Raw genomic sequence first — 57,671 nt, forward strand, 5'->3', positions numbered from 1 at the left:
TAAGTAAAGATTTTAAGGGCGTACGGTGGATGCCTTGGCGATATCAGCCGAAGAAGGACGCGGTAAGCTGCGATAAGCTACGGAGAGGTGCAAGCAACCTTTGACCCGTAGATTTCCGAATGGGGGAACCCGGCAGTGGTTATGCACTGTCACCCATAGCTTAGACTATGAGGAGGGCACCCGGGGAACTGAAACATCTAATTACCCGGAGGAAAAGTAATCAAACGAGATTTTCTTAGTAGCGGCGAGCGAACGGGAAAGAGGCCAAACCGGAGCGGGCAACCGCACCGGGGTTGAGGACAGTCATCAAGTGTAAATGAGGTAGAAGAATCGAGTTGGAAAGCTCAGCCGCAGAAGGTGAAAGCCCTGTAATCGAAACCTTGCATACATGGGACTGTATCCAGAGTACCACGAGACACGTGAAACCTTGTGGGAAGCAGGGGGGACCACCCTCCAAGCCAAAATACTGATATCGACCGATAGCGCATAGTACCGTGAGGGAAAGGTGAAAAGAACCCCTGGCGGGGAGTGAAAGAGAACCTGAAACCGTATGTCTACAAACAGTCGAAGTCTGTATATATATCAGGACGACGGCGTGCCTATTGAAGAATGAACCGACGAGTTACTGTTGCTAGCGAGGTTAAGTGGAAAACACGGAGCCGCAGCGAAAGCGAGTCTGAACAGGGCGTTTAGTTAGTAATAGTAGACCCGAAACCGTAGTGATCTATCCATGGCCAGGTTGAAGCACAGGTAAAATTGTGTGGAGGACCGAACTCGTGAGCGTTGAAAAGCTTTGGGATGAGTTGTGGATAGGGGTGAAATGCCAATCGAACACGGAGATAGCTGGTTCTCCCCGAAATAGCTTTAGGGCTAGCCTCGAGGTTGAGAGTATAGGCGGTAGAGCACTGATCGGGCTAGGGGCCATACCGGTTACCGAACCTAGTCAAACTACGAATGGCTATACTTATACTCGGGAGTCAGACAGTGAATGATAAGGTCCATTGTCAAGAGGGAAACAGCCCAGAACACCGACTAAGGTCCCAAATGTTACACTAAGTGGCGAAGGATGTGGAATTTCCAAAACAACCAGGATGTTGGCTTAGAAGCAGCCACCATTTAAAGAGTGCGTAATAGCTCACTGGTCGAGAGACTCTGCGCCGAAAATGTCCGGGGCTAAAGTGTAAAACCGAAGTCGTGTCATATGCAGCAATGTATATGGGTAGGGGAGCGTTCTCATTGGGTTGAAGCAGTACCGTAAGGAGTTGTGGACTGATGAGAAGTGAGAATGTCGGTATGAGTAGCGAAAAGAATGGTGAGAATCCATTCCACCGAAAGCCTAAGGGTTCCTGAGCAACGATCGTCGTCTCAGGGTAAGTCGGGACCTAAGCCGAGGCGGAAAAGCGTAGGCGATGGACAACAGGTTGAAATTCCTGTACCGGTGTGAATCGTTTGATCGATGGAGTGACACAGTAAGGTAGGTCAGCACGCGATTGGAAGTGCGTGTTTAAGCATGTAGGTTGAGCTATAGGCAAATCCGTAGCTCTAAAAGCTGAGATGTGATGACGAGTTACTAGCGATAGTAACGAAGTGATTGATCCTACACTGTCGAGAAAAGCTTCTAGGTAGAGACACATCGCCCGTACCAAAACCGACACAGGTAGGCGGGGAGAGAATCCTAAGGTGCGCGGGAAAACCCTCGTTAAGGAACTCGGCAAAATGCCTCCGTAACTTCGGGAAAAGGAGGACTCATGTAGTGTGAAGTGCAGCAACGCATGGAGCATGAATGAGTGGCACAAGAGAGGCGCAAGCGACTGTTTACCACAAACACAGGTGCCTGCTAAAGCGAAAGCTGATGTATAGGTGCTGACACCTGCCCGGTGCTGGAAGGTTAAGAGGAGGGGTTAGACTTCGGTCGAAGCTCTGAATTGAAGCCCCAGTAAACGGCGGCCGTAACTATAACGGTCCTAAGGTAGCGAAATTCCTTGTCGGGTAAGTTCCGACCCGCACGAAAGGTGTAACGACTTGCGCACTGTCTCAACGAGGGACCCGGTGAAATTGAAGTACCTGTGAAGATGCAGGTTACCCGCGACTGGACAGAAAGACCCCATGGAGCTTTACTGCAACCTAAGATTGAACTTAGTTAATGAATGTACAGGATAGGTGGGAGACTTAGAATCTAGGACGCCAGTTTTAGAGGAGTCGTTGTTGGGATACCACCCTTTCATTAATTGATTTCTAACGGGCCGAGTAACGACCGGCCGGACAGTCTTAGGCGGGCAGTTTGACTGGGGCGGTCGCCTCCTAAAGAGTAACGGAGGCGCCCAAAGGTTCCCTCAGAGCGGACGGAAATCGCTCGAAGAGTGTAAAGGCAGAAGGGAGCTTGACTGCGAGACGGACAGGTCGAGCAGGGACGAAAGTCGGGCTTAGTGATCCGGTGGTGCCGAGTGGAAGGGCCATCGCTCAACGGATAAAAGCTACCCTGGGGATAACAGGCTAATCTCTCCCAAGAGTCCATATCGACGGGGAGGTTTGGCACCTCGATGTCGGCTCATCACATCCTGGGGCTGAAGTAGGTCCCAAGGGTTCGGCTGTTCGCCGATTAAAGTGGTACGTGAGCTGGGTTCAGAACGTCGTGAGACAGTTCGGTCCCTATCCATCGCGGGCGCAAGAAACTTGAAGGGGGCTGCTCCTAGTACGAGAGGACCGGAGTGGACGAACCGCTGGTGTACCAATTATCCTGCCAAGGGTACAGTTGGGTAGCTACGTTCGGGACGGATAAACGCTGAAAGCATCTAAGCGTGAAACCAGCCTTGAGATGAGGTTTCTCATAGCATAAGCTAGTAAGATCCCATGTAGACGACATGGTTGATAGGCCAGGTGTGGAAGAGCCGTGAGGTTTGGAGCTGACTGGTACTAATAGATCGAGGGCTTTACTTAAATAAACATTAAGCAGAATGTGCAACAAATATATATAACTTCTATGTGGTTTTCAGAGTACAAACTCTGACAGATTCAGTGGCGATGGCTATGAGGATCCACCTGTTCCCATCTCGAACACAGTAGTTAAGCTCATAAACGCCGAAAGTACTTGGCTGGAGACGGCCTGGGAGGATAGGAAGCTGCTGATTAACGAAAAGAAAAAGGTCTACCTAAAGGTAGGCCTTTTTCTTTTTGCTAGTCTTCGACTAGCTAACCCTACTAGAGCCGCCTCCAGCCAAGGTTGTAGAGGTTGTATCTATGTAAGTGTCCGTGTAAGACGGCTTTGGGAAAAGCAGTGCAGTAGAAGATGGAGGAGTGAAACGACGACAGATTCACTGCATCGCTTTCTTCCGAACGTAAGATTTACCAAGCTGCGAAGCAGGGAAGGGAAATCCACAGTGAGGATTGATAGGAAGCCGCGGCTAGTGGTAGATATAAACCCTATCTAATCGATACCGCGGTGCGTAGTACCTATGGTATCGCACCGTAAACCAGTTGAGTAAATTCAGATATATGTAAATAAATAGCATTATATAGGCACAACTTGCCAATGTTATCGCACCGTAAACCAGTTGAGCAACTCCACATTTATGTAAATAACAAGCCCCATGATCACAAAATCATAGGGCATATTTATTTATAATATCTTATTGGGAATTTAATTGATATACAAAAAAAGAGCTGCCTAAGCAGCTCTAATTTTTTATTATTCTACACCAACCATTACGTTAGTTGCTTTGATAACAGCGTATACTTCTTTACCTACTGCTAAGCCCAATTCTTTAACAGATTGAACTGTAATATCTGCAGTAATAACGTTATCATTACCTACATTGATTTTAACGATTGCGTTTACGGCACCTTCTTGAATTTCAACAATTGTACCTTTTAATTGATTTCTTGCACTTAATTTCATATTTTACTCCTTATAAGACGTATACAATACAAATACATGTATATAGTGTATATATAGAAACATATCTATGTATATTATATCATTAATTATAAAATAAGCCGTGATTTGTATCACAGCTTAATATGGAGCGGGCGAAGGGAATCGAACCCTCCTCTCAAGCTTGGGAAGCTCGCATTCTACCGATGAACTACGCCCGCATGATGAACATATTGTATCATACTATAATATGTTCATTCAAGTGGAGCTTGTTTATATACTCAATACCTATAGTAGTAGCTGTATTGTACTAATATAAGAATAGATGTATAAAATAATGAGGAAGGAGGCATATGTATGTCAAAGATTTATAAAATCCATAAATGGTTATCTATAGTTTCTGTGCTATTTTTCTTAATGTTCTGTATTACAGGGCTTATCCTCATGTTTAGAACTGAATTAAATGCGTGGGCTCAAGGGGAAACGAACCATACCTCATCATCAATGGTTATGGGGCAAGAAGAGACCTCTATTTTTGATTATGCTGATGAAGGGGCTCTACTAGTTAAGGCAAAATATCCGTCAAAGGATATTTTAAATATTTCTCCTGCCATGGGGGCTTCACATCTTTTACGGTATCGTATTATTGAGTCATCAGCTACCGTAGCACCTCCAGCACGTATGGGTATGGGTGGAGATTATGCATTATATAATCCTGAAACAAAGGCTCTCATTACTACCCATCATGAAACACCTGCTCATCCTTGGGTTCGAAGTGTATTACATACGCTTCATCAACTACATACAAGATTGGATCTTGGAAAGACAGGGATTTACATTGTAACAATTTTATCGTTCCTATGTGGTGTATCTATTGTTTCTGGTATTTTTTTATACGGGCCATTTCGTAAAAGTTTTGCGAAATCCTCTGTATTGTCTAACTATATGAAATTAAGTACATTGCATCGAGAATTTGCCATGGTTGCCACGGTATGGGGATTTATATTGTGCATTACAGGTGTTTGGATAGGTGGATTTTTTATTGCCAATGATAGTTATAATGCAGATGTACTACATACTGCAAAGCAAGAGCTTTCAACAGGTCAATCTGATGTATTACAACCATCCGAAGCTATTTCTCGCATTATGAAAGCCTATCCTGATCGTCAGCTTATATCTATTGATTATCCATCTAAATTTAATGACCATCACTATGCATTTTATTTAGGTGCTGAAAATGACGATGACCCAGCTATGTTCTTGGGACAACCAGTTTATGCTAATTTATATACTGATTCGACTAAGGATATGTATTCTACAAAAACAATTCCTTGGTATTTCACAGGCATGACTACCATGATTAATCTCCATATACATAATCATAATACGATGGTACTTAAACTATTATGGGCCATTTGGGATATCGTTCTTATCATAGGTATTGTGACTGGTATTATGATGACGATTAAAAAGAAATGTATACGATCTAATGCTTTAGAATCTAAAGTGCCAGTAGAGATACAACATGTTTGGCGTACACCAATCTGTTGTAGCATGTTAGTATTACTTGGCTTTATTGTTCCTCTTTGGTCAAATCCAATCACAAATACTATCGCTGCTATATGTTTGACAATTCCTCTTATTGTGTTTTTTATTTCTTTAGTTAGAGGATTTAATCATTAATTCATTGTATTATTCCTGTACTCAATTAGCATATGCATTTGTCACAAATATTTGATTACTCTTGACTCAATCAGCATGGTTCATCATTAGTTCATTGATTATTTTCGAACTGAAATGATATAATAAATTTAAATAAATGATTTTTATGTATAGAAATTTGTATTTATATTTATAATTGAGAAAGTGGTAGTTACTATGAATTATATAAAAGCATTTATTCAGTCTGAATCATCTGGCGGTATTATGCTCTTACTTGCCGCTATTCTTGGTGTTATTACAGCAAACTCTCCATTAGCAGAACAGTATTTTTCCTTAATGCACGTCTATTGGGGACCAATGGATATACTGGAATGGGTTAATGATGGGTTAATGGCACTCTTTTTCCTATATGTAGGGCTAGCGATTAAATCAGAAATGATTTCTGGCGAATTGAATACAAATTCAAAAAGAGTATTACCACTCTTAGCCGCTTTTGCAGGTGTTGTTACACCCGCTTTAGTATATTTCTTAATTGCTGGTTCTGTCCCTGAGTATACCCATGGATGGGGGATTCCAACAGCTACAGATATTGCATTTGCCATAGGTGTTATTATGATGCTTGGTAAACGTGTATCTCAAGCTATGAAAGCTTTTCTTTCTGCCTTAGCTGTTATTGATGATTTAATTGCTATTATCGTTATAGCTATCTTCTACGGTGCCGGTGTAGACTTTCCGTATTTGATTGGTGCCGCTATCGTAACAGGCGCATTGTGGTATACTAATAAACAGGGGTATGTGAGACCCGTATTATATGGTGTATTGGGTGCAGTTCTTTGGTATTTTGTATTAAAATCTGGCGTTCATGCAACTATTGCTGGGGTTGTCTTAGCTATGACGATTCCTGCAACAGGTAAACTTGACGGTGAAACAGTATATCCTATGCATAAATGGGCAGATAAACTGAAGCATTGGGTTAATTTTTTAATTATTCCTTTATTTAGTTTCTTAAATGCAGGGGTATCCTTTGCTGATGTTTCAGTAGATCACTTATTCCATCCTGTTGTACTAGGCGTTTCATTAGGCCTTATTTTAGGTAAACAGTTTGGTATTTTCTCTGCAGTTTTCGTTCTGGTTAAATCTAAGATTATCAAAATGCCTACTAATACAACATGGCCAGAGGTTTATGGTACTGCCATCGTTTGTGGTATTGGTTTTACTATGAGCTTATTTGTAGCTACATTGGCATTTCCACCTGGTGTCAATCAAGAAATGTCTAAAATTGGTATCTTTATAGGTTCTATTATTTCTGGTTTATTAGGTGCTATAGTCTTAATTTTGGCATATAAAATAAGAACTTTTAAGCATAAATAATGAACGTATTATATTAGGAAGGAATCATATGGAACGGATATTTGTATTTTTACGTTCTCCTGGTTCGGCGACTGCTGTTCTACTAGGAGCTACACTTATTGCATTAATCGTAGCAAACTCTCCATTAACGACACAGTATATGTCACTTGTTAATTTAAAGCTAGGTCCATTAACAACTATGGAGTGGGTTAATGATGCACTAATGGCAATTTTCTTCCTCTTTGTTGGGTTAGAAGTAAAGCGTGAATTAGTAAGTGGTGAACTTAATACGAATGCTAAGCGTATTATGCCAGGTGTTGCTGCATTATTTGGTGTGTTGGTACCTGCTATTATTTACTATCTTATTGCTGGTTCTAGTGAAGTGTATGTTCATGGTTGGGCTATTCCAACCGCGACTGACATTGCTTTTGCTATAGGTGTTATAACTGCTTTGGGTTCTAGAGTTCCTAACTCTATGAAGGTGTTTTTGACAGCCTTAGCGGTTATTGATGACTTAATTGCCATCATTGTTATTGCTATTTTTTATGCATCGAATCTTAATCTTTTTTATCTAGTAGGTGCTGTTATTGTAACGGGCTTATTGATTTACTGTAATCGGTCTGGTTACGTTAGATCTTTATCTTATATCATTCTTGGTTTAATTTTATGGTATTGTATTCTTCGGTCTGGATTACATGCTACTATGGCTGGTGTAATCTTGGCGATGACAATTCCTGAACGGGGTAAGATTGGTCGTAAATATGTTAGACCAATGCAACATTGGGAACATTATTTATCTAACTGGGTAAGCTTTGTGATTGTTCCTATTTTTGCTTTCTTTAATGCCGGTGTAAGTCTTGCTGGATTCGGTGTAGCAGATTTAACACATCCTGTTGTTTTAGGTGTTGCACTAGGCCTTATTTTAGGTAAACAAATCGGTATCTTTGGTGCTATGTTTGGGATGATTAAGTTAGGTATTGTACCTATGCCAGCAGAAGCTAACTGGAAATTTATTTATGGTACCTCCATTGTATGTGGTATTGGTTTTACTATGAGTATATTTGTTTCCGTTTTAGCTTTTGATCCAGGTCATGCTCAAGAGATGGCTAAGGGGGGCGTATTAATCGGTTCCATCATTTCTGCTGTTATTGGCTATACATACTTACGTATAGTTGGTGCTAAGCGTAAGGAATGCCATATAGGTGTATATCATAACTGCTAAAATTAAATAGTTATTATAAAAGTCTCCATTATTGACTGTCTATATAATCAAAACGTAAAAACTTTACTTGATTAGGCAGACTATAATGGAGATTTTTCATTGCTATACTATATTTCTATGATATATATGTAGTACTAGATTTGAGATATAGTTAAAAACGTGCATTATATATGCATTTTTGGTATTGCTATGTCAAAAAGGTTTATAGATTATTTAAAACTGTATAGTATACTACTGATGTAAGGTGAGGTGTATATGGTTAAGAAAATAATTATCGCATGTACGCTTGTTTGTATGACTACAATGGTATCTTCCGTATCATTGGCAAAAACAATTGATCGGGGACAACGGGGGCACCATGTTAGCAAGGTGCAAACCATGTTAAAGCATCAAGGTTTTTTACATGATTCTGTAGATGGTATTTATGGTCATAATACGGAACAAGCTGTACGGAAATTTCAAAAGTCGAAGGGACTCGCTGTAGATGGTCGCGTTGGTCCTAGTACGATGAATGCTTTAGAAAAGATGGAGACTCGTTATGGTGGACATGGTACAGAATTAAGTCATAATGGTGTGCCAAATAAATACTCCCGAGTTTTAACTATGCAAGCTAGTGCTTATTCTGCTCAAGATCCTGGCAATGGCAATTATACGGCTACAGGTAGTCGCTTAAAGAAGGGCATAGTATCTGTAGATCCAAAATTAATTCCATTAGGCACGCGATTATACATTGAAGGTTATGGTTATGCTGTAGCTGACGATGTTGGTGGAGCTATCAAAGGTCATAGAATTGACTTAGCTTATGATTCTCGTTCTGAAGCATTGCAGTTTGGTCGTCAAACTGTGAAGGTTTACGTTTTATAATAAAAACTCTCTAGTATATATAATAGTGTAATAGACTATAAGGTCTAAACTAACAGTATTATATGAGGACTAGAGAGTTTTTATTTTACCGAATTATAGTGTTTCTATAACCTCGAATATTCGGAAATTATGGTATAATAAACATAGATATATTTGAAATAACTCATGACATTTGTTACATGAGTGTAATCAATAGTTATATGATGAATGGTAAAGGAAATTCTATGGATAAAGTACGGCGCGTAGAACGCATGGTGGCAATGACAAAATTGTTAGTTGATTCACCGCAAAAATTGATTCCTTTAAATTATTTCTGTGACTTCTTTGGCATGGCAAAGTCTACGGTTAGTGAAGACTTAACCTGTGTGAGACAGTCTATGGAGCATTTTCAGCTTGGTACATTAGAAACTGTGGCCGGCGTAGCAGGCGGAGTGCGTTTTATTCCTCATCGTAAGGGTGCTCAAGCTAATGATATTTTACGAGATGTGCAAACTCGCTTGATGGAGCCAGACCGTATCATTCCTGGTGGGTTTATTTACATGTCTGATATCTTATATGATTGGCATGTAATGACACGCCTTGGGGAAATCATTATGACCCGTTTTATGGACCGCAATCCTGATTATATTCTGACAGTAGAAACAAAGGGGATTCCTTTAGCTGTCATGGTAGCACGAGCTTTCAACAAACCTCTCGTCATTGCTCGTCGTGATAGTAAGGTAACAGAAGGATCTGCTATTAGTATCAACTACGTAACAGGATCCTCTGGTCGTATTCAAACTATGACACTTACGAAGAGAGCTATTCCTCCAAATGCTAGAGTTTTAATTATTGATGACTTTATGAAAGCTGGTGGCACTGCAAAAGGGCTTAAAGAGCTTGTCTTAGAAATGAGTGGTGTCGTTGTTGGGACCGGTGTTCTAGTAGCAACGGCAGAGCCAAATCCAAAATTAATCGATGATTATGAATCACTATTTACGTTCTATGGTATTGATGAAAATACAAAGAAAATCAACATAGAACCAGTATTTGATGAAGAATAACCAATTAATATTAGATACATTATAGTTAGATATAATGACTTTATATCGCATATTAGACAATGGGCTAATATGATGTAAGTACTATTAAAAAGTCATATATATGAGAGATAACAGATAGGAGATTACTATGAATATTGCAAGCCTTATTTTAGCTGCTGGTAAGGGTACGCGTATGAAATCTAAATTGCCAAAGGTATTGCACAAGGTGGGCGGTAAGGCGATGGTAGAGCGCGTTCTTGAAACGGTTCAGTCTATTGGTACAAATCGCGATGTGGTTATCGTAGGCTTTGGCGGTGATGCGGTACAAAATTACTTGGGGAACCGCGCTGAATTTGTTCGTCAAGAAGAGCAAAATGGTACAGGTCATGCTGTAAAAATGGCTCAACCAGTGCTTGGCGATTATGATGGTACTATCTTATTACTTTGTGGTGATACACCACTTGTTACGAAAGAAAGTTTAGAAGCACTGTTAGAAGAACATAAAAACTCTGGTGCAGCTGCAACAATTTTAACAGCTCATATGCCGGATCCAACAGGTTATGGCCGTATTATTCGCAATGAAGAAGGCTCTGTAGTTCGCATTGTAGAGCAAAAAGATGGTAAACCAGAGGAATTAGCTGTTCAAGAAGTTAATACAGGCATGTATGCTTTTGATAGTAAAAAATTATGGCCTTGCTTAGATCAATTATCTGATGATAATGCACAAGGTGAATTGTATATCACTGATGTAGTTGGTATTCTTGTAAATGGTGGCGACAAGGTAAGCGCGTATATGACGAAGGATTTTGAAGAGTCTCTAGGCGTAAACTCTCGCTTGCAATTAGCAGAAGCTGAATCTATTTTGAAACATCGTAAAAATGTTGAGTTAATGACAGCTGGTGTAACAATTATCGATCCAGCCAATACATATGTAGCTCCTGAGGTAACAGTAGGGCCTGATACAATCTTGCACCCTGGTACAATCCTCGAAGGAAATACTGTCATTGGTGAGCGCTGCGAAATCGGTCCACATACTCGTTTGACAAATGTAAAAGTTGGTAATGATACGATTATTCACTTCACGTATGGTCATGACTGCGAAGTAAAAGACGGTGTAGATGTAGGCCCATATGTTCACTTGCGCCCTAATACTGTGCTTGGTAACAAGGTTCATGTAGGTAACTTCGTAGAGGTTAAAAACTCTAACGTCGGTGAAGGCACTAAGTTCCCACATCTTTCCTACATTGGCGATAGCGACGTAGGCTCTGGTGTTAATATTGGTTGTGGTACGATTACTGTAAACTACGATGGTAAAGTTAAACATCGTACGACAATTGGCGATGGCGCTTTCGTTGGCTGTAATAGTAACTTAGTAGCTCCTGTAACAGTAGGTAATTATAGCTATGTAGGTGCCGGTTCTACCATTACTAAAAATGTACCAGATAAGGCGTTAGCCGTAGGTCGTAGCAAGCAAATTGTGAAAGAAAATTGGGTAACTGACGATACTTTCAAAAAGAAATAAAAAAATATTATAATTTTTTAACACAATTAGGGCAAAATAGTATACAATAAAAAGGCAATAGTGTGTATCTGTAATGGATGATTATGGATAAGTAACCAGTATAGGAACAAATGAAAGGGTAACAAAATGGCATTTGAAGACGGCAAAAAACTTAAAATTTTCACAGGTAATGCGAATCCTGCATTGGCAAAGGAAATTTGTGATTATTTAGGTTTGCCTTTAGGTGAAGCATTTGTAGGTCGCTTTAACAATGGCGAAGTACAAATTATGATTGATGAAAGCGTACGTGGCAAAGATGTATTTATCATTCAACCAACTAGCTATCCTGTAAACGACAATTTGATGGAATTAATGGTTATGGCTGATGCGTTAAAACGCGCTTCTGCACGCCATATTACTGCTGTAGTACCTTACTATGGCTATGCTCGCCAAGACCGTAAGACTCGTGGCCGTGAACCAATCACAGCAAAATTAGTAGCAAACTTGATGCAAACTTCTGGTATTACACGTCTTGTAACAATTGACTTGCATGCTGGTCAAATTCAAGGCTTCTTTGATGTGCCAGTAGATCATTTATATGGTGCATCCATTTTAGCTAAATACATTAATGAAAAAAATCTTGAAGATGTGATTGTTGTATCTCCAGACCTTGGCGGTGTAACTCGTGCTCGTGATTTGGCTGACCGCATTGGTGCGCCAATCGCAATTATCGAGAAAAAACGTCCTGAACCAGGCGTAGCTAAAGTTATGAATCTTATTGGCGATGTAAAAGGTAAAAACTGCATCATCGTTGACGATATTGTAGATACAGCAGGTTCCCTTGTAGAAGGCGCTAAAGCATTAGAAGAATTTGGTGCAAAATCTGTTATGGCTGCTGTTACCCATGCTGTATTAACAGATCCAGCAAGTGAACGCATTGCAAACTCTAACATTAAAGAGCTAATCGTAACAAACACAATGCCATTACCAGAAAATTGCAAATTAGACAATGTAACGCAATTATCTGTAGCTCCATTATTGGGCGAAGCAATTATGCGTATCTTTCATGAAGTTTCAGTAAGTAATTTATTTGATAAATAATAGGTGATTCTTGAAATTAGTAGTAGGCCTTGGTAATCCAGGCAAGCAATATGAAGCGACAAAACATAATATTGGATTTATGGTTATCGATGCCATTGCAGATACCGTATCTCACACGCCTTGGAAAGAGGAACAACGTGCAGAGGTGTGCAGTATTACTGTAGATGGTGAGAAGGTATTGCTTGTAAAGCCACAAACATTTATGAATGCCAGTGGTGAGTCTGTCGGTCCGTTGATGCGGTATTATAAGATTGACCCATCTGATGTGTACTGTATTTATGATGATATGGATTTACCGGTAGGCAAATTACGTATTCGACCAAATGGTAGTTCTGGTGGTCATAATGGGATTAAATCCTTGATTTCCCATATAGGCACTGAAAACTTTCCACGTTTCCGTGTAGGCATTGGCCGTCCATTACCACAATGGACTGTCATTGATCATGTGTTAGCACCATTTAGTGAAGAATCACAAGAGAAGGTACAAAAAGGTATCAAGGATACTGTGAAAGCAGTCTTAGGTACTTTAGAGGTGGGCATCGATAAAGGGATGAATCAATTCAATCCTAAGCGTCGTCCACAGCGATAAATAACATGCATAAGGGCATGAGTCTCATTGAGATTCATGCCTTTTTTACGAGGTATATATGAGTAATCAAGAAAGAATGCCTTTTGTAGAGGCCTTAGAATCATATAAAAAACAACATTTTGTGCCTTTTCATACACCAGGCCATAAGATTGGTGTAGAAGCACCTCAACTACTAAAAGACTGGATGGGACCAGCACTACCATATGACCTAGGTGTTATGTATGCCTTAGATGATTTACATGAACCGGAAGGAGAATTAAAAGAGGCTCAGGACTTAACAGCTGAGTTATATGGAGCTGATCATTGTTGGTTCTCCATTAATGGTACTACTGCTTTAATTGAAGCGATGATTATGGGCACTGTAGGTCCTGATGAAACCATTATCATTCCTCGAGAAGCACATCGTTCAGTTATTAGTGGACTTGTGTTATCTGGTGCTAAACCGGTCTATATGGATTGCCAATTCGATGAGCGCTGGGGCATTCCCTTAGGTGTATCGTTGGACGATGCTGTTAAAATCATGGATGCAAATCCAGAAGCTAAGGCGATTCTCTTAGTGTATCCAAATTATTATGGTGTAGGTGTCGATATTGTAAATATTGTGAAAGAAGCGCATAAACGAGGCATGATTGTTCTTGTTGATGAAGCGCACGGCCCACATTTACCATTTTCAAACACGTTACCTATCGAGGCCATTGCAGCAGGTGCAGACTTAGTGGCACAGAGCACGCATAAAACGGTAGGCTCATTAACACAAACATCGTGGCTATTAGGGCAAGGTGAAAGAATTAATAAACGTCGCATTACACAAATGCATCAAATGTTACAAAGTACAAGTCCAAATTATATTTTTTTGGCATCCTTAGATATGGCGCGTCATCAATTGGCTACAGTAGGTGAAGACCTCGTTAGTCGTACCGTGGAATTGAGCTTATATTTACGTAGTGAATTACATAAGATTTCCGGTATTACTACTATGGAATACAGAGACATAGAAGATCGAGTGGTAAACTATGACTGTACCAAGGTACTCATCGATGCTAAAGAACTAGGTCTTACAGGTGTTGCATTTGAACGGATGTTACGGGATCATCGTATTGAGGTAGAGTTAGTACAGGCTCATCATGTACTAGTACTCATTACCATTGGTGATACAAAAGAATCAATAACGGCTCTTATTCAAGCTGTACGGTCTATCAGCGATACGGTGTTAAGTACATCTCATGAATCAAATGATACGAAGGATGAGAATTTGCAAAACCTTAGCAAAGATTCAGCTTTATTGCCTGAGCCTATTGTAAGAGTAACGCCTCGTAATGCTATGTATGCCAATCGGGAGCAAGTACGGTTACAAGACGCACTTCATCGTATAGCAGGAGAGACAATTGCTTATTATCCTCCAGGGATTCCTTGTGTAGCAGTAGGTGAAGTGATTAGTGAGTCTGTGTTACAATATATAGAGAATCGTAAGGCTCTAGGTTATGTACCGAATGGGGCTGATGATATGACATTGGAAACAATTTGGGTGTTACAGGAGTAATTATGGGGACTTTAATCATACTAGAAGGTGGAGATGGCAGCGGTAAGGCTACGCAAACTAAACTATTAGTAGAGCGATTAACCAAGGAAGGTCATGCAGTTAAATCTGTAAGCTTTCCGAATTATGATAGCGGTGCTGCTATGCCTATAAAAATGTATCTAGCTGGAGAATTTGGCAAAGATGTGCATGATGTAAATCCTTATGTGGCAAGCTCCATGTACGCTATCGATCGCTTTGCTTCCTTTAGAACTGATTGGGAAGAGTTCTATACAAATGGGGGCATCATCATTGCAGATCGTTATACGACATCTAATATGGTGCACCAAATGGTAAAATACGACGATCAGAAGGAACGTACTGCATTTTTAGATTGGCTTGAAGACTTTGAGTTTAATAAATTTGGCTTGCCTACACCTGATGCAGTATGTCTCTTAGATATGCCTCTTGAAGTGAGTGAAGCCCTTATGGCAGAGCGCACTGGTAAAACGGGAGGTAATACAGGGGATATTCATGAAGGAAATCATCAGTATTTAGTAGCTGTTCACGATGCTTATGAAGAGCTAGTAGAACGCTATCAATGGCACCGTATTCCTTGTGCTATTAAAGATGGTGCTGGTCAATATGCGTTACGTACCATTGAAGACATTCATAACGATGTATATCAAGCAGTAGTAAATCTACTACCTTAGGATAGGGCGACTCTTTTAAAAGTCGCCTTTTTCTTATATAATATTAATATTGAGCATGTATTGATAGGAGGGGCTATGACATATTTTGATTCTATAATTGGTCAAGATTCGATCAAGGCACACCTATCGGAACTTGTAAGTCGTAATGCATTACCGCATAGCCTTTTGTTTTATGGTGAAGCAGGTCTTGGTAAGCTAGATATGGCCATAGGTCTAGCGTCTCTATTGTTGGGACGCCAAGTATTTTCTCAACCAAAGGGAGAAGCGTATTTAGCAGATGTAAAAGAAGCACGTCTTGCCAATGGTGAGACGGAAAAACGCATCGAAGCAGAAGGTTTACCTATCTATATGGATAAGGGAGATGCCTTTTGGATTCGCCCTATGAAGACGACACTAAAGGTAGAGCAGTGGTATTCATTATTGCAAGATCATCTGTCAGTAGCAGGTAATAGTAACCGCGTTGTCATTGTGGAGGACTTTCACACGGCCAATGCAGTTATGGCAAATGCCATGCTTAAAACCATCGAAGAACCGCCTGAACAGGTGTATTTCATCATAATTACGAACAAGATTAACACTGTGTTACCAACTATCATTTCTAGATGTATGGGCGTTGGCTTTAATAGTGTTGATGTAGATACAATTCGAAAGGCTCTTGTAGCTCGTGGAATCACAGGTGATATTGAGCAGGCTTTGTTAGCAGGTCATGGTAATCCACAGTTAGTGGAGAAACTGGCTACTCAAGGTCGCATTGAAATGCTAGAGTTAGCAGTTAAAGTAATGGATATCCTCGCCTTAGAAACGAGATGGTTTTCTATGATTTCTCTAGCTTGTGAAAGCTTACCTCGTGAAAGTCTAACAGAATTGATGCATTGGCTGCGCCTTGTGAGTAGAGATATGATGGCTCTTAAAATGGGGGCATTAGACACACAATTACAGGTACCTATGTACAAGACTCAATTATTACGATTATTACCGCGCTGGTCTATGCAAGCATTGTCACAGGTCATTACTGAAACATTGCAAGCGGAACGGGCTTTGCGCTTACATATAAAAACCGCTCTCGTGGTGGACGGTCTTAGTATCGCCCTTCATGATGCTCGGGAGGAGGATTAAATGCTAACCATAGTTGGCGTACGCTTTAAAAAGGCGGGGAAGATTTACTATTTTCTGCCTGAACAATTAGAATTATCTGTTGGAGATGGTGTTATTGTTGAAACGGCACGTGGCGTTGAATACGGTACGGTTGTGATTGGACCGAAAGAGGTCTTTGAAGATGCTGTTGTAGCACCGGTTAAGCCTGTTATTAGAAAGGCAACTCCAAAAGATTTGAAACAAATCGAGAAAAATAAAGAGCGCGAAGAAAAAGCCTTTGAAATTTGTCTCGAAAAAATTGGTAAACGTAAATTACCGATGAAGCTTATCAATGTGGAATACACATTTGATATGAATAAGATTATATTTTTCTTTACTGCGGATGGTCGTATCGACTTCCGTGAGCTAGTTAAGGATTTAGCAACGGTATTTAGAACGCGCATTGAGTTGCGTCAAGTAGGCGTCCGTGATGAGGCTAAGGTTTTAAATGGTATCGGTGCTTGTGGTCGACCTTTATGTTGTTCTAACTTCTTAGGTGACTTTACACCTGTATCGATTCGAATGGCTAAGGACCAAAATTTGAGTCTCAATCCTACAAAAATCTCAGGTGTATGTGGTCGTTTGATGTGCTGTCTTAACTATGAAGATGACTTATATAAAAAAGGTGGCGACCTATACGTGAAGAAGGAACGCCCTCAAGCTCCTCAAGAGGTTGCACCTCCTGGGATTGGTAAAGAGGTAGTTACTGATGAAGGTATTGGTAAGGTCTTAAAGGTAAATCACCATAAACATACGGTGAAGGTGCAGCTAGAAGCTGGCCGTACTATTGATTTAAAATGGTCCGAGGTGGCATTGCCTGATGAATGATCAAGAACGACTTGATGATTTAATTATAGATGGCTTACAGATTTATCAACGTTCTGATATGTTTCGTTTTTCCTTTGATGCGATAGCGCTCATTCACTTTTGTCGTTTCAATAGTCGTCATTCTTATGTTGATCTTGGAACGGGAACAGGTGTTATGCCGCTCATAGGGATATCCTTAGGGGCGGGCCATATAACGGGTATTGATATCAACGAAACTCTTATTGACTTAGCTCAGCGCAGTGTAGAGCATAATCATAAACAAGATGTGGTAACGATGTTGTGCGGCGATTATCGCCATATGTCGTACCGAGATGTACAAGATAAGCCCTTTGACGGCGTTATTGTAAATCCTCCTTTTTATGATTATGAAAGCGGTGCAAAGCCTACGTCTGAAGAACGGGCCTTGGCACTTCATGATGGACATACAACATTAGAAGAGATTTTGAAAGCAGTACAGTCCTTTATTAAGTGTAAAGGTCGCTTGTGGATGATTTATAGTGCTAGTCGCTTACAATATGCATTGTATGAATTAGAAGTAGCCAACTTTCAAGCTAAGCGAATTCGTTTTATTCACGGTATGATAGATAAGCCAGCTAAGCTGGTGCTCATAGAGGCTCTTTATCAAGGTCAGGCAGGCCTTGTACTAGAGCCGCCACTTATCGTTTACGAGAAGCCTAATGTGTACACGAAGGAGGTATCCTCTTGGTATGAACGATAACGAATGGGGCACCTTATACTTGGTGCCTACACCGATAGGCAATTTAGAAGATATGACGTATCGTGCAGTTCGTATCTTAAGTGAAGTAGATGCTATCGCTGCAGAGGATACGCGCCATACGGGCATCTTATTAAAACACTTCGATATTAAGAAACCTTTGATTTCTTATCATGAACACAATAAGGAAGAAAAGGGTGCTTATATTATTGAGCTTTTGTTAGAGGGACAGTCTATTGCTTGCGTTAGTGATGCCGGTATGCCCGCTATATCTGACCCAGGTGCTGATCTAGTCACAAAAGCTATTGAAGAAGGCATACCAGTAGTGCCTTTACCAGGTGCGAATGCGGCATTAACAGCGCTTATTGCATCTGGTCTAGATACTAAATCGTTTACCTTCGCCGGTTTCTTGCCTAAACGGGGGAAACATAGGGTTGAAGAATTACAACGACTTTCACAAGTAACAGGAACACTCATGTTTTACGAAGCACCTCATCGATTGCAAGAGGTCTTACAAGATATGTATGAAGCCTTTGGGAATCGTTCTATTACGGTGGCGAGGGAGTTGACTAAGAAGTTTGAAACTTTTGTGCGCACCGATTTGGAAAGTCTTGTAAATGATTTAGAACAGCTAACCTATAAAGGGGAATTTGTCCTCATCGTAGGTGGAGCTGATACAGTAGAATCTGACATTAGTGAAGTGTCAGACGAACCAGCATCGTATGTAGATGCTGTACAAGCTCTTGTGGATACAGGGGTACCTAAAAAAGAAGCAATTCGCCAGGTGGCAAAGCGTTTTAACGTTTCCCGCCGGGATGTATATAATATTGTAGAACGTTAAACCTTCCCATTCGAAGGTTAGAAGGAGGCTCATCATGGGAGACACAAAAAAAACGTATTATATTACGACACCTATTTATTATCCAAGTGCTAAGTTGCACATTGGTCATACGTATTGTACATCTGTAGCTGATACAATTGCTCGTTTCAAGCGTTTGGCTGGTTATGATGTGCGTTTCTTGACTGGTTCTGATGAACATGGTCAAAAGATTCAACGCGCTGCAGAAGTGCAAGGTATTACACCTCTTGAATACACTACGAATATCGTTAATGGCTTCAAAGCGTTGTGGGAGAAGATGCATATCTCTAACGATGACTTCATTCGTACTACTGATGAACGCCATGAAAAGGTAGTGCAAGAGCTCTTTACAAAAGCTTATGAAAAAGGCGATATTTACAAGGCTGAATATGAAGGTTGGTACTGTACACCATGCGAAACATTCTGGACTGAGCAAAAACTTGGTGAAAACCATACTTGTCCAGATTGCGGGCGCCCTGTAGAAAAAGTAAAAGAAGAGAGCTATTTCTTTAAACTCGGTAAATATACTGATCAATGGTTGAAATTTATCGAAGAAAATCCTGATTTTATTCAACCTGAATCCCGTCGTAACGAGATGATTCAATTCGTAAAACAAGGTTTAGAAGACTTAGCTGTATCTCGTACATCCTTTGACTGGGGTATCAAAGTGCCATTCGACCCTAAACATGTTGTATATGTTTGGTTCGATGCATTGGTTAACTATATTAGTGCATTATCTCCATTTGATGGGGATGGCGAACTATACAAAAGATACTGGCCAGCAGATCTCCATTTAGTAGGTAAGGAAATAGTACGTTTCCATACCATTATTTGGCCTATGATGCTCATGAGCCTTGAGTTACCATTACCTAAAAAGGTATTTGGACATGGTTGGATGATTGTTGACGGTACAAAGATGAGTAAATCTTTGGGGAATGTTATTGACCCAATTCCATTGATCGATACCTATGGGGCAGATTCTTTGCGTTATTATTTATTAAGTGAAATTACGCTCGGTAATGATGGTAACTTTACATTGCCTAACTTTGTTACAAAAATCAATGCGGATTTATCTAATGACTTAGGTAATTTGTTGAACCGTACCATTGCGATGATTGAAAAATACCATGGTGGTGTGATTACAAAATGCGATGATATGGACGATTTGGATCGTGATGTATCCACATTAGCCGTTCAAACTGCAAAAGATTTTGAAGCGGCTATGGAAAATATGGAGCTTAATAAAGCGATTAAATCCGTATGGGCCTTTATTGGTCGCATGAATAAATACATTGATGAAACAATGCCTTGGGTATTGGCTAAATCTGAAGATGCTCATGATAAAGAACGCTTACAATCTGCTATGTATCACTTGGCAGAAGCATTGCGTATTATTGCAATCTTAGTAAGTCCTGTTATCCCTGTAGGTGCTCCAAAAATCTGGGACCAATTAGGACTTGTAGGCTTTACAGATGCTACTCTTGAGGATGCAAAAGTCTGGGGCTTAATTCCAACAGGTACAAAAGTTGTAAAAGGTGATCCTATTTATCCACGTTTTGAAATTCCTGAAATGGTAGAAGTTGTTGTGGAAGAGAAGATTGAAGAAGCTGTAGACACATCTAATATTCCACCATTAAAAGAAAATATTACGTACGATGATTTTGAAAAATTAGATCTTCGTGTAGCAAAAGTTGTAAGCTGTGAAAAGGTTCCTAAGTCCAAGAAATTATTGAAATTCGTATTGGATATCGGTATTGAAGAACGCACAGTATTAAGCGGTATCTCTCAATATTATGAACCAGAAGCTATGGTTGGTAAAAAGGTAATTTACTTGGCTAACTTGGCTCCTAAGAAGATGATGGGCATTGAGTCTTATGGCATGATTCTATCTGCATCTGATTGGGAAGAACATTTAGAAGTAACCAATATCGAATCTTTACCAGCAGGAAGTGTGGTTAAATAATGAAACTCTTTGATTCGCATGCTCATGTAAATGACGGTCGTTTTGACAACGACCGTAATGAGATGTTACAAGCTTGCTTTGATGCAGGCGTAGAATACATTATGATTCCAGGTGTTGATCGAGGTACTGTTGAATCAGGCCTAGCTTTAGTGGAGCAGTATGACCGTTTATATGCCGCTGTAGGTACACATCCTCATGAGTCTAAAGATTTTACAGAAGAAGACTATGAGTTCTATAAGAATCAAGCTCTTAATAATGATAAGGTACGAGCTATCGGTGAGATTGGATTAGATTATTACTATGATTTTTCTGACCGTGAAACACAGAAACGCGTATTCATTCGTCAATTAGAGCTTGCTCGTGAAGTAGATTTACCAATTATCATTCATGACCGCGATGCACATGGCGATATTATGAATATCTTGCGCAATGAAGGCAAAGATAATTGGGGCATTTTCCACTGCTATTCTGGTAGCTGGGAAATGGCAAAAGAAGCTATTAAATTGGGATTCTACATATCATTTGCGGGTCCTGTAGTATTCCCTAAATCTACAAATCTTAAAGAAGTAGCTAAACAAGTACCGTTAGATCGAATTCTTATTGAAACAGATTCCCCATATTTGACACCACCACCATTTAGAGGCCGTCGCAATGACCCAAGCAAGACTCAGTTTGTAGCAGAGGAAATTGCTGGCCTTAAAGGTATGGATGTAGATGAGTTCTGTGAGATTACCTATAATAATGGTAAACGTGTATTTGGTATTGAATAATTTTGATGTTAATCAACATAAATGCGGGTAAATAAAATATTGTAAACGTCTAATGGCATTGTTCTAATTCTTAGATATCTATTCAGAATCGTTAGAATCATACATTATAAAACGCGATTCTCCCTTAGCGGTGAGAATCGCGTTTTTCTATGGTATACTAAAGTATATTCATACTGAACTATAGTAAGTCGAGGTTAGTAGCATGAAACGTATTGCATTTATAGATTTAGGATCCAACTCCGTTCGTTTTGTCATTTATGAGATTTCTAAGACCGGTAGTTATCGTCTCATATATCAAGAAAAAGAGAGTGTCCGCTTAAGTGAAAATATGTGGGGCACTCATGAGTTAACAAATGAGGCAATGGAGCGCTCTCTGCGTGCTTTAAAAGGCTTTGTTCATATGGCTGACGCTATGGAGGTAGATACCATAAAAGCTGTTGCTACGGCTGCAGTACGTCTAGCTAAAAATGGGGATGCTTTTATTAAAGCCGTAAAAGAACGAACAGGTCTAGATTTAGAATGTATTGCTGGTGAAGAAGAGGCGCGCCTTGGATTCCTTGGGGTTATCAACACGATTGGCCTTAAAGATTTTATTATTTTTGACTTAGGTGGTGCTAGTACAGAGGTAACGCTAGTAAAAAATCGACATATTGTGAAAGCTGTTAGTCTACCTATAGGGGCACTTACCTTAACTGGAACCTATCAAAAGGGCGATGAGTATACCCCTAAAGAACTAGAAAAAATGACGAAGGCTGTAAAGAAAACCATTAAGGAACATTATTGGCTTCATAATGTGAAGCTTCCTCTATTAGGTATTGGCGGTACAGCTCGTAATATTGCAAAAATAGATCAACGTAAGTTATCATATCCCATTACGAAACTACATAACTATGAGTTACCATATCATAGATTTCACGAAATCTTAGAAGATGTAAAAGATAAATCCTTAGAGGCCCGTAAAAAAATTAGTGGCTTATCATCGGAACGTGCAGATATTATTATTGCAGGACTCACCATAGTGGATGAGCTGTTTAACTATGTAAATGCTAAGACCCTTGTTGTAGGCGGTTGTGGTTTGCGTGAAGGTTTATTCTACGATTATTACGGTGAGTACTATTTAGGCGGAAATTCTATAATCGATGATATTCTAGTTCATTCTGCAGAGAATGTACTATTAGGTATGACAAAGCATGAGCTCGTGCATGCTAAGTATATTACGAAATTAGCTACTACTTTATATGATGCATTAGAGCCACTCCATAAGGCCGATAAGAATTTTAGACGATGTTTGATTGCAGCGGGACTGTTGCATGATATAGGTAAACGAGTTAATTATTATAGTCATGCTCGTCATGGCTGCTATATGCTCGTCAATAGTAATTTATATGGGATTTCTCATGTTGAACAGGCGTTTAGTGCATTCTTAGTCATGAATTCTCATGGATTGACGCCAAAGGAATATAAGAATTTCTTATATGGTAAATTGTTAGATCAAGAACAACGCTCATTAGGTCAAAAGCTTTCTATTATTTTAGCGATTGCAGAGGCTCTTGATGAAAGCCATGAACAATTTATCAAACAGTTAGAGGTAAATATTAAATACACTAGTGTAGTCATAAAAGTGTTCTATTTAGAAGGACGCGATGTGAGTGTCACTAGAACGGCGGTAGAAAAACTTTCAAAATCATTTAAAAAAGAATTCGAGAAATCCTTAGAAATAGAATGGCATGAATCTCGTAAGGAGGCATAATGGCATTACCAAAAACATTACGATATGCAGTACTACATGTGGGATCTAGTAGCATGAGTATTACCATATTAGAATATAAAGGCATAGACGATGTACGTGTTATCGATTATGCGGCGCGGGAGGTAACCTTTGGGGAAGAATTATTTCAAACATCTCGCTTGAGCTTTAAAACAATTGAAGAAATCTGTCATATTTTAAAAGGTTATAAGCAATTAATGGCAGATTATGGCGTGAGTCGTTCTAAACTATATGGTACGACCGTAATACGCGAAGCCGCTAATCGTCGTAGTATTCTAGATCAAATCTATATTCAAACGGGGATGCGCGTTGAGGTCATCGATATGCCGAAAGAGGTATATTACAAATATGCTTTGTTATATTACAAGATGACGCATCAATATAAACTGACAGATCCTACTAAGGCAACATTATTCTTGGATATTACATCTGGTGGGGTAGGCTTAACGGTTTGGCGTGGTGAGAATTTATTGTTCCAACGCAATATGCATAGTGGGTCCTTACGGGTTATGGAGTCATTTAATCGAAATCAACGATCTTCCATATCATTCCCAAGGGCTATTACAGAATACTTACATCGTATGATTGGCCCTCTTCGTGAAGAATTACAAACTTTCAATATTAATAGTATCGTCTTATCTGGTGATGAGGCGCAATATATGACTCATTTAATGGGACAAGAAAATAATAAAGAAGACATTATTACTATTGAGCCAGAACGATTTAAAGGGCTTATCAATTCTTTTGACGGTGTGACAGCTACCAAGTTGATGAATCGTTATAAATTACCTGAATATAAGGCCAATATTTTAATGCCTACCATGATTTTATTTAATGAAATCATTACGGCCATAGAGCCTAAATCATTAATTTTCAGTAGCTTTTCATTCTCTCAAGGCATTAGTTGGTTCTACGGTGTGGAAACCGAGAATAATCCATTTATGTATCAATTGCGCGAACAAAATGCACAGTTAGCACGTGCTGTTGCCGCAAGATATCATACTGACCGAATTCATGATGCGGAGGTAGAGAAATTTAGCTCTTTATTCTGTAAAGCATTGCGACATAAAGGATTACCAGAGCGGTGGGGCTATCTATGTCGTATCGCAGCTATCCTTTGCTCTGTCGGTAAGTTTGTGAATTTACGAAATCATGGGGAGCATGCGTATCATATTGTAATGGGGACCGATATATTTGGGCTTTCAGAAGAAGAAAAACAAGTAGTTGCTAATGTTGTATATTACCACTACAAGGGAACGCCAAATGATGACGATGCATATTTCAATGCATTAACAGAGTTACAAAAAATTCAAGTTACCAAGCTGGTAGCCATCATTCGGGTCGCTTGTGCACTTGATGCAGGTAGTAACCAAAAAATCTCTGAAGTAACATTAGAAGAGCGAGATAATGTACTTTATGTATTCTGTCGTACTAATGAGGATATTTCATTAGAATGGTGGACCTTTGACCGTGATTCGGAATACTTTACAGAGGTATTTGGTATGGAAATCGTACTAGTTAGGGGAGGGGATCGTCATGTTCAGTAATGCAAAGTATTATTTTAACCGTGAATTATCTTGGTTAAAGTTTAATCAGCGCGTTTTATTAGAGTCTATTGATACCAATACTCCTCTATTAGAACGACTTCGATTTATTGCTATTGCTAGCTCTAATTTAGATGAGTTCTTTATGATTCGCGTAGCCGGGTTACGTCATCAAGTGGTCAATGGTATTGTTAAGTACGATGCGGCTCATATGGATGCTAAGGCACAGTTAAAGGCTATTGATGAGTCTGTACAGCGCCTCGTATCGATGCAAAGTACATATCTAAAGAATGTATTGTCTGAATTAGAATCTCATGGATTTTATTTTACCTATCCAGATCAGTTAGACGTAAAATCAAAGGCTTGGTTACGTCACTATTTTGAAGAACATATCTACCCTGTTGTAACGCCTCTAGCCGTTGACTCTGGACATCCATTTCCATTTTTAACAAACCATACCATCAATGCTATTGTACGTATTTTTCAAGTATTGCCGGATGGTACAAAAGATTATAAAATTGCAATCTTACCAATTCCGTCTGTACTAAATCGTATCATTGAAATACCTAGCCGTAGCAATAAAGAGCATCGCTTTGTATATTTGGAGGATGTGATTACCTATTATGCGACTCAATTCTTCCAAGGTTATGGTATAGAAGATTTTATGGTGTTCCGTATAACTCGTGATGCGGATTTGGAAATTGATGAAGAAGAAGCAACAGATTTGCTTTCTGAGGTAGAAGCATCTTTGCGTCGTCGACGTCGTGGTGATGCGGTACGATTAGAGGTTTGTGGTGATGTAAAGGATAATCTGTTAGACTTTGTACTCACCAGTGTTGAATTAGAGCCAAAGGATGTATATCGTATAGATGGTCATCTTGATTGTCGTATGTATTTTGATTTCTGTAACTATCCAGGTCTAGATCATCTTCGTTATGCTCCATTTGAACCTAAACTTCCTAGTGAATTAGTAGATCATGAAGGGGAAAGTCTATTCTCTGTTATTGGAAAGCAAGACTTATTTGTTCACCATCCCTTTGAGTCTTTTGCGGTGGTAGAACAATTTATAGCACAAGCAGCTACGGATCCAGATGTATTGGCTATTAAACAAACATTATATCGCGTCAGTGGCGATTCGCCTATTATAGCATCGCTTATAAAAGCGGCTGATAATGGCAAGCAAGTAACCGTACTTATGGAGGTTAAAGCACGGTTTGATGAAGAAAATAATATTCATATGGCACGCCGCCTAGAAAAGGCTGGCTGCCATGTTATTTATGGCTTGAAAGGACTTAAAACTCACTCCAAGATTACCATGGTTGTTCGCAGGGAAGATGCGGGTATTAGGCGTTATGTTCATCTAGCTACAGGTAACTATAATGGCAAGACAGCACGGATGTATACGGATTGTGGCATATTCACATGTAATGATGAATATGGCGACGATGCATCTCGCTTCTTCAATTTAATTTCCGGTTATTCCGATCCTCCAATTTGGAATAAATTTATTGTAGCCCCTTTAAATTTGCGGGAAAAGATAATGGAATTGATTGACCGTGAAATCGAATTCGCAAAACAGGGAGAAGAGGCATATATCATTGGCAAAATGAATTCCTTGCTCGATAAAGAAGTCATCGCTAAACTCTATGAAGCTTCTGCTGCAGGTGTTCGCATTGATCTCATCGTTCGTGGTATCTGTACACTTCGACCTGGCATTGCTGGAGTAAGTGATAATATAACGGTTCGTTCCGTCGTAGGGCGTTTTTTAGAACATCATCGTTTATTTTATTTCCGTAATGGGGGAAATGAAAGTCTATTCCTATCTAGTGCAGACTGGATGCCACGGAATTTAAATGAACGTGTAGAACTTATGATTCCTATTGAAGATAAATGTCATAAGGAGCGCGTTAAAGGTATTTTAGATTTATATTTAGAAGATACCTTAAAAGCTCATATTATGAGAGCAGATGGCTCGTATCGTAAAATTAATGATAGAGAACATCCAATTTCTGCTCAAGAGGAACTTATGAAAGAAGCTATTGCTCGAGAACACAAGGAATCGATGACCGTCATTGAGCGTTTACAACCAATGTTTAAGATGAATAAATGATGAAATTCACACATAGTGTTGAATGATGAATTTTAATACATTTATATAATACTGAAAAAGCCTGTTTTTACAGGCTTTTTTACATGTATACATATTTAAAAATGAGATAAAAATGAAGTTTTCTGATATGTAGAAAATTTTGGTAACAATTGAAAAACACATAAAAATACAATTTATATTATAAAAAAACCTAGTATACTATATATGGTAGTGGTATCGTATATATGTACACAATACGGAATATATTGTATAGTATTAAAAAATATAGATATGTACGCATACAGTGGACTTTTTATAAAAATATAGAAAATAATATTAATAAAAAAGCAGTATCTATATAGGTTTATCTCTTATTGTTAACCTTTGGTGTTTGACAGGTTATATCTATCTGTAGTAGAATAATTACATTACAGGAGGGATTACAATATGAGAATTCATAAGACACACAAACGATATATTTCGTCTGTTGTTGCTGGATTGATTGTAACAGCTGTAACTATGACAGGTTTTTCTTATAATGATAAAACCGTTACCGTTATGGTAGATGGTGCAGCACACACTGTTAGAACACATTTAAATTCTAACGAAGGTATCGTACGCGATGCCGGGGTTAAATTAAATCCAAATGATAAAGTTATTTCCAGCTCAACATCTGTTCAAAATGGTACAACATTAACTGTTGTACGTGCCATTCCAGTTTATGTAACTGTTAATGGTAAGACTAGAGCTGTTTTCACAACAGAAACAACTGCACAAGGCGTTGCTGATGAACTTGGTTTCAAAATGCCTAACTACGCTGTAGTAGGCGATGCAAATGGTTCTGTATTAAGTGGTACACATATTACAATTGCACAAGTAACAAGTCGATCCTTGTCTACTGTTGATCAAGAAATTGCTATTCAAGTAATTCGACAAAAAGATGATACAATGGCACAAGGTGAAGAAGAGGTTGTTCAAGTTGGTCAACCTGGTTTAGAACGAGTGCAACGTGAAACATTATATAGTAATGGTACGGTTATTAAAACAAATGACGTATCTAAAGTTACACAACGCGAAATGGTACCTACTATTATTAAAGAAGGTACTCGTGAAGTGACTACATCTCGTAATATTGCTGGTCGCTCATCTCGTGCTATCGTAATGGAAGCTTCTGCTTACCTTGCTGGCGATGGTGATGGTGCTGGTATTACGGCAACGGGTGTACCTGCAGTACGCGGTATTGCAGCGGTTGACCCAGATGTTATTCCATTGGGTACACGTTTATTTATCCCTGGTTACGGTGAAGCTATTGCTGCTGATACAGGCGGTGCCATTGTGGGTAACAAAATTGACCTTGTAATGGACTCTTATGGTGAGGCTATGGACTTTGGTCGCCAAGACGTTACAGTGTACGTATTGGACTAATATGATGATTTAGAGGGTATATCTATAAGATATATCCTCTTTTTTATTGGACCTACTTAGCTCAGTAAGTAAGTAATCACAATAGATATAGTAAAAGGACGCCTTATGATTAAGGCGTCCTTTTTTAGTCTTCGATATATGGAATTAGATATTCGTACTTTGTACCTTTTAATTCATCTTTAGGGATAAATCGTAAAGATGATCCATTGATACAGTAGCGCAATGAACCATTAGGGCCATCTTCAAATACATGGCCTAAATGGGCATTACCAATGCGGCTGCGGACTTCAATCCGATTCATGCCATGAGAGTCATCTTGATAGTATTTAATAACATCCTTTGCGATTGGCTTTGTGAAGCTAGGCCAACCACAGTGAGACTCAAATTTATGGGCGGACACGAAGAGAGGTTCTCCTGTAGTGATATCTACGTACAGTCCTGGTTTGAACTCATCGGTTAGGTCATGACTGAACGGCGCATCCGTAGCAGAGTTCTGTGTAACTTCAAATTCTTGAGGCGACAAAGCCTTGAGATCTTCCTCGGAAGGTTTATTATAGGCACTGTCATCTACAAGTGGTTCATCAGATAGGCCTAGTGGAATATGACAATAACCAGTAGGATTTTTATCTAAGTAATCTTGGTGATATTCCTCTGCAGAATAGTAGTTAGATAGAGGTAATACTTCAATAGCAAATGGCTTTCCTTCGAAGGATTGCGCACGAGCTAAAGTGCTTTCAATAATTGATTTGTCGGCTTTATCTATATAGTAAATACCAGTTCGATATTGAATGCCTACGTCGCCACCTTGTTTATTAACGCTGAATGGATCGATGGCGCGTAAGAAGTATTGAATTAAGTGATCTAAGGAAAGTACATCTGCATCGTATGTAACCTTTAGTGCTTCCACGTGACCACTATCATGACAGACATCTTCATAACTTGGATTTTCCGTAGGGCCATTGGCATAGCCTACTTCAGTGGAAATCACACCAGAGATTTTTCTGATATACCCTTGAAGGCCCCAGAAACAACCGCCCCCTAAATATATAGTATGTTCATTCATTTAATCACCCCAAACTTCGTGAGCTATTTCTTTTACTAATGCAAGTTTAGCCCATTGTTGCTCTTCGGTCAATTGGTTGCCGATTTCACAAGATGCAAAGCCACATTGAGGGGATAGGCAAAGTCTTTCAAGAGGAATATATTTTGTAGCTTCTTTGATACGTTCTTTGATAACCTCTTTATCCTCTAATTCTGGGCGTTTAGATGTAATAAGACCTAATACGACCTTTTTATTAGGAGATACTTCACGCAATGGTTCAAAGCCACCAGAGCGGTCATCATCAAATTCTAGATAGTATGCATCTACATTTTCTTTAGCGAATAGAATTGGTGCAACTGGTTCATAACCACCACTAGCAGCCCAAGTAGAGTTGTAATTACCACGGCATACATGGGTTGTGAACGCTAAGTCATGAGGTCGACCTTCGAGAGCCAAGTTGTTTAAGCGGAGGTATTTAGCTGTTTCACCTTCGATAGTGACGCTTTTATCTTTTTGGCGACCAGTCCAGTAAGCGTGGTCACAGCACATACCCCAAGTGCAATCATCAAATTGGATGTTGCGGCAACCTGCTTCATAGAGGTCTTTAATTACTTGACGGTATGCAGCAGCAATGTCTTGAATTAATTCTTCTAAATCAGGGTAGAAGGAGCGTGTTGTAATACCATTATCCTCACGGAATAATTCAGCTAAGAATTGGGATGGAGCAGGAATTGTTTGACGAGCTGTAGTATGTTCATCTTCAAATTGTTTTACGAATTTGAAATGCTCTACAAATGGATGGTTAGTACCTGTAATTTTACCAGTAAGGGCGAGAGAGCCTGGCGCAGTTTCTTGTCCAACGAATTTGTAACCGTGTTCAAGTTCAATTTCTTTTACGCCATTGAATCCCCACATGAAATCTAAGTGCCAGTATGCACGGCGGAATTCACCATCAGTGATAACAGGAAGACCTGCTGCTTTTTGTTTTTGAATGAGGTCTGTAATGAGACGATCTTCAACAGCTGTTAGTTCTTCTCTTGTAATATTTCCTTTTGTAAAAGCTTCACGAGCTTCTTTTAATTCTGCTGGGCGTAGGAAGGAACCTACGATATCAAAATGAAATGGTGCTAATTGTTTGGACATATTTATAATCCTCCTTATATAAACGGTAAAACCGATAGATTCGATAGGTTTATTATAACTAAGGATGAGCATATATAAAAATATCAATATATTGATGTTGTATATAGTTTTAAGTTATATCAGCGGATTATTTTTTTATTTCAGTTATATCAAGATATGAAAGTAATATAGTATCAACTCAATTGTAGAGTATCCTATGCTTTTCTTTGGCGTATTTGATAGTAGTTAGATTTTCTACATATATTAAAAAGCACTCTCTAAATGAACTGTACTCGAAAAATTGGACACAATTTTTCGAGGTGCAGTTCAAAATCGAGAGTGCTTTTAGTTAAAGTTAAACTGTTATGTAGAGCAGTTTAAATATAATCAAGAATCCTACAATATTATTCTTTTGTTTCAGGTAGTTTAATATGTCTGCCGTAGTTGCCTACATACTGTTCTAAGGCTTGAATATATTCTTGCCCTAAACGGCTGCGATGCATTTTGTTGTTGGTAATGTAACCGATGTGCATCAAACCTTCTTCGGCGAGAGGTACAGAAATAATATTCTCCCCATTTACTTCTTCATCGATAACACCACTTGATACGGTATAACCATCTAGACCAAGCAATAAACTAAAGAGGGATGCTCTATCGCGTACACGAATATGTTTTGGTCGTACAACGGTACTAAAGATTTCTTCAGAGAAATAGAAGGAGTTGTGATCGCCTTGCTCAAATGAGATATAAGGATATTCCTCTAACTCGTCCATAGACACAACCTTTTTATTAGCTAGTGGATGGTTTTTGCCTATGAAGATATGTGGGTGTGCAGTAAATAACTCTGTAAATGTTAATTCATTAGTATGAATTAATTTCTCTAGTACAGGTCTATTAAAATCATTATAGAAGAGTAAACCAATTTCACTCTTCATATGAGCTACGTCATCGATGATTTCATAGGTTTGAGTTTCCCGTAAGGATACATCATATTGATCGATGCCTGCGCCTTTTAAAAGCTCTACAAAGGCGTTAACCGCAAAGGAGTAATGTTGCGTAGAAACAGAGAATTGTTTTTTACCACCGCTTTGGCTTTTATATTGCTCTTCCAATAAAGCGGCTTGCTCTAGTACTTGGCGTGCATAGCCGAGGAAACGTTCCCCTTCTTTAGAAACAGTAATCCCTTTATTGGTACGGTCGAAAATGGTAATGCCCATTTCCTTTTCCAATTCCTTAATAGCCTTTGTTAGACTTGGTTGCGAGACGAAGAGTCTCTTAGCAGCTTCACTAATACTGCCTATATTTGCAATTGTTGTGACATACTTTAATTGTTGTAAGGTCATAATGGCCTCCTTTTATATATTACACTACCTATACTACTCGATTATAAGTATTTAAGCAATGTTATATATATGTTACAATGTACTAATAGAATAAAGGAGGACCTATGCTTAAACAAGTCATCGTCGTAGAAGGAAAATCTGATATACAACGTATTGCACAAGCCGTGGAAGCAGACTGTATTGCTACAGAGGGTTTTACACTTCGTAAAGGTGTTATTGATATGATTCGTGTAGCTTATGAAAAGCGAGGTATTATCATATTAACCGATCCTGATACAGCAGGGGAGAGAATTCGTCGTGTATTAACAAAAAAATTCCCTAATGCACAGCATGCTTTTGTCCCTCGTGATGAAGCTTTTGCAAATGATGATATTGGCATAGAACAAGCATCTCCAGAATCCATTAGAAAGGCTTTATCCACATTACATGTAGAATCCTTGGAATCATCTAACGAATTTTCTATGGTAGATCTAGTTCGTCATGGGTTATCAGGTATGCCTGATAGTGCTGCTCGCCGTGCGGTTATTGGGGCTAAGTTAGGCATTGGTTATGGCAATGGGAAACAGTTTTTATACCGTTTAAATCACTACAGTATAAGTCGAGATGCTTTTGAAGAGGCTGTAAATAGTTAAAATAGGAGTTAAGATGTTAGAATCAGTAATTGCAAGCCCTGAGGTAGTGCATTATATATGTAAACGCTTCGATATTAAAATGAGTAAGAAATTAGGGCAGAACTTTCTTATTAAGAGAGGTATTGTAGACGAAATTGTACATGCTGCGGAATTGACACCTGGTGAACCTGTACTAGAGGTAGGTCCTGGTATTGGCACATTGACACAGGGGTTAGCACAAAGTGGTGCTGATGTAACGGCCATTGAGTTAGACCGTCGCTTATTAGAGGTTCTAGATACTACATTGGCTTCCTATGACAATGTACGTATTGTCCATGGGGATGTGTTGAAACTCGATGTGCCAACCATTATGAACCATAAACCATTTAAAGTGGTTGCTAATTTGCCATACTATATTACAACACCTATTATTATGTCTCTATTGGAAAGTAAATTACCCATAGAACGCCTTGTTGTAATGGTGCAAAAAGAGGTGGCCTTGCGTATGGTGGCTAAGCCAGGTACAAAGGATTATGGTGCATTGTCTGTAGCTGTACAGTACTATACTGAGCCTGATATTGTACTTGATGTACCGCCTAAATCTTTCTTACCGGCTCCAGCTGTAACGAGCTCTGTTATTCGTTGTGTATTGCGTGACAAGCCTCCTGTTGATGTTATTGATGAGAAACTATTCTTCCGAGTGGTGAAAGCTGGTTTTGCACAACGACGGAAAACATTTGCTAATACAATGAAAACAACGGGCTTATCAAAAGATAGAATCGAAGAGCTGTTAGCAAAAGCGAATATCGATGGTCAACGAAGAGGGGAAACATTTACCCTTCAAGAATTCGCCGATGTAGCTAATGCGTGGGCTTCTTTAATTAAATAGTACAATGTAAAAAGAGCTTATTAGATTGATAGTATCATTCTAATAAGCTCTTTTATGTTGATAGGCTCTTATTATGTTAATAAATTGTGGCATAAAAAAAGGACCCAAACGGGTCCTTTTGGTTTAGTAAAGAATGCCAGCCATTGTTGTAATAAGGAAAGCATTTGCAAAGTCAATTAAGAATGCACCTACCAAGGAAACTACGAGCCATGCACGAGGGGATGGACCATGTTTACTTGCTAAGGATAACATATTAACCAATGCATTTGGTGTAGCGCCTAAGCCGAAGCCGATGGCACCAGAACCAAGCATAACTGCATCGTAGTTGCGACCAAATAGGAAGTAGATAAGGTATGCAAATACACAGATAAGTACCATTTGTGCAACTAAGATTGTAATAAGTGGTAAAGCAAGATCGATTAATTGAACTAGTTTCAAGCTATTGATAGCCATAGTTACGAATAGAGATAATGCTACATTGGATACTGCATCAAGAGCTGCATCGTTGATTTTGTAAGCTTTTGTGAAATCACCAAAGTTACGGATTACAGCTGCACAAATCATTGCGCCGATGTACGCAGGTAGTGGAGTTAAGATAGACAAACCAGCACTTACGATAGTACCGATACCTAATGCAAGGCCAATCCACATACAGATTGTTAAAAGGTCTTGAGAATTAAATTGTTTGCCACCACTTTCAACGTGATCTTCGATCATGTCGATGCCTTCATCTTCCATTAACTCAGGATTTTCGTAAGGTGTTTTAACTTTGTGCATTTTAATAATGCGTTCACCTACAGGAGCACCGAGAATTGTACCAGCTACCATGCCGAATGTTGCGGCTGCAACCGCTGCTGATGCTGTACCAGGGATACCAAGCAATTGTTCGTAATATGGGCCGAAGGCGCCAGCAGTACCAAGACCACCAATCATGGATACGGAACCAGCCATAATACCGATGATTGGTTCAATACCTAAAGCTTTAGCAATCATAATACCTGCTGTATTTTGTACAACAATCCATACTGCACAAGCGAGGAAGAAGAAGATAATGAAGATACCGCCTTTTTTGAGGACTTTCAAAGAAGCCATCAAACCGATAGTGGTAAAGAAGGCAAGCATTAAGAATGTTTGTAGGGAACCTTCAAAGGTAATGTTCAAAATCTTGTAGTAAGAAAGAATGGCAGTTAAGAATGCAAATGGCAAAGCCCCTACAGCTGGTGCAGGCATACACATACGTTGTAAGAACTTGGAATGCTTGTTAATCCAAGTACCAATGAATAACGTGATTACAGCGAGGCCTACAGTTTGAATCATGGACAGTTTCAAGGTCCATACATCGTTGACTAACGCTAAGTCAATAAGTGGCATAAAATCACTCCTTTAAAATAAAAAATAAAACTTATATTTTATGGTATCATGAATGGTCGAAAAAAACTATAGAATATATAAGGCATAATAATTATATATTATTTATTTTCAACACTCACAACAACAGTAAAACCATTAGGTTTTATATATCTATATTAGATATATATCTATTTATAATATATTTATATTATATACAAAAATACGAGAAAGTAATAGTATAAATCACTTCTCTACATAATCATACTATATGTATTCGACTAAATTCTGTGATTTTCCTGCCTATTATAAAAAAATAAACTGGAATATATTTCTAATTTTTATATATTGAGAAATATATTCCAGTTGTTATTATCTGAGGATTTATAGTGTGCTTAACTATTGAGGTTTGCAGTTAAGCCACTGTCTGCTACATAGTACATCTCGCATTTAGAAGTGCGAAGTATAGATTTAGAAAGATAAGCTATAAATGCCAATACTATAGTTCGTGATGAAGTTTTGGGGTTGTTAAGAATGTAACATCAGGATTACGCTCTTGAACCCAACCCATTTGCCATTCATTGGAGATAAGCACTACAGTACGATCGCGATTATCCTTAACAATCATCGCATTATCTACACCTTTTAAAGACGCAATATCTACTTCACCATCAATCCAACGGGCAACACTGTATGGCAATGTATTATTTAATAAATCAACACCATATTCATTTTTTAAACGGTATTCTAAAACTTCAAATTGAAGCATACCTACGGCACCAACTACGAAGGAGTCGAGGGCACCTGGTTGTTCAAAGATTTGAACTGCACCTTCTTGAGCCAATTGTGTCATGCCTTTTTGGAATTGCTTACGCTTCATAGTATCTTTTGGAGATACGCGGGCGAAGAATTCTGGTGGGAACACAGGGAAGTCACCAAATGTTACCTTGTGTTTTTGTGCACATAGTGTATCACCTACGCCCATTGTGCCAGCATCGAAGACACCGATAATATCACCGGGATATGCATCTTCTACGATGGTACGTTCGGTAGCCAAGAATTGTTGAGGCTGAGACAAGCGAATCGTTTTGTTAGATTGGCGATGCAATACGGACATACCCTTTTCGAATTTACCAGAGCAGATACGCATAAATACGATGCGGTCATGGTGATTAGGGTCCATATTCGCTTGAATTTTAAATACTAAAGCGGAGAAGTCTTCGCTCGTAGGTTGCACCATTTCTTCCACGGCTTGTCGTGGAGCAGGGGATGGAGCTAGTTCTAAGAATTTTTCTAAGAATGGTTTTACCCCAAAGTTAGTCATAGCAGAACCGAAGAACATTGGCGTTAATTCGCCTGCACGAACTTTATCAAAATCGAATGGATCGCCAGCAACGTCTAATAATTCGATATCATCAAGCAATGCTTGATATACATCGTCACCTAATAATTCTTTCATACGAGGATCAGTCAAAGCACCTTTTTCAGAGGCTAGCTTTTCTTGACCATGTGTTTCGTCTTTTGCGAAGAGCTCGATAGTTTCGTGTTCTCTATCGTATACGCCTTTGTATTCACCGTTGATACCAATTGGCCAGTTCATAGGGCATGTACGAATGCCAAGAACGTTTTCGATTTCTTCCATCAAGTCAAATGGGCTGCGACCGAAATGGTCAATTTTATTTACAAAGGTAAAGATAGGAATACCGCGTTCTTTAGATACGGCAAATAGTTTTTTCGTTTGTGCTTCGACACCTTTTGCAACGTCGATAAGCATGACAGCGCTATCGGCAGCCATCAATGTACGGTATGTATCTTCAGAGAAGTCTTGGTGACCAGGAGTATCAAGAATGTTGACACGACAGCCATCGTAGTCGAATTGCAATACGGAACTCGTTACGGAGATACCACGTTGTTTTTCGATTTCCATCCAGTCAGATACGGCGTGTTTTGCTGTTTTACGAGACTTAACGGACCCCGCTAAGTGAATGGCACCACCGTATAAAAGTAGTTTTTCTGTTAATGTAGTTTTACCCGCATCCGGGTGAGATATGATAGCAAACGTACGCCGACGTTGCACTTCTTCTAAAAATGTCATAGTTCACCTCTATTGTTTCGTTTGTGAAAGTTTTATTTTATTATACAATCTTCACACCATTCATATCTTTAAAATTATACATGATTTTGGTAGTTATGACCACTAAATTGTAGTATAATGAGATTTCAAAGAGCGGCTTGGGGAATAGCCGTTATTTTATGTTAAGGAGGGGGACCATGAGGTTATTTATTGCGGAAAAGCCATCCATGGCTCGCGAAATTAGTAAATGCTTGCCAGAAAATAAGAATATCCAAAAACGGAATGGCTATTTTATCCAAGGTGATGATGTGGTGACTTGGGTTGTAGGTCACGTATTACATCAAGCAGAACCTGGTGATTACGATGATAAATATATCCGCTGGCGCCCTCAAGATTTACCTATTGTGCCTGATGAGTGGAAATTACTCGTTACGGATAGTAGTCGTCAACAGTTTGAGACTGTAAAAGAATTGATTGGTAAAGCGGACATTATCGTAAACGCAGGTGACCCGGACAGGGAAGGGCAACTCTTGGTTGATGAGGTGTTATATTATGTAGGCAACACAAAGCCTGTACAACGTATCTTGCTAAATGCATTGGACGAAAAATCTGTTCGTGCCGCTTTAAATGATTTACGGGATAATAAAGACTTTCACAATCTATATCAATCTGCATTGGCTAGAGCACGTGCAGACTGGCTTATTGGCATGAATTTATCTCGTGCCTATACCTTATCGGAACGTTATAAAGGTAATAAAGTAACATTGCCTATCGGTCGTGTTAAGACTCCAACATTAGCCCTTGTAGTGCGCAGAGAGCGAGAACTAGCGGCCTTTAAACCGATCGATTATTTTACGTTAAAGGTTTTATATAATCATCCGAATGGTGTATTCTGGGCTACGTGGCAGCCTACAGACGAACAAAAGGGGCTTGACCCAGATGGACGCCTTATTAATAAAGCTATAGCCGATGAATTAGTTGAGCGCTTACAGACTGGTCCCGATGGAGTTATTAAAGCTGTTACAAAATCTAAAAAGAAAGATGTACAGCGTTTACCATTGTCTCTATCATCTTTACAGGTATTAGCTGGTAAAGCTTTTTCCTATGATCCGCAAACTGTACTTGATACAGCACAGAAACTATATGAAAAGAAATTGACTACGTACCCTCGTTCTGATTGTGAATATTTACCGCCAAATCAATATGGTGACCGCAATGCAATTCTCAATAATTTACAGAATGCAGGAGATGAAAGATTAGCACAGTGGGCTACCGATGCAGACCGCTCCATTAAGAGCCGCGCTTGGAATGAAAAGAAAATTACAGCCCATCATGCTATAATTCCTACGACTGTAGCGTGTAATATGAATAGCTTGTCTCGAGAGGAACGCAATATTTACTTCCTCATAAGTCAGGCCTATATTGCTCAATTTTATGGAGAGCACATTTATGAACAAACTAAAATCGTTGTGGAGCAATGTGAAGAAGAGTTTGTTGCCAATGGCCGTGTAGTTATAGACGAAGGATGGAAATTACTTTATAAACGACAAAAGTCTAAATCTGTAACAGATACTGATGAACCTGATTTAACTGATGAACGTGGCGCAGAAACGGACTCTAAAAAAGAGGCTATTGAAGAAACAGATCATTTGCCTGCTGTGAAGAAGAATGATTCTGTGCTTTACACGGATTCCTCTGTAGAGGCGAAGCAAACTAAGCCGCCTTCTCGCTTTACACCGTCTACGTTGTTACAAGCGATGAAGGAAATTCACAAGTTTGTAAAAAATGAAGATTTGAAAAAGCAATTAAAGGCGGTGTCTGGTATTGGTACAGAGGCGACTCGTGCTAATATTATTGACGAACTCATCAGTCGTGGCTTTATGAAAACATCTGGTAAGAAGCAAGTTCTATCACCGACAGAAACGGGCTATCTTTTAGTAGATGCGTTGCCTGATGAATTGTTATATCCTGATGAAACGGCTGTTTGGGAAGAACGCTTGGCCCTCATGAGTGAAGGGGAGGATACCTTAGATTCCTTCTTATCTGATCAAGTTAAGTTTTTGCAATTATTGATCGATAAGCTTGGCTTTGATAAACAGGTAAACTCTGGTCAGATGATGCCCAATGTAGTTCGTACCATAACGAATCAAAATCGGAAACGTCCAATGGATAATACTGATGTAGATCTATCTTCTTTGCCGGTCTGTCCTAAGTGTAATAAGGGCAGAATGCAACAACGTAATGGTAAATTTGGTGCTTTTTTAGGCTGTACTAATTATCCGGCTTGCAAACATACACAACCTGTTGAGGGGGATACTTCAAAGGGTGAAAGTAATATCACTGTGTCTGACGAAGATAAGCAATATAAATGCCCGCGATGTAAAGAAGGGTATTTTGTTAAACAAGAGGTGAGAGGACGTATTAACTGGATATGCAGTAATCGATCTCAATGCAAGACACAATGCTCCGATGTGAATGGAGTGCCAAGTATTTATGCTAATAAATAATAAGATGTATATTAGTTAAAATATAAATTAGTTAAGAATATAAAAAGACGCGTACAGATTTCTCTGTACGCGTCTTTAATTTTATCTACGTTTACCACGACGTCCTGTTTGGGATGTGGATGTACGGCGTTGGCGTGTATTAGCGCCTTTGTGGCCACGAGCTTTATGAGCTTTAGCCTTTGTAGATTGATAGGAACTTGTAATCTTAGGTTTGCCAGATGACTTTGCACGTTTAGGTGCCGCACTTGCATTACCTTTAGTCTTAATTTGTCCATCTTTAGTGTATTTAGTAAGCGTTGCTTGGATGGCGCGCTCAATGCGACGTAACCAAGATTCATCTTGCGGCGTAGCAAATGTAACGGCCACACCAGAGTTGCCTGCACGACCAGTACGGCCAATACGGTGGATATAGTAATCTACGTCACGTGGTACGTCGTAGTTATAAACATGTGTAATGCCTTCAATGTCAATACCGCGAGCTGCAATATCTGTTGCTACTAAGATTTGTGTTTTAGCCTTTGCGAAATCACGTAATATTTGAGTGCGTCGACCTTGTGTCAAATCGCCATGCATTTCAGCAATATTTAGGCCTGCTGCAGTTAACTCATAGGATAAGCGAACAGCACCTTCACGCTTATTACAGAACACAATTGCTAAGAATGGGTTGTCTTCTTCGATCATTTTGATGAGACGTTGCGTTTTTTCTTCTGGGTTCATCATGTATACGCGTTGATCGATTGATTCAAGTGTAACATGTTTACCCTCAGCTGTTACAGAAGCTGGTTTAGACATATACGCTTTTGCAAGATTTCTAATCTTATCAGGAATCGTTGCAGAGAATAATAGAAGTTGTCTGTTTGCATCTGTTTGGCTAATGAGGTTTTCAATGTCTGGTAAGAAACCCATATGAAGCATTTGGTCAGCTTCATCGAGTACGACACGACGGATACAATCTAAGTGGAGTGAACCCCGTTTAGCATGGTCTAATAGGCGACCAGGCGTACCTAAGATAACTTGCGGACGGCGTCCTAATTGTTGTAACTGGGCTTCAATCGTTTTACCGCCGATAAGAGGAAGAATGTCTACATTTAAAATAGAACCTATTTCTTTTGCTTCATCGGAGATTTGTTTTACAAGCTCACGGGTAGGTGCAATAATGAGCACTTGTTCTTGATGCACATCGGTGTGAACACGTTGCAGAATCGGCAGTAAGAAGGCTAATGTTTTGCCTGTGCCTGTTTGAGCTTTTGCTATAACATCATTCCCTTTAAATACGACAGGAATGGCTTGTTCTTGAATTGGAGTTGGCTCCTTGATACCTTGTTTTTGAAGGGCTTGGATGAGTTCATCACAAACGCCTAGAGATTTAAAAGATTTCATGGATCGTCCTTTCTATAATACATATTATATTAATTATACCTTATGCACATAGTAGGGGCAAATAAATTGAATCATTACATAGAGTACTAATTTTATATGGCTAATTTTACATGGCACTATAGTAAATTTGTAAAACTAATGATGCGATTGTTGAAGATACTAATTGATAATAAATTGAGAAATGACGATTTGAATAAATGTTTATGAGAATAAAAAACATTAAAATATTCATATTAAAATAAAATTTAAAAACATAAATGAGAATGATTAAATTATCAATAATGATTATCTTAGTAGTGATTCTTATTTTTTAGGTGTTCTTTTTTATTGGTGACAGCGCGAATAACACCATACCTCATAGGGTTTTATGAGGGATTAATAAATCAATTCTCATATTTAATATGAGAAAAAAATATATATATGAGATATAAAATCACCATAAAAATGATAATAATTGTTGAAATTCCTAATTAGTTTGGTATAATAATTTAAGATATTAATACGCATTATTACTTGGTGTGTTTAATATGAGGTTGTTAGGTACAATAATTAGGAGGTGTCGTATGGCTATCAAAAAGTTAAAAGACATGAAACCAGGTGAGTCTGGTCTTATTGTTGCACTACATGGCAGTGGCAATGTTAAGCATCGTCTAATTGACATGGGTCTTGTAAATGGTACAAAAATCCATGTTATGAAGTTTGCCCCTTTGGGGGATCCGGTGGAAATCAAAGTAAAAAACTTTGAATTAGCACTTCGTACAAGCGAAGCTGGCATGATTGATGTAGAGGTTCAATAGGAGGTTCACATGGCAGAAAATGGGCAAATTCGCATTGCCTTAGCAGGTAACCCTAACTGTGGTAAAACTACAATGTTTAACAATATCACAGGGGCGAAGCAACACGTTGGTAACTATGCCGGCGTTACAGTAGAAAAAAAGGAAGGCCATACGAACTTTGATGGCCATGAGTTATTGTTTATTGACTTACCAGGTACATATAGCTTAACTGCACGTTCCTTGGATGAGTTAGTAGCGCGTAATGTTATCGTAAATGATAACCCAGATGTTATTGTTAATGTTCTTGATGCATCTAACTTGGAACGTAACTTATATTTAGCTGCACAATTATTGGAACTTGAAAAGCCAATGGTTATTGCTCTAAACATGGCTGACGTTGCTGAAGAAATGGGCATCAAATACGACCTAAAAAAAATGGCAGAAATGACAGGGGCTACAATTGTTAGCACAGTAGGTCGTACAAACATTGGTACAAAAGACTTGTTAGAAGCAACAATTAGTGTAGCTGCTTCTCAAAAAGCTCCTGGTGTAACAATTAACTATGGTGATTTGTTAGAAGGTAAAATTAGTGAGCTTGTAGAATTGCTAAAACAAGCGGGCACTGTTACATATCCACTTCGTTGGATTGCTGTTAAGTTGTTAGAAAAAGATGCTGACGTTATTGGCAAAGTTATGCGCTTTGATAATACGGAAGCTGTTATTCAAAAGGCTGAAGCTATTCGTGAAGAAATTAAGGATCAAGTTGATCTTGATATTGTCTTCCAAGAATATCGTCACCGCTTTGCAGTAGAAGTATATAATACATGTTTAACACAAGCGCCAACTCAATTGGAAACACGCTCTGACCGTTACGACAAAATCTTAACGCATCGAATTTGGGGCTTACCAATCTTCATGGTTGTTATGTACTTATTGTTTGCGTTCGTTAACTTCGTTGGTGGTATTCCTCAAGGTTGGATCGAGGATGGTTTCGCTGCATTACAAGCTTATGCGGTTCAGACTATTCCAGAGGGCCAATTACAGTCACTCGTATCTGATGGTATTATTGCCGGCGTAGGTGCGGTACTTTCATTCTTGCCATTAATTTTATTACTCTTCCTTGGCATTTCTTTCTTGGAAGATACTGGTTACATGGCTCGTGCAGCCTTCGTTATTGACCGTGTAATGCGCGCATGTGGCTTGCATGGTAAATCCTTTATTCCTTTGCTATTGGGATTTGGTTGTTCCGTACCATCTGTAATGGGCGCTCGTATCCTTGATAATTATAAGGATCGAATGGTTACTATTTTGATTACACCATTCATGAGTTGTTCTGCTCGTTTACCAGTATATATCTTATTTGCAAATGCGTTCTTCCCAAATGGTTGGGATAGTACTTTAGTTGTATTCTCTGTATACTTCTTGGGTATCATCTTCGGTATTATCTTTGCAAAAATCTTCCGCAAATTCCTATTTGCTGGTGAAGCTGAACCATTTGTAATGGAATTACCTCCATATCATTTGCCTACATTGAAAGCTACTTGGATGCATATGTACGAACGTGCTAAATTGTACATCATTAAAGCTGGTACTTTCATTATGGCCGCATCTATCTTGATTTGGTTCATTACTGCATATCCTATGGATGTTGAATACTCCAAAGATTATGATGCAGTGAAAGAACAAGTTGCTCAAGAGTATGAAGTGAAAGATGCTGCTACATTAGCTCAATTTGGCATCACTACAGATGATCAAAAAGAGGCAGTAGATAAAATTGTAGAAGATATGAAAACTACAGTACAAGATGCTACTGATGCGGCTAAAAATGCGGGAGAAGATGAACCTGAAATAGCGGTTGAAGAAGATTCTGAAGCACCTGAATTATTTAATGATATTAAAGATGAAAACCAAAAATTGTTCCCTGCAGCATGGGCTATGTACAAAAATAGTGCTAACCTAGATGCTGAAAATGACAAACTTGATAAAGAACAAGCTTCTGAAAAAATTGAACAGTCCTATGCAGCATCCTTTGGTAAAGCAATCAACCCAGTTCTTGAACCATTGGGCTTCGACTGGAAAATGGGCTTATCTCTCGTAGCTGGTTTAGCGGCTAAAGAGGTAGTAATTTCTACATTGGGTACAGTATATGCAGTAGGTGGTGATGATAAAAATCCAGCTCCATTGACTGATTACTTACAAAATGATCCAAACTTCTCACCATTGATTGCATTAACAATGATGTTGTTCGTATTAATTTACCCACCTTGTTTGGCAACATTAGCTGTTATCAAACGTGAAACAGGTTCTTGGAAATGGGTTGCATTCATGTTCTGCTATGAAAATACATTTGCATGGATTGCATGTTTCATCTTCTATAACATTGGTCGCGCATTAGGTTTCTAATCTAGAGTCGCTAAATAGGAGAGTTTAGCCACTTTTAGATTCTTTAAACAAAAATGAATAGAAAAAATGCGATTTTGTTATAAGTAATTTAGAAATAATACTTGATAATTATCAATATTCGTGGTTAAATGATAATGAGAAAAGGGAAATATCCTTTAGATATTGCTTTTATCTTGTTTATCACTAAGACACATATTGTAATTTAGTAGATATTGAGAAAGAGGCATAATAATGGATAATCTTGTTATAGGACTCATAGTTGTATTAGCAATAGCTTATATCGGTAATAAATTTTACAAACAAATGTCTGGTAAAGGTGGCTGCGGCTGTGGTGGCGGTAGCTCCAAGTCTGGCTCTAAAAAATCTTCTGGTTGCGGTGGTAACTGCAGCTGTGATGGTTCCAATAAAGCACTAGGCATTAAACGTACTGCTAAGTAAGCTAATACGAATTCTGAATTTGAATGAGGGGTCTCTATAATGGGCTCCTCTTTTCAAATATAGTAATTAAATTTTTTATCATATTTAGTAGAAAGGAATATTATCATGTTCAACATCGATCAAAAAAATCTTAAAAACGCTAACTTATTCGCAGCAGGTCTTGCATTGGGTACTGTAGGTCTTAAAGTATTAACTTCTAAAGATGCTAAAAAAGTATATGCTGGTATCGTAGCAGCTGGTCTTCGCGCTAAAGAAACTGTATTAGAAACAGCTGAAAAAGTACAAGCATCCGCATCTGATGTATTGGCAGAAGCTCAAGAAATCAACGAAGCACGCAACGAAGAAATCTTTGAAGAAAACAAATAATTAGAGGATTGCACATATGTTACAATTTTCTGTAGTAAAAAAACTCAGAAATCGCTTGCATGTTAAGGTAACTGGTCATCACTTTACAGAGGCTGAAGCAGCTTATGTAGAGGATACATTACTCCTTAATGATGCAATTGTAGATGTAACCTTCTACACTCGTAGCAGTCAAATCGCCATTAAACATACTGGCGATGTTGATGCTGTGCGTGATGCAGTGCTAGGTCTACGCGATTTAGACTTGTCTGAAGCTCCTGCTTTAAACGAATATTCTCCTCGCTTGGTAAATAAAAAATACCGTGAAATGATGATCAACCGTACTGCACTTTACTTAGGTAAAAAAGCAGTGCTTCCTGCGCCTATTGCAGCTGCATGGGCTTGGTTTGATGGTATTAAATTTATTGGTAAGGCTATTAAAACATTGTGGCAACGTAAGTTAACTGTCGAAGTACTTGATGGTGTAGCTATTGGTGCTGCATTACTTCAAAAGGATTACCCTACAGCTGGCGCTGTTATGTACCTATTAGGTATTGGTGATATCTTAGAAGAATGGACTCACCGTAAATCTGTATTAAATCTCGCTCAAAGCATGTCCTTGAACGTAGATAAAGTATGGGTTTTAGTTGATGACATTGAAGTGAGCAAGCCAGTTAACGAAGTTGTGGCAGGTGATCAAATTATTATTCGCCAAGGCGAAGTGATTCCATTGGATGGCGTCGTTATCGATGGTGTTGTTCTTGTTAATGAAAGCTCCATGACTGGTGAACCAGAAGCGGTTCGTCGCGATCAAGACAGTTCTGTATATGCAGGTACTGTTGTTGAAGACGGTAAAGCTATTGTAGAAGTACGTAGCACATCCAAAACATCTCGTTACGAAAAAATCGTTAACCTCATTGAAGAGTCTGAACAAATGAAATCCGGTATGGAACAACAAGCATACCGCATGGCAGATAAATTAGTTCCAATTAGCTTTATTGGTGCTGGTTTAACATATTTGTTGACTCGAAATGTAATGAAAGCATTGTCTTTCGTTATGGTTGACTTCTCTTGTGCTCTAAAATTATCCATTCCATTAGCAGTACTTTCCGCTATGCAAGAAGCATCTAAACGCGGTATCACTGTTAAAGGTGGTAAGTTCTTAGAACAAATTGCACAAGCAGATATGATTGTGTTCGATAAAACTGGTACTCTTACAAAAGCAGAACCTGAGTTTGAACAAATCATCCCGTTCAACGGTCATGATGCAGATGAAATGTTGAAATTAGCTGCATGTATTGAGGAACATTTCCCTCACTCCATGGCAAAAGCAATTGTACGCGCTGCTAAGGATCATGACTTGCCTCACAAGGAAATGCACTCCGACGTAGAATACGTTGTAGCTCATGGTATTGCATCTAAAGTTGGTCGCTACCGTGTACGCATTGGTAGTGCTCACTACATCTTTGATGATGAAAAGACAAAAATTCCTGCAGATGAACAAGAAAAATTCAACAATTTACCAAATTCATCTTCCCATATTTACCTCGCTATTGGAGGTACACTAGCAGCGGTTATTTGTATTAAAGACCCTGTTCGTGAGGAAGCAAAACAAGTTATAGCTGATTTACACACTTTGGGTATTAAAAAGGTTGTCATGATGACTGGCGACTCCAAACGTAATGCACAACGTGTAGCTGACGAACTCGGCATCGATGAATTGCATGCTGAAGTATTGCCAGAAGATAAAGCGGCTTATGTAAAACAAGCAAAAGCTGAAGGCTATACTGTTATGATGGTAGGGGATGGTATTAACGATTCCCCAGCAATTTCTGAAGCACATGTTGGTATCGCTATGAATGAAGGCGCTCCAATTGCTCAAAAAATTGCAAATGTTACTATTTCTTCCGACCATCTACAAGCTCTTGTAGATTTACGCCGCATTTCTATGGCATTGATGAAACGCATCAAAGCAAATTACAATGGTATCGTTGGTTTCAATGGTGCTCTTGTAGGTGGTGGTGTACTCGGTATTATGCCGCCAAGCCAAACAGCATGGTTGCATAATCTATTCACATTGGGTATCGGCTTAGAAAGCATGACTCCATTGTTGAAAAAAGAAGAACCAAAGGAAACTGTTCCTACAATTGATGTAACAGCTGACTCTGTAGTAGCTTAATTAGAAGCCTCCATATAAGGTATTCATTTACCTGTATGGAGGTTTTTCTTTTTTGATGACATTTATCTATGATTATTGTAAAATACAAAGAGATTACATATCATAGGAGATCTATATGAACACATTAATGGATATTTGTAAAAGATCCGTTTATTTGAATCTATTTATCGTAGTAATTCCTATTATTGCATATATGATTCATAATGGATCAAGTGCTACCGTAGCACTTGTATGGTATTTACTTTTATCACTAATAATGCCTTTGGCATATTTATCGTTTAAAAGTAGTACCTTTGGAGATGGAAAATCGATTAGCCGTATTGCTTATGTTGTAAGTTGGATTATAATCCACGGCATTAGCTATAAAGGTATTTTTCTCGGTGTAGATTTATCGATGCTATGGAGCTGGCCTACAGCTGGCCGAGATGTAGCTTTTTTAGTAGCTATGTATATTGGTGTTACTATTAGCTTGATTTTTGCATATGGTCTTACTCGTTTAGTAGGAGGCCGTAATGAATAAGAATTTCTGGTTATTCACCGTCGTTTGTGCTTTATTTGTAAGTGCTGTAACGACAGTTCTTTCCTTGAGTGGCGCATTAGCATTACCAATATTAGTATTCCCTGTATTGTCTCTTGTAATACCTCTCATGGTACGAAGATTGAAGAATGCTAAATTTAATGACGATTTACCATTGAGTATGGGATATCATACGTATAGTTGGGCTTGGTGGACAGTATTTTCATTTCTTCATACGCCCTTTAGCTTTACTGCAGATAGTGGAATTGTAACAGCGTTGCTTCTTTTCGTGGTGTATTTTATAGTTCAAGTACTTATTGAACTTTGTGGGTTGCTAGCTACTAAGTTTTTCAATCGAAATCATCGATGGGGCATGGTAGATGAAGCCCTTGATATAATCGGGTATACTATACCAATCCCATTTTTATATATTGGTTCGCTTCTGTATATTGATTTACAGGATCCGATGGTATACTTCATGTATGCATCATCAATGAATGTAAATATACTGTTTGCAGAATTTGTGTTGTTGCTTATATCTTTATTGGTATTTGTATTTTATTTATACCCAAGAGAATTAGCCTATAAAGGTATACGATTATTTCGTATTGTTTTAACTGCTGGTTTATGGCTCGCTATGAATGCCCATATTTTATATGGTGGTTATATTCCAGAGTTTGTTTTATCTTTAGTTCCCACCGTTTTTCCAACGTATCAAGGTAATCCACTAGTGTTTGTTACCCCAACTTTGTTAGAAGCTGGTATGACAGGTGTAGCAGTGATTATAGGTGCATTGGTAGAGCGTGGTATTATTTCACGACGCCGTGAACGTATTTAATTTCTAGTTTCGACTTATATCCGTAAGGAATGAGAACGAAGGAGGATCTATGAACAACAATGAACGTCTAGTGGATGATAACTCAACTGTATCAATCCCAGGCAATGAAACGACTAGCCCCGTTGAACGTAAAAAGGTTAAAAAAGAGAAAAAGAGTGGTATTACTATTCGTGAGCTTACCATTATTGGTTTGTTGGCGGGGATCACAATCGCATTAGGTGTATCTGGATATGGGATTATTCCATTGGGGCCTCTTAATGTGACAACTCTACATGTACCGACACTTATTGGTGCTATTGTAGAGGGCCCTAAGGTAGGTGCCTTTGTAGGCTTTATCTTTGGTTGCTATAGCTTGTGGCAAAATATTACAGCACCTAATATTTTATCCCCTCTATTTATTAATCCAATTATTTCTGTGCTACCACGTATACTGTTCCCAGTATTAGCATATTTAGTATATTTACTATTATGGAAAGCACCACAAGGTCCACGCATTATCGTATCTGCTTTCATGGGTACCGTATTCCATACAATTATGGTTATGGGACTTATTTTCTTACTTTACGCAGATATGTTTGCTGTTAAAATGAATCTTAGCCCAGATCAAGTATTAGGGTCTATTGTATTCTTATCTGTTACACATGGTATTCCAGAAGCTGTTTTTGCAGCTGTTATCGTTACTCCAGTTGCATTGGCATTACGCAAGGTATTGCGTAAGGATACTCCTAAGAAAGAAAAAACTGATGCTGTTACAAGCGCTGCAACAACAGTAGGAGCGGATGCAAATAAAACTACAGAAGTTAATAAAATCAAATCTGTAGAAGAAAACATAACTAAATAGTATTTTACAGGCTTTTCATAAATATGATAAAATAAATATCATTCGATAAGTATTGAGGAGGATAACCATGGCTAAACGTATTCGTACTATCAACACTGAATCCTTGCAAAAAACTGCTAAAACTGGCGGTTGTGGGGAATGTCAAACATCTTGCCAATCTGCTTGCAAAACAAGCTGCACAGTTGGTAACCAAGTTTGTAAACAAAAATAATAAAGAGGCTCGCTTAGCGGGCCTCTTTTATTTATGTGTATAATACATACTTTGTATGGTATATCTTTATGACTCTTTTCATAACGTTTAGCGTGGAAATGTGGTACAATTATCTAGAAAGTTCTATATAGTAGAACTTTTACCATACATAATAATTGGAGGTACCATGTTAGAATTAAAACCAATGATCCATAAGTTTCGGATGAAGGATAACTATTACTGCTTAGATGTTAATAGTGGTATTATTCACGTTATCGACGAACTCATTGATAGAGTTCTTGACATATATGATGGCACTAATCGCGATGCAGTACATGCTGCATTAGATGCTAAAGAAGATGCCGTAGAACTTGATGAGATTATGGATGAGTTAGATGAGCTCATTAAGGCAGAGCAATTGTTTGCTCCGATGAGTACAGAGTTTAAACTTGTAGTAGGTGAAAAACCTATTGTTAAGGCATTATGCTTAAATATTGCTCATGATTGTAATTTAGCATGTAAATACTGTTTTGCCAGCCAAGGTGATTACGGCGGTGTAAAACGTGAATTAATGAGTTTTGATGTGGCGAAGCGTGCAGTGGACTTCCTCATTAAAATGAGCGGACCTCGTCAACATTGTGAAATAGACTTCTTTGGTGGAGAACCTTTATTGAACTGGGATGTTGTTAAACAAACAGTTGAATATATTGAATCCATTCAAGAAAAGCACAATAAGATTTTCAAGCTTACATTGACTACAAATGGCATGTTGTTAACACAAGATAAAATTGATTATGTAAACGAACATAAGATGAGTCTTGTATTGTCTTTGGATGGTCGTGAATCCGTACATAATGCAATGCGCCCTGTAGCGGGTAGTGGTGCTGAGTCTTATAAATATATTGCTAAAAATCTTATCAATGCCGTAAAACAACGTCATGGTCTTGAATACTACGTACGCGGTACGTATACACATAAGAATTTAGATTTTACAAAAGATGTTATGGCTATGTCTGATCTTGGCTTTGAACATTTATCCATGGAGCCTGTAGTAGGTGAAGAAGGGGACTATGTACTTCGTGAAGAGGATTGGCCAGTATTAGAAAAAGAATATGAAAAATTAGCAGATATTTATCTACAACGTCAATTGGAAGGTTGGGGTGAGAAGTTTAACTTCTTCCACTTCCGTATGGATTTGTATCGTGGTCCATGTATGGCTAAACGCCTTCGCGGTTGTGGGGCAGGTCATGAATATATGGCTGTTGTACCTAATGGCGATATTTATCCATGTCACCAATTCGTAGGTAAAGATGGATACGTGCTTGGCAATGTATATGATGGTCTGAAAAATACAGAAATTCCTAAAGATTTCCGAAATACACATGTGTTCTCTAAACCAACTTGTGCGGAATGTTGGGCGAAATTCTTCTGTTCTGGCGGCTGTCATGCTAATAATATTACATTAGGTGGCGATTTAGAAACACCTTATGAATTTGGTTGCCGTTTACAAAAGAAACGTATTGAATGCGCTATTATGATTCAAGCTGAGTTAGAACAAGCTGGCATTGATGGCAGTATTCCTGTAGCATTAGGTTAATAGCCTTAATTCTCCGTCTATAGTAGGAGCTTATATGAAACAAAATAGTAATCAAACTATAGAACGCTGGGGAATTCGTTATACCGGTATAGTTCAAGGGGTCGGATTCCGGCCCCTTGTTTCTATGTGGGCACATTCTCTGGGGTTAACTGGTTTTGTTTATAATGATAGCCAAGGTGTTTACGTTGAGGTACAAGGTTGTGTCGGTGATTTACAGCTATTTTTAGATGCTATTCAAGATGACCGACCTAGACTGTGCCGTATTACAAGTCAAACAGTAGAACATCTTACTATAAAAAATAATGAAGTTGAGTTTTCTGTGGAGCCATCTCCATTAGGGGAAGCAGTTAGCACCTTTATTAGTGCCGATACAGCGCCATGTGCTGATTGTCTTAAAGAACTACAACAGGACAAGCGTAGAAAAGAATATCCTTTTATTAATTGTACAAATTGCGGCCCACGATATACGATTATTAAATCACTTCCCTATGATCGGGAACGAACGACGATGGACGAGTTTCCTATGTGTGAAGCTTGTAAGGCTGAATACGAAGATATAGAGGGGCGCCGTTATCGTGCTGAACCAAATGCTTGTGTTCAATGTGGTCCTCATTATACTTTATATAAACCTAATCGTACGGTTGTAGATACTGTAAATGTATGGAATACTACCCGTGAATTAATCAATGAAGGTAGTATTATTGCTATAAAAGGAATAGGTGGATACCACCTAGTTTGTGATGCTCGAAATGATGCGGCGGTTCAACGCTTGCGTAAGCGTAAGAATCGACCACATAAACCCTTAGCAATTATGGTAGGGTCCCTAGATACGGCAATTGAGCTTGTCCATCTTAGTGATGAAGAATTAGATGTTTTGACGGGAATGGAACGGCCTATCGTATTATTAAAAAGAAATACTGATAGTTTAGTGCGTTTGAGTCCCCATGTAGCTCCGGATAATCATATGCTTGGCGTAATGTTACCATATACACCGATGCATGAGGTACTATTACCATCAGATGCAGCATGGGTTATGACAAGCGGTAATCGAAGTGGTGATCCAGTTTTATATGATGATGATCAAGCCTTTGAAGAGTTAGAATCGGTTGCCGATTATTTCTTGGTACACAATCGTCAAATCTATGCACCTCTCGATGACTCTGTTGTAACTGTCATCCATAATAAACCTCGATTGATTCGTCGTAGTCGTGGTTATGTACCAGAACCTATTCATTGTGAACTTTCAGGGCAAAGTCCGATGCTAGCTATGGGTAGTGATCTTAAAAATGCATTTGCTATGAATAAAGGCTCAGAAGTCCTTGTAGGCCCACATATTGGGGATCTACAAAATGCATCTACTCATGCCACATTGGAGTGGACTATTGACCGATATGAGGAATTGTTTTCTATACAACCAGAGAAAATTATTGTAGATAGTCATCCTCAATTTTTCTCGTCCCACTTAGGAGAGCGCATTGGTAAAAGCGCACAGATTCCTGTTATATCTGTTCAACATCATCACGCTCATATTGCATCAGTCATGGCAGAGCACAATCTTGAAGGTCCAGTGCTGGGGATTGCCATGGATGGTACCGGATATGGACCAGATGGAACGGTATGGGGTGGTGAATTTCTCCTTTGCAAGGGAGATAAATATCAACGATTAGCTCATATCCATGAAGCGCCATTACCGGGAGGAGAGAAAGCTGTTTCCGAGCCATGGCGCCAAGCCTTATGGTATATCCGAAATTACTATGGTGATGATGTTCCACCTATCTACCAAGATTGGATGAAAGAATTGCCTAAAGGTTGGGCCATATTAGATAAAGCATTACAATCTACGATGCCTATGGTTCAAGCAACGAGTTGTGGTCGTTTGTTTGATGCGGTTGGCTCTCTTTTAGGGCTTGGTATGGTCCACACCTATGATGCACAAATTGCTATAGCCTTAGAGGCTCTATGTGGTGATGAAAAAGGAATATTGCTTGATTATAACTATGATGGGCGAATTCTTGATTTTACACCTACCGTTCAATCCATTATGGATGGTGTAGTTAATGGTGAATCTAGGGCTCATCTTGCTGCATCTTTCCATAAAACCGTTGCTATCGCATTATGTGAAACCGCAGCGGATTTAATGGAGCGCTATAATGTTAGTGATGCGGCTATTTCTGGCGGTGTATTTCAAAATCGCAAATTAGTAGAGCTGATATATCGCGCTTGGCATGTAGGCGATTTGTATATGAATGAAGCGGTTCCTTCCAATGATGGCGGATTAGCCTTTGGTCAACTATGGATTGGCAATCAGAAATAGTTATATATTCTTGTAGTTAGTATCACTTAATAATTACTACAATTGTGATACAATGATATTAGAAATATTTATATATGGTGAGTTTTCTTTCTCGAAAGTAAACTCATAGAATTTGTTATTAATATAATATATAAGGAGATAGTATGTGCTTAGCTGTACCAGCACAGTTAGTAGCTGTGAATGATGTTATTGGCACTGTTGAATTAACAGGTGCCACCCGTGACTGCAGCTTACTCCTCGTACCAGAAGCAAAGGTAGGGGACTGGTTGTTAGTCCATGCGGGTTTTGCTGTACAAATTGTTGATGAAGAAGAGGCACAAAAAACATTAGAGGCCTTTAAGGAGCTAGAAGAACTTGAAGAAGCTTACTTTGCAGGAAAAGCAGAACAGTGCTGATGCGTTATTAAAACGTATCAATGCCCTTCATGAGCCTGGGGAAACCGTAAGGCTTATGGAGGTTTGTGGTACACATACTGTATCGATTTTCCGTGAAGGTCTTCGACAATTATTGCCAAGTGGCATTGAACTTGTAAGTGGACCAGGATGTCCTGTATGTGTAACAGATCAAACGTATATGGATAAGGCGTTAGCCTATGCTGAACGGGATGATGTTATTATTGCTACCTTTGGGGATATGTTAAAGGTTCCTGGTAGCTATAGCAGTCTTAGTGAGGCTCAAACAAAGGGCGCCCATATTCATGTCATTTATACCCCTTTAGAGGTGGTAGAACTTAGTAAAAAATACCCAGATAAGAAAATAGTATTTCTGGCTATAGGTTTTGAAACGACTATTGCCGTTATTTGTGCAACTGTAAAAGCAGTTCATGCAGCAGGGCTGAAGAATGTTTTCTTCCTTGTATCTCATAAATTAGTGCCTCCTGCATTACGAGCTTTATTAGATAAACAAGAAGGTCATATTGACGGATTTATTTTGCCAGGTCATGTAAGCGTTATTATTGGTGAAGAGCCATACCGATTCTTACCTGAAGAATATCACATACCGTCTTGTATTGCTGGCTTTGATGGACTTGAGATTTTATCTGCTATAGCAAATATTTTAGAGCAACGTAAAACCGGTAATTTTGTGGTGGGTAATACCTATCATTCTGTAGTTATGCAGAAGGGGAATCCGGTAGCGCAAGCGATGATCAAAGAAGTATATGATGTATGTGATGATGCGTGGCGTGGTATCGGTGTTATTCCAAACTCTGGCTTAAGATTAAAGGATGCATATGCAGCCTATGATGTGGAACGTGCATTACCTATCCAGCTTGAAAAGCCTTCTCTTGATCCAAAAGGGTGCCAATGTGGTCGTGTATTGCAAGGGCTTATTAAGCCAAGTGAATGTCCATTATTTGGTAAAAGCTGTACTGCTGACCACCCTGTTGGTGCTTGCATGGTATCTGTAGAAGGTAGTTGTGCAGCGTGGTATAAATACGGTTATTCCAGTGGTGGATCGACGTGGGAGGATTAATATGGAACGAGTTCGCTTAGTCCATGGGAATGGCGGTCGATTTAGTCATGAATTGACCGAGCGTTTTATTTTGAAATACTTTACAAATGATTTATTGGCTCCTTTACATGATGGTGCTCAATTTCCCGTTACAGCAGGACGTATGGCGTTTTCTACAGATTCCTATGTAGTACAACCAACGTTTTTCCCTGGCGGTAATATTGGTAAATTAGCTGTCTGTGGTACTGTGAATGATTTAGCCATGAATGGTGCTATTCCACAATATTTGAGTTGTGGACTTATCTTAGAAGAAGGATTGGCTTTTGATGAGCTAGATGAAATTCTTCATACTATGTCGGATATGGCTAAAGCTGCAAATGTACAAATTGTTACAGGAGACACTAAGGTTGTTAAAAAGGGCGAGGTAGATAAAATCTACATAAATACAGCGGGGATTGGCATAATTCCGGAGGGGATTGATATTGGTCCGCATCGTGTGAAAGCGGGAATGGATATTATTTTATCTGGTGCTATTGGCGATCATTCTATTGCTGTTATGGGACAACGATTTGGATTGGATCTATCTGATGCGTTAAAAACTGACTGTGCTCCTTTAAATAACATGGTTCATGCTGTACTTGATAAAGTGGGACCTCAAGTGGCTCTATTGCGAGATCCTACACGGGGTGGCTTAGGGACTGTTTTAAAAGAAATTGCAGATCAAAGCCAAGTGGGTATTAAGGTAGAAGAATCGGCTATACCAATTCACGCCGAAGTACAATCTGTTTGTGATATTTTGGGATATGATCCGTTATATTTAGCAAATGAAGGAAAGGTTGTACTCGTAGTAGATCCATCCGTTACAGATGAAGTTCTATCTATTCTTCACAGCTTTGAAGAAGGTAAAGAATCGGTGCTAATTGGCAAAACATTAGATAAGAATATTGGTAAGGTTGGTTTGCAAACTGCTATTGGTGGTGTTCGCTTAATCGATTTGTTAGGTGAAGATCAAGTTCCTCGTATCTGCTAATTATATAATTGAGTTTCTCTAAGTCGTAAAGATATGTAAAGATAAGAACTATTTTAGGCCTATAGAGTATGAGTTAGACTTGATATTGACACTAATTCTTTATGATGGTAGCATTAAATTAAGTTGTGTAAAATTCATTGATTGTTCATCGGACTTTTATACAATGCTAGTATCTTTATGTGTAAGTTCTTATACTTTCACTAGAATCTATGTATAGAATTTGTTAAAATATAAGTATCTATAGGAGGCTTATTATGAAAAAGAAGATTATTACAGCTGTTCTAGGGATTTGTTTAACTACAACTGCATTTGGCGGTATCTTGACTACTCAAGCTGGCGGCCTTAGCAGTATTCTTGGCGGTGCAGCTAAAATTGGTGGTATCGGTATTGTTATCAACAAATTCGGTCCACAAATTGACTCTTTCTTGAATAAATTATTGAAACAAAATAACTTAAGCACAGAATATACAACTAAAGTTGTACCTATCATCAGTATTGGTACAAAAGGTTATATCGGTGCTGCTCAAGTTACTGGTCCTGCATCTAGCATTGAACAAGTTAAAGCCGTTGCCCAAGTAGAAGGTAGCTTTAACGGTATGGTTCGTGTTAAAGGTTTAGTACCTGTTGATAGCACAAACCCAGTTGGTGCATCTCGTGTTCAAGGCGTAGGTGTATCTGCGATTATCGATTTGAAAATTTAATGGCCACTGAGCATATAAAATAGTAGACTCAGGGAATAAGCACGGTCTTAGGCCCGTGCTTATTCTGTTGTATAACAGTTATACATTAGATACGTTGTGGAGGAATTTATGAAGAAGCAAGTACTTACACTTTTAATGGCATCCTTGATTTCAGGCACTGCATTTGCTGCTCCTGGCACAGTTACAGAGAAAACAAATGTTTTGGAAACTACTGTATATGGTGCAGTACAAGATGGTGCTGTAGTGGACCGCATTAATCAACTTGATGAAACCGTGTATGGTACTGGTTTCAATGGCAATTCTGCTACATTGAGCAAACGTGTTGATTCCCTCTATAACTCCGTAGAAGGTAGTGGCACAAACATTTCTTTGCGCGAAGAAATGGATGCGCTTGAATATACATATCAAAATAGCATTAACGCAGGTTCTCTTGTAGATCGCGTAGAAAAGATGGAACGTAGCGTTAATGGTCGTATTGGTAGCGGCTCTTTACAAAAACGTATCATTTCTTTGAAAACAAAAGTATATGGTAGCAATGTAACGCTTACTAACCAAGTTGGTACATTAGCTGGTAACCAAGTCTTCAAAGTTACCTTGAATGACGCTGTTTCTTCTAAAACTAGCCATGAAGGCGACACTGTTGCTTTCACAGTAGCTGAAAATGTAATGGATGGCAATGTGTTATTGGTACCTGCAGGTACAGTAGGATCTGGTACAATTACATCCTTGAAAAAGGCTCGTTCCTTTGGTCGTAATGGTGTATTAGACATCACATTTGACACAATCCCTGCTATTGATGGTACTGAATTTACTGCAGTACAAGGTAAAGAAGCTAAGGATAAAACTCGCAGTGAAGTTAAAGCAGCTGGTGCATCCGTAGCTGGTGCTGTTTTACTTGGACCAGTAGGCTTAGTAGGTGGTGCCTTTGTTAAGGGTAAAAATATTGAATACCCTGCTGGTGCAACTATTTATGTACAACCTCAAGATTCTGTTACAATTCAAGGTCTTGTAATTGGTGGTGATGGTTTGGCTCACAGTGATGATGAATTGGCTGAAGCAGTAACTGTACCTAATACGGCCGATGAATCTGAAGAGACTGTAGACACTAATGAAGCGGCTGTTGATGAAAATGAAACAACAACAGAGGAACCAGCAGCAGTAGAAGAACAAGAAGAACCGGTAGAAAATGTTTCTCAACCTATCGTAGTTGTAAAGCGTAATCAATAATTAAC

At 38.9% G+C, this 57,671-nt stretch carries 46 protein-coding genes, 1 tRNA gene and 2 rRNA genes; 41 read left to right on the forward strand and 8 right to left on the reverse strand.

What is annotated here, in order from left to right:
* The first annotated feature begins 2 nt into the window (after positions 1–2).
* Together VRHSUH10_RS00005 and rrf are read left to right on the forward strand one after the other, a co-directional pair.
* Positions 3–2,937: ribosomal RNA gene (locus tag VRHSUH10_RS00005) — 23S ribosomal RNA — on the forward strand.
* A gap of 74 nt (positions 2,938–3,011) precedes the next feature.
* Positions 3,012–3,128, forward strand: a 5S ribosomal RNA gene (gene rrf, locus VRHSUH10_RS00010).
* A gap of 557 nt (positions 3,129–3,685) precedes the next feature.
* Here rrf and VRHSUH10_RS00015 read toward each other — a convergent pair.
* Both VRHSUH10_RS00015 and VRHSUH10_RS00020 read right to left on the reverse strand, forming a co-directional pair.
* A complete protein-coding gene (locus tag VRHSUH10_RS00015; protein ID WP_105088956.1) occupies positions 3,686–3,895 on the reverse strand; it encodes a molybdopterin-binding protein in 210 nt (69 codons plus the stop codon).
* 123 nt (positions 3,896–4,018) lie between these two features.
* Positions 4,019–4,092 (reverse strand) — tRNA-Gly (locus tag VRHSUH10_RS00020).
* Between the two features lie 136 nt (positions 4,093–4,228).
* On the opposite strand from VRHSUH10_RS00020, the gene VRHSUH10_RS00025 reads away from it, so the two are divergent.
* From VRHSUH10_RS00025 to VRHSUH10_RS00120, 20 genes are all read left to right on the forward strand, one after another.
* Positions 4,229–5,554, forward strand: a complete 1,326-nt coding sequence (locus VRHSUH10_RS00025; RefSeq protein ID WP_105088957.1) for a PepSY domain-containing protein — start codon at positions 4,229–4,231, stop codon at positions 5,552–5,554.
* 195 nt (positions 5,555–5,749) lie between these two features.
* Positions 5,750–6,904, forward strand: a complete 1,155-nt coding sequence (gene nhaA, locus VRHSUH10_RS00030; RefSeq protein ID WP_105088958.1) for a Na+/H+ antiporter NhaA — start codon at positions 5,750–5,752, stop codon at positions 6,902–6,904.
* A 28-nt stretch (positions 6,905–6,932) separates the two neighbouring features.
* On the forward strand, positions 6,933–8,105 hold the full coding sequence (nhaA, locus tag VRHSUH10_RS00035) for a Na+/H+ antiporter NhaA (protein WP_105088959.1): 1,173 nt from the start codon (positions 6,933–6,935) through the stop codon (positions 8,103–8,105).
* Positions 8,106–8,360: 255 nt separating this feature from the next.
* On the forward strand, positions 8,361–8,969 hold the full coding sequence (locus VRHSUH10_RS00040) for a peptidoglycan-binding protein (RefSeq protein WP_005387136.1): 609 nt from the start codon (positions 8,361–8,363) through the stop codon (positions 8,967–8,969).
* Positions 8,970–9,193: 224 nt separating this feature from the next.
* Positions 9,194–10,012: a pur operon repressor gene (gene purR / locus VRHSUH10_RS00045; RefSeq protein WP_105088960.1), complete on the forward strand. Its 819-nt coding sequence runs from the start codon at positions 9,194–9,196 to the stop codon at positions 10,010–10,012.
* A gap of 127 nt (positions 10,013–10,139) precedes the next feature.
* Complete coding sequence (gene glmU, locus VRHSUH10_RS00050) at positions 10,140–11,513, forward strand: bifunctional UDP-N-acetylglucosamine diphosphorylase/glucosamine-1-phosphate N-acetyltransferase GlmU (RefSeq protein WP_105088961.1); 1,374 nt, start codon at positions 10,140–10,142, stop codon at positions 11,511–11,513.
* A gap of 126 nt (positions 11,514–11,639) precedes the next feature.
* Positions 11,640–12,593, forward strand: coding sequence for a ribose-phosphate pyrophosphokinase (locus VRHSUH10_RS00055; RefSeq protein ID WP_005387130.1), 954 nt, complete (start codon positions 11,640–11,642; stop codon positions 12,591–12,593).
* Between the two features lie 10 nt (positions 12,594–12,603).
* On the forward strand, positions 12,604–13,182 hold the full coding sequence (gene pth / locus VRHSUH10_RS00060; RefSeq protein ID WP_105088962.1) for an aminoacyl-tRNA hydrolase: 579 nt from the start codon (positions 12,604–12,606) through the stop codon (positions 13,180–13,182).
* 58 nt (positions 13,183–13,240) lie between these two features.
* Entirely contained in the window at positions 13,241–14,722 is a 1,482-nt protein-coding gene (locus VRHSUH10_RS00065) for an aminotransferase class I/II-fold pyridoxal phosphate-dependent enzyme (RefSeq protein ID WP_105088963.1), read from the forward strand.
* Between the two features lie 2 nt (positions 14,723–14,724).
* Positions 14,725–15,411 (forward strand): thymidylate kinase, encoded by a 687-nt coding sequence (locus VRHSUH10_RS00070; RefSeq protein WP_105088964.1) that lies wholly within the window; start codon positions 14,725–14,727, stop codon positions 15,409–15,411.
* A gap of 75 nt (positions 15,412–15,486) precedes the next feature.
* Positions 15,487–16,527 carry a hypothetical protein gene (locus VRHSUH10_RS00075; protein WP_105088965.1) on the forward strand — a complete coding sequence of 347 codons (1,041 nt, stop codon included), beginning with the start codon at positions 15,487–15,489 and terminating at the stop codon, positions 16,525–16,527.
* Complete coding sequence (locus VRHSUH10_RS00080; protein WP_105088966.1) at positions 16,528–17,373, forward strand: stage 0 sporulation family protein; 846 nt, start codon at positions 16,528–16,530, stop codon at positions 17,371–17,373.
* Positions 17,366–18,091, forward strand: a complete 726-nt coding sequence (locus VRHSUH10_RS00085; RefSeq protein WP_105088967.1) for a tRNA1(Val) (adenine(37)-N6)-methyltransferase — start codon at positions 17,366–17,368, stop codon at positions 18,089–18,091. The genes VRHSUH10_RS00080 and VRHSUH10_RS00085 overlap by 8 nt, the downstream gene beginning before the upstream one ends.
* Complete coding sequence (rsmI, locus tag VRHSUH10_RS00090; protein ID WP_105088968.1) at positions 18,081–18,929, forward strand: 16S rRNA (cytidine(1402)-2'-O)-methyltransferase; 849 nt, start codon at positions 18,081–18,083, stop codon at positions 18,927–18,929. Before VRHSUH10_RS00085 ends, rsmI begins: the two co-directional genes overlap by 11 nt.
* A gap of 34 nt (positions 18,930–18,963) precedes the next feature.
* Complete coding sequence (metG, locus tag VRHSUH10_RS00095) at positions 18,964–20,910, forward strand: methionine--tRNA ligase (RefSeq protein ID WP_105088969.1); 1,947 nt, start codon at positions 18,964–18,966, stop codon at positions 20,908–20,910.
* On the forward strand, positions 20,910–21,680 hold the full coding sequence (locus tag VRHSUH10_RS00100; protein ID WP_105088970.1) for a TatD family hydrolase: 771 nt from the start codon (positions 20,910–20,912) through the stop codon (positions 21,678–21,680). The genes metG and VRHSUH10_RS00100 overlap by 1 nt, the downstream gene beginning before the upstream one ends.
* Positions 21,681–21,882: 202 nt before the next feature.
* Positions 21,883–23,430: an exopolyphosphatase gene (gene ppx, locus VRHSUH10_RS00105; RefSeq protein WP_105088971.1), complete on the forward strand. Its 1,548-nt coding sequence runs from the start codon at positions 21,883–21,885 to the stop codon at positions 23,428–23,430.
* Positions 23,430–24,995 (forward strand): Ppx/GppA phosphatase family protein, encoded by a 1,566-nt coding sequence (locus tag VRHSUH10_RS00110; RefSeq protein WP_105088972.1) that lies wholly within the window; start codon positions 23,430–23,432, stop codon positions 24,993–24,995. Before ppx ends, VRHSUH10_RS00110 begins: the two co-directional genes overlap by 1 nt.
* The gene (ppk1, locus tag VRHSUH10_RS00115; RefSeq protein WP_105088973.1) at positions 24,985–27,102 is read left to right on the forward strand and encodes a polyphosphate kinase 1; all 2,118 of its coding nucleotides are present in this window, start codon (positions 24,985–24,987) and stop codon (positions 27,100–27,102) included. Before VRHSUH10_RS00110 ends, ppk1 begins: the two co-directional genes overlap by 11 nt.
* A gap of 426 nt (positions 27,103–27,528) precedes the next feature.
* On the forward strand, positions 27,529–28,506 hold the full coding sequence (locus tag VRHSUH10_RS00120; RefSeq protein ID WP_105088974.1) for a 3D domain-containing protein: 978 nt from the start codon (positions 27,529–27,531) through the stop codon (positions 28,504–28,506).
* Positions 28,507–28,630: 124 nt separating this feature from the next.
* On the opposite strand, the gene msrB is transcribed toward VRHSUH10_RS00120, so the two are convergent.
* The 3 genes from msrB to VRHSUH10_RS00135 form a co-directional block, all read right to left on the reverse strand.
* On the reverse strand, positions 28,631–29,569 hold the full coding sequence (msrB, locus tag VRHSUH10_RS00125; protein ID WP_105088975.1) for a peptide-methionine (R)-S-oxide reductase MsrB: 939 nt from the start codon (positions 29,567–29,569) through the stop codon (positions 28,631–28,633).
* Positions 29,570–30,691 carry a 5-methyltetrahydropteroyltriglutamate--homocysteine S-methyltransferase gene (locus VRHSUH10_RS00130; RefSeq protein ID WP_005387106.1) on the reverse strand — a complete coding sequence of 374 codons (1,122 nt, stop codon included), beginning with the start codon at positions 30,689–30,691 and terminating at the stop codon, positions 29,570–29,572.
* Positions 30,692–31,074: 383 nt separating this feature from the next.
* The gene (locus VRHSUH10_RS00135; protein ID WP_005387104.1) at positions 31,075–32,013 is read right to left on the reverse strand and encodes a LysR family transcriptional regulator; all 939 of its coding nucleotides are present in this window, start codon (positions 32,011–32,013) and stop codon (positions 31,075–31,077) included.
* A gap of 104 nt (positions 32,014–32,117) precedes the next feature.
* Between VRHSUH10_RS00135 and rnmV the strand changes: the two genes are divergently transcribed.
* The gene (gene rnmV, locus VRHSUH10_RS00140) at positions 32,118–32,645 is read left to right on the forward strand and encodes a ribonuclease M5 (RefSeq protein WP_105088976.1); all 528 of its coding nucleotides are present in this window, start codon (positions 32,118–32,120) and stop codon (positions 32,643–32,645) included.
* Between the two features lie 13 nt (positions 32,646–32,658).
* Positions 32,659–33,513, forward strand: coding sequence for a 16S rRNA (adenine(1518)-N(6)/adenine(1519)-N(6))-dimethyltransferase RsmA (rsmA, locus tag VRHSUH10_RS00145; protein ID WP_105088977.1), 855 nt, complete (start codon positions 32,659–32,661; stop codon positions 33,511–33,513).
* Positions 33,514–33,636: 123 nt separating this feature from the next.
* Here the strand turns inward: rsmA and VRHSUH10_RS00150 are convergent, their stop codons facing one another.
* Both VRHSUH10_RS00150 and VRHSUH10_RS00155 read right to left on the reverse strand, forming a co-directional pair.
* The gene (locus tag VRHSUH10_RS00150) at positions 33,637–34,884 is read right to left on the reverse strand and encodes a sodium/glutamate symporter (RefSeq protein ID WP_005387098.1); all 1,248 of its coding nucleotides are present in this window, start codon (positions 34,882–34,884) and stop codon (positions 33,637–33,639) included.
* Between the two features lie 475 nt (positions 34,885–35,359).
* On the reverse strand, positions 35,360–36,955 hold the full coding sequence (locus VRHSUH10_RS00155; protein WP_060924805.1) for a peptide chain release factor 3: 1,596 nt from the start codon (positions 36,953–36,955) through the stop codon (positions 35,360–35,362).
* Between the two features lie 176 nt (positions 36,956–37,131).
* On the opposite strand from VRHSUH10_RS00155, the gene VRHSUH10_RS00160 reads away from it, so the two are divergent.
* Positions 37,132–39,441, forward strand: coding sequence for a DNA topoisomerase 3 (locus VRHSUH10_RS00160; RefSeq protein WP_105088978.1), 2,310 nt, complete (start codon positions 37,132–37,134; stop codon positions 39,439–39,441).
* Between the two features lie 81 nt (positions 39,442–39,522).
* Here VRHSUH10_RS00160 and VRHSUH10_RS00165 read toward each other — a convergent pair whose 3' ends face one another.
* On the reverse strand, positions 39,523–40,821 hold the full coding sequence (locus VRHSUH10_RS00165) for a DEAD/DEAH box helicase (protein ID WP_105088979.1): 1,299 nt from the start codon (positions 40,819–40,821) through the stop codon (positions 39,523–39,525).
* Between the two features lie 563 nt (positions 40,822–41,384).
* Between VRHSUH10_RS00165 and VRHSUH10_RS00170 the strand changes: the two genes are divergently transcribed.
* From VRHSUH10_RS00170 to VRHSUH10_RS00245, 16 genes are all read left to right on the forward strand, one after another.
* Positions 41,385–41,618 carry a FeoA family protein gene (locus VRHSUH10_RS00170; RefSeq protein WP_004697076.1) on the forward strand — a complete coding sequence of 78 codons (234 nt, stop codon included), beginning with the start codon at positions 41,385–41,387 and terminating at the stop codon, positions 41,616–41,618.
* 9 nt (positions 41,619–41,627) lie between these two features.
* Positions 41,628–44,000 carry a ferrous iron transport protein B gene (gene feoB, locus VRHSUH10_RS00175; RefSeq protein ID WP_105088980.1) on the forward strand — a complete coding sequence of 791 codons (2,373 nt, stop codon included), beginning with the start codon at positions 41,628–41,630 and terminating at the stop codon, positions 43,998–44,000.
* 231 nt (positions 44,001–44,231) lie between these two features.
* Entirely contained in the window at positions 44,232–44,438 is a 207-nt protein-coding gene (locus tag VRHSUH10_RS00180) for a FeoB-associated Cys-rich membrane protein (RefSeq protein WP_105088981.1), read from the forward strand.
* Between the two features lie 105 nt (positions 44,439–44,543).
* Positions 44,544–44,804: a DUF6110 family protein gene (locus tag VRHSUH10_RS00185; protein WP_004697111.1), complete on the forward strand. Its 261-nt coding sequence runs from the start codon at positions 44,544–44,546 to the stop codon at positions 44,802–44,804.
* 16 nt (positions 44,805–44,820) lie between these two features.
* Positions 44,821–46,959, forward strand: coding sequence for a heavy metal translocating P-type ATPase (locus VRHSUH10_RS00190; protein ID WP_105088982.1), 2,139 nt, complete (start codon positions 44,821–44,823; stop codon positions 46,957–46,959).
* Positions 46,960–47,074: 115 nt separating this feature from the next.
* A complete protein-coding gene (locus VRHSUH10_RS00195; protein ID WP_105088983.1) occupies positions 47,075–47,479 on the forward strand; it encodes a hypothetical protein in 405 nt (134 codons plus the stop codon).
* Positions 47,472–48,314 carry a hypothetical protein gene (locus VRHSUH10_RS00200; RefSeq protein ID WP_105088984.1) on the forward strand — a complete coding sequence of 281 codons (843 nt, stop codon included), beginning with the start codon at positions 47,472–47,474 and terminating at the stop codon, positions 48,312–48,314. The genes VRHSUH10_RS00195 and VRHSUH10_RS00200 overlap by 8 nt, the downstream gene beginning before the upstream one ends.
* 49 nt (positions 48,315–48,363) lie before the next feature.
* Complete coding sequence (locus VRHSUH10_RS00205) at positions 48,364–49,155, forward strand: ECF transporter S component (protein ID WP_105088985.1); 792 nt, start codon at positions 48,364–48,366, stop codon at positions 49,153–49,155.
* A 67-nt stretch (positions 49,156–49,222) separates the two neighbouring features.
* Positions 49,223–49,366 carry a six-cysteine ranthipeptide SCIFF gene (gene scfA, locus VRHSUH10_RS00210; protein WP_004693318.1) on the forward strand — a complete coding sequence of 48 codons (144 nt, stop codon included), beginning with the start codon at positions 49,223–49,225 and terminating at the stop codon, positions 49,364–49,366.
* A gap of 166 nt (positions 49,367–49,532) precedes the next feature.
* On the forward strand, positions 49,533–50,942 hold the full coding sequence (gene scfB / locus VRHSUH10_RS00215; protein ID WP_105088986.1) for a thioether cross-link-forming SCIFF peptide maturase: 1,410 nt from the start codon (positions 49,533–49,535) through the stop codon (positions 50,940–50,942).
* 34 nt (positions 50,943–50,976) lie between these two features.
* Complete coding sequence (hypF, locus tag VRHSUH10_RS00220) at positions 50,977–53,256, forward strand: carbamoyltransferase HypF (RefSeq protein WP_105088987.1); 2,280 nt, start codon at positions 50,977–50,979, stop codon at positions 53,254–53,256.
* Positions 53,257–53,399: 143 nt separating this feature from the next.
* Positions 53,400–53,651, forward strand: a complete 252-nt coding sequence (locus VRHSUH10_RS00225; RefSeq protein WP_005387071.1) for a HypC/HybG/HupF family hydrogenase formation chaperone — start codon at positions 53,400–53,402, stop codon at positions 53,649–53,651.
* Positions 53,611–54,729: a hydrogenase formation protein HypD gene (gene hypD / locus VRHSUH10_RS00230; RefSeq protein ID WP_039969273.1), complete on the forward strand. Its 1,119-nt coding sequence runs from the start codon at positions 53,611–53,613 to the stop codon at positions 54,727–54,729. Before VRHSUH10_RS00225 ends, hypD begins: the two co-directional genes overlap by 41 nt.
* A 1-nt stretch (position 54,730) precedes the next feature.
* Positions 54,731–55,738: a hydrogenase expression/formation protein HypE gene (gene hypE / locus VRHSUH10_RS00235; protein ID WP_105088988.1), complete on the forward strand. Its 1,008-nt coding sequence runs from the start codon at positions 54,731–54,733 to the stop codon at positions 55,736–55,738.
* A gap of 254 nt (positions 55,739–55,992) precedes the next feature.
* Positions 55,993–56,439: a hypothetical protein gene (locus tag VRHSUH10_RS00240; protein WP_005387067.1), complete on the forward strand. Its 447-nt coding sequence runs from the start codon at positions 55,993–55,995 to the stop codon at positions 56,437–56,439.
* Between the two features lie 108 nt (positions 56,440–56,547).
* Positions 56,548–57,666: a hypothetical protein gene (locus VRHSUH10_RS00245; RefSeq protein ID WP_039969271.1), complete on the forward strand. Its 1,119-nt coding sequence runs from the start codon at positions 56,548–56,550 to the stop codon at positions 57,664–57,666.
* The last annotated feature ends 5 nt before the right edge of the window (positions 57,667–57,671 follow it).

Source organism: Veillonella sp. T11011-6, from assembly GCF_002959755.1.
Classification (GTDB): Bacteria; Bacillota; Negativicutes; order Veillonellales; family Veillonellaceae; genus Veillonella.

Excerpts from the sequence above, each read along its gene's own strand:
- VRHSUH10_RS00015 (WP_105088956.1), bottom strand. The coding sequence starts at position 3,895 with ATGAAATTAAGTGCAAGAAATCAATTAAAAGGTACAATTGTTGAAATT.
- VRHSUH10_RS00025 (WP_105088957.1), top strand. The coding sequence starts at position 4,229 with ATGTCAAAGATTTATAAAATCCATAAATGGTTATCTATAGTTTCTGTG.
- nhaA (WP_105088958.1), top strand. The coding sequence starts at position 5,750 with ATGAATTATATAAAAGCATTTATTCAGTCTGAATCATCTGGCGGTATT.
- nhaA (WP_105088959.1), top strand. The coding sequence starts at position 6,933 with ATGGAACGGATATTTGTATTTTTACGTTCTCCTGGTTCGGCGACTGCT.
- VRHSUH10_RS00040 (WP_005387136.1), top strand. The coding sequence starts at position 8,361 with ATGGTTAAGAAAATAATTATCGCATGTACGCTTGTTTGTATGACTACA.
- purR (WP_105088960.1), top strand. The coding sequence starts at position 9,194 with ATGGATAAAGTACGGCGCGTAGAACGCATGGTGGCAATGACAAAATTG.
- glmU (WP_105088961.1), top strand. The coding sequence starts at position 10,140 with ATGAATATTGCAAGCCTTATTTTAGCTGCTGGTAAGGGTACGCGTATG.
- VRHSUH10_RS00055 (WP_005387130.1), top strand. The coding sequence starts at position 11,640 with ATGGCATTTGAAGACGGCAAAAAACTTAAAATTTTCACAGGTAATGCG.
- VRHSUH10_RS00065 (WP_105088963.1), top strand. The coding sequence starts at position 13,241 with ATGAGTAATCAAGAAAGAATGCCTTTTGTAGAGGCCTTAGAATCATAT.
- VRHSUH10_RS00070 (WP_105088964.1), top strand. The coding sequence starts at position 14,725 with ATGGGGACTTTAATCATACTAGAAGGTGGAGATGGCAGCGGTAAGGCT.
- VRHSUH10_RS00075 (WP_105088965.1), top strand. The coding sequence starts at position 15,487 with ATGACATATTTTGATTCTATAATTGGTCAAGATTCGATCAAGGCACAC.
- VRHSUH10_RS00080 (WP_105088966.1), top strand. The coding sequence starts at position 16,528 with ATGCTAACCATAGTTGGCGTACGCTTTAAAAAGGCGGGGAAGATTTAC.
- VRHSUH10_RS00085 (WP_105088967.1), top strand. The coding sequence starts at position 17,366 with ATGAATGATCAAGAACGACTTGATGATTTAATTATAGATGGCTTACAG.
- rsmI (WP_105088968.1), top strand. The coding sequence starts at position 18,081 with ATGAACGATAACGAATGGGGCACCTTATACTTGGTGCCTACACCGATA.
- metG (WP_105088969.1), top strand. The coding sequence starts at position 18,964 with ATGGGAGACACAAAAAAAACGTATTATATTACGACACCTATTTATTAT.
- VRHSUH10_RS00100 (WP_105088970.1), top strand. The coding sequence starts at position 20,910 with ATGAAACTCTTTGATTCGCATGCTCATGTAAATGACGGTCGTTTTGAC.
- ppx (WP_105088971.1), top strand. The coding sequence starts at position 21,883 with ATGAAACGTATTGCATTTATAGATTTAGGATCCAACTCCGTTCGTTTT.
- VRHSUH10_RS00110 (WP_105088972.1), top strand. The coding sequence starts at position 23,430 with ATGGCATTACCAAAAACATTACGATATGCAGTACTACATGTGGGATCT.
- ppk1 (WP_105088973.1), top strand. The coding sequence starts at position 24,985 with ATGTTCAGTAATGCAAAGTATTATTTTAACCGTGAATTATCTTGGTTA.
- VRHSUH10_RS00120 (WP_105088974.1), top strand. The coding sequence starts at position 27,529 with ATGAGAATTCATAAGACACACAAACGATATATTTCGTCTGTTGTTGCT.
- msrB (WP_105088975.1), bottom strand. The coding sequence starts at position 29,569 with ATGAATGAACATACTATATATTTAGGGGGCGGTTGTTTCTGGGGCCTT.
- VRHSUH10_RS00130 (WP_005387106.1), bottom strand. The coding sequence starts at position 30,691 with ATGTCCAAACAATTAGCACCATTTCATTTTGATATCGTAGGTTCCTTC.
- VRHSUH10_RS00135 (WP_005387104.1), bottom strand. The coding sequence starts at position 32,013 with ATGACCTTACAACAATTAAAGTATGTCACAACAATTGCAAATATAGGC.
- rnmV (WP_105088976.1), top strand. The coding sequence starts at position 32,118 with ATGCTTAAACAAGTCATCGTCGTAGAAGGAAAATCTGATATACAACGT.
- rsmA (WP_105088977.1), top strand. The coding sequence starts at position 32,659 with ATGTTAGAATCAGTAATTGCAAGCCCTGAGGTAGTGCATTATATATGT.
- VRHSUH10_RS00150 (WP_005387098.1), bottom strand. The coding sequence starts at position 34,884 with ATGCCACTTATTGACTTAGCGTTAGTCAACGATGTATGGACCTTGAAA.
- VRHSUH10_RS00155 (WP_060924805.1), bottom strand. The coding sequence starts at position 36,955 with ATGACATTTTTAGAAGAAGTGCAACGTCGGCGTACGTTTGCTATCATA.
- VRHSUH10_RS00160 (WP_105088978.1), top strand. The coding sequence starts at position 37,132 with ATGAGGTTATTTATTGCGGAAAAGCCATCCATGGCTCGCGAAATTAGT.
- VRHSUH10_RS00165 (WP_105088979.1), bottom strand. The coding sequence starts at position 40,821 with ATGAAATCTTTTAAATCTCTAGGCGTTTGTGATGAACTCATCCAAGCC.
- VRHSUH10_RS00170 (WP_004697076.1), top strand. The coding sequence starts at position 41,385 with ATGGCTATCAAAAAGTTAAAAGACATGAAACCAGGTGAGTCTGGTCTT.
- feoB (WP_105088980.1), top strand. The coding sequence starts at position 41,628 with ATGGCAGAAAATGGGCAAATTCGCATTGCCTTAGCAGGTAACCCTAAC.
- VRHSUH10_RS00180 (WP_105088981.1), top strand. The coding sequence starts at position 44,232 with ATGGATAATCTTGTTATAGGACTCATAGTTGTATTAGCAATAGCTTAT.
- VRHSUH10_RS00185 (WP_004697111.1), top strand. The coding sequence starts at position 44,544 with ATGTTCAACATCGATCAAAAAAATCTTAAAAACGCTAACTTATTCGCA.
- VRHSUH10_RS00190 (WP_105088982.1), top strand. The coding sequence starts at position 44,821 with ATGTTACAATTTTCTGTAGTAAAAAAACTCAGAAATCGCTTGCATGTT.
- VRHSUH10_RS00195 (WP_105088983.1), top strand. The coding sequence starts at position 47,075 with ATGAACACATTAATGGATATTTGTAAAAGATCCGTTTATTTGAATCTA.
- VRHSUH10_RS00200 (WP_105088984.1), top strand. The coding sequence starts at position 47,472 with ATGAATAAGAATTTCTGGTTATTCACCGTCGTTTGTGCTTTATTTGTA.
- VRHSUH10_RS00205 (WP_105088985.1), top strand. The coding sequence starts at position 48,364 with ATGAACAACAATGAACGTCTAGTGGATGATAACTCAACTGTATCAATC.
- scfA (WP_004693318.1), top strand. The coding sequence starts at position 49,223 with ATGGCTAAACGTATTCGTACTATCAACACTGAATCCTTGCAAAAAACT.
- scfB (WP_105088986.1), top strand. The coding sequence starts at position 49,533 with ATGTTAGAATTAAAACCAATGATCCATAAGTTTCGGATGAAGGATAAC.
- hypF (WP_105088987.1), top strand. The coding sequence starts at position 50,977 with ATGAAACAAAATAGTAATCAAACTATAGAACGCTGGGGAATTCGTTAT.
- VRHSUH10_RS00225 (WP_005387071.1), top strand. The coding sequence starts at position 53,400 with ATGTGCTTAGCTGTACCAGCACAGTTAGTAGCTGTGAATGATGTTATT.
- hypE (WP_105088988.1), top strand. The coding sequence starts at position 54,731 with ATGGAACGAGTTCGCTTAGTCCATGGGAATGGCGGTCGATTTAGTCAT.
- VRHSUH10_RS00240 (WP_005387067.1), top strand. The coding sequence starts at position 55,993 with ATGAAAAAGAAGATTATTACAGCTGTTCTAGGGATTTGTTTAACTACA.
- VRHSUH10_RS00245 (WP_039969271.1), top strand. The coding sequence starts at position 56,548 with ATGAAGAAGCAAGTACTTACACTTTTAATGGCATCCTTGATTTCAGGC.